The following is a 46,072-nucleotide window of genomic DNA, read 5'->3' on the forward strand; positions in this document are numbered from 1 at the left end:
CGGCGCAGCGGCCGGGCGCCGTACTCCGGCTGGTAGCCGCGCTCGGCGATCCAGTCGACGGCCGCGTCCGTGAACTCGACCGTGACGCCCTGCCCCTCTACCAGGCGCCGGGTGCCCTCCAGCAACAGGTCGGTGATCTGCCGCAGTTGCTCGCTCGTCAGCTGCCGGAAGACCACGATCTCGTCGATGCGGTTGAGGAACTCCGGCCGGAAGTGCTCGCGCAGCGGGCGCAGGATCTGCTCCCGGCGGGCCTCCTCGTCGGCGTCCGCACCGCCCGGCCCGAACCCGATCCCGGCACCGCGCCGGGTGATCGCCTCGGATCCGAGGTTGCTGGTCATCACGATGACCGTGTTGGTGAAGTCCACCGTCCGGCCCTGGGAGTCGGTCAGCCGGCCGTCGTCCAGCACCTGCAGCAGGATGTTGAAGACGTCCGGGTGTGCCTTCTCCACCTCGTCGAGGAGGAGCAGCGAGTACGGGTGCCGGCGCACCACCTCGGTGAGCTGGCCGGCCTCCTCGTGGCCGACGTACCCGGGCGGGGCGCCGACCAGCCGGGACACGGTGTGCCGCTCCTGGTACTCGCTCATGTCGAGGCGGACCATGCGGTCCTCGCTGCCGAACAGCGCCTCGGCGAGCGCGCGGGCCAGCTCGGTCTTGCCGACGCCGGTCGGGCCGAGGAAGAGGAAGCTGCCGATCGGCCGGTTCGGGCTCGCGAGCCCCGCGCGGGAGCGCAGCACGGCCTCCGAGACCACGGCGACGGCCTCCTCCTGGCCGACCACCCGCTGGTGCAGGTGCTCCTCCAGACCGAGCAGCCGTTCCTTCTCCTCCTGGGTGAGCCGGCTGACCGGGATGCCGGTCTGCCGGGACACCACCTCGGCGATGGCTTCCGCCGTCACCTCCAGGTCGAGGCCCTCGTCTACCTTCTCGTCGCCGCTGACCTCGGCGATCCGCTGCTTCAGCTCGCCGATACGGTCGCGCAGCTCCTTGGCCCGGTCGTAGTCCTCGTCGGCGACGGACTGGTCCTTGTCCCGGACCAGCTGATCGACCTCGCGCTCCATCGCCCGCACGTCGGTCCCCTTGGTCCGGGCGCCGAGCCGTACCCGGGCGCCCGCCTGGTCGATCAGGTCGATCGCCTTGTCCGGCAGCCGCCGGTCGGTGAGGTACCGGTCCGACAGCTCCACGGCGGCGACCAGCGCCTCGTCGGTGTAGCGGACCTGGTGGTGGGCCTCGTAGCGGTCGCGCAGCCCGCGCAGGATCTCGATCGTGTCCGCGACCGTCGGCTCGGGCACCAGGATCGGCTGGAACCGGCGGGCCAGCGCCGCGTCCTTCTCGATCCGGCGGAACTCCTCCAGCGTGGTCGCGCCCACGATGTGCAGTTCGCCCCGGGCGAGGGCGGGCTTGAGGATGTTCCCGGCGTCCATCGCGCCGCCCTCGCCGCCGGAGCCCGCGCCCACGACGGTGTGCAGCTCGTCGATGAACACGATCAGCCGGTCGGAGTGGGCACGGATCTCCTCGACGATGTTGTTCAGGCGCTCCTCGAAGTCGCCCCGGTACCGGGTACCGGCCACGACCCCGGTCAGGTCGAGGGCGACGACCCGGCGGCCGACCAGCTTGTCCGGGACGTCCCCGTCGACGATCCGCTGGGCGAGGCCCTCGACGATGGCCGTCTTGCCGACCCCCGCGTCCCCGATGAGGACGGGGTTGTTCTTGCCGCGCCGTGACAGCACCTCGATGGTCTGCTCGATCTCGGTGTCCCGGCCGATGACCGGGTCGATGCGGTCCTGCCGGGCCAGCTCGGTCAGGTCGCGGCCGTACTTGTCCAGGGTGGGCGTGCCGGTGGACCGCTGCCGCTCCGGGCGGGTCTGGGTGGTCTCCGGGGCCTCGGGCGGCAGCGAGCCGGCCGAGAAACGGGCCGCGTTCAGGATGTGCCCGGCGGCCGAGTCCGGGTTCGAGGCCAGCGCGCTCAGCACGTGCTCCGGGCCGATGTACCCGGCGCCGCTGGCCCGCGCCATGTCGTGCGCGTCCAGCAGGGCGCGCTTGACGGCCGGGGTCAGCGACAGCGAGGTCGGCGGCGGGACCTCGCCCGGCGGGTGCTGCGCCGGGCCCGCCCGGTCGTCGATCTCCGTCGCGAGCGAGTCGGGGTCCGCGCCGGCCCGGCTCAGCAGACTCCGCGTGGGCTCGCTGGCCACGGCCGCGCGCAGCAGGTGCTGGGTGTCCAGATCCCGGCTGCCGTGCTCGACGGCGTAGACGGCGGCCCCTCTGACCAGCTCCCGGGCCGGCTGGCTGAGCAGACGGCCGATGTCGATGTGGCGCGGGCTCCGGGCGCCGCCGGCGGCTCCGCTGAAGAAGCCGGCCAGGAATTCGCCGAAGGGGTCAGGAGGGTAGCCGTTGGTCATGGCGTTCCGTTCCTTCGCTGAAGACTGGCTCCGCCGGGTAACCCGGGGGTGGGGTGCTCATGCCCACGATGGCACGATCCGTGGGGGGTGGCATGTTCGCCCACGGGGCGGCCGGGCCCGCCCCGCTAGGACGGCACGCGAGCCGTCAGGATCCGGGGGCCGTTCTCCGTGACCGCCACCGTGTGCTCCACGTGGGCCGCGCGGGAGCCGTCGCTCGTCCGGAGGGTCCAGCCGTCGCCCGCCTCGTAATAGTCGTCCTTGCCGCTCGCGATCAGCATGGGCTCGATGGCGAGGACCATGCCCGGCCGCAGCGGCAGGCCCCGGCCCGGACGGCCCTCGTTGGGGACCTCCGGGTCCTCGTGCATACGGCGGCCCACCCCGTGACCGCCGAAGCCCTGCGGGACGCCGTAGCCGGCCGTGCGGCAGACCCGGCCGACGGCGTGGGCGATGTCGCCGATGCGGTGGCCGACGACGGCCGCCTCGATGCCGGCCGCGAGGGCGCGCTCGGCCGTCTCGATCAGGCGCAGGTCGTCCGGGCGCGCCCGGCCCACCGTGAAGCTGATCGCCGAGTCGCCGGCCCAGCCGCCCAGTTCGGCGCCGCAGTCGACGGAGAGCAGGTCGCCGTCGCGGAGCCGGTATCGGGTGGGGACGCCGTGCACGATCGCGTCGTTGACCGACGCGCAGATGACCGCGGGGAAGGGCGTCGGGGCGAAGGAGGGCCGGTAGCCGAGGAACGGCGAGGATGCCCCGGCCGCGCGCAGCACCTCCCGTGCCACCTCGTCCAGCTCCAGCAGCGAGACGCCCACCCGGGCGGCCTCGCGTACGGCCGTCAGGGCGCGGCCGACGACCTGGCCCGCCGCGTGCATCGCGTCGATCGATGTGTCCGTCTTCAGTTCCACCATGCCAATTACTATACCGGTATTTGAATAGGGCGGTCCCTTGCGGTGCCTTGCGGTGCCTTGCGGTCCCGTGCGGGCCGGTGGGCGGCTCGGGGCGGTATTAGAATGGGGTCATGGTGCGCACCCCCCTCACCCCCGAAGAGCGCGAGCGCGGCGAGCGGCTCGGGCGGCTGCTGCGTGAGGCGCGCGGCGAGCGGAGCATGGTGGAGGTCGCCGCCGCGGCCGGCGTCTCGCCCGAGACGCTGCGCAAGATCGAGACGGGGCGGGCGCCGACACCGGCGTTCTTCACCGTGGCCGCGCTGGCCGTGGTCCTCGGCCTGTCGATGGACGAACTGGCCGTCCTGTGTGCGCCGGTGGCCGTCTGAGCCCCCGCGGCATCGAGGGAGTGCGCGCACCGGGCGGGAGTGCGCGTCGGGCGGTCCGCACTCTGCCGGAAAACTCTGCGTAGCAGGCCCGTAACACGACTGGTGTTGCCTGCTGACCGTCGGTGCCGACGGCCGGGCGGGAGCGGGACGATGGCGGTGGGGCAACTCCCCGATCGGATGCGGGACTTCGCGAACTACTTGGACGGCCTGCTGGCCCGCCTCGACCCGGGCGGCGGCTGGAGCGGGGTCTTCTGGCAGCGGGACCCCGAGGGCATGCGGGCGTGCCTGGACGGGCGCGAGGTGCCGCCGTGGGACGTGGTGGAGGCGCTGCTGCGGGACCTCGGCGCGGCGTACGGCGCCGCCGCGGCGGCGGCCGAACGGGAACGGGCCCGTGCCCTGTACCGGGCCGCGCTCACGGCGTGCGACGCCCGGCCCGGCGCCCGGGACGCCCTGGCCGACCGGCTCGACGTCATGCTCCGCGAACAGCGGTACGCCGCCGAACGCCAGGCGGAACTGAGCCGCCTGCTGTCCACGCCGGCCTCTGCCGAGGAGGTCGAGTCCCTCCGCCTCGACCTCGCCTGGGCCCACGACGACCACGTGCGGGCCACCGCCCGGTGTGCCGAACTCCGCGACCGCCTGACCGCCCTGGACCGGCGCCCGGTGGACGGCCGGCCGGGGGAGACGCGGCGGGTGCGGGGAGAGACAGGGCGACCGCCGGGGCGGACCGGCGGAGCCGGCGGAACTGGTGGTGCTGGCGGAACTGGTGGGACCGGCGGAACTGGCGGTGCTGGCGGAATTGGCGGGACCGGCGGAACTGGCGGTGCTGGCGGAATTGGCGGTGCTGGCGGAACTGGCGGTGCTGGCGGAATTGGCGGGACCGGAGGAGCCGGTGGGACCGGCAGGACCGGCGGAGCCGGCGCGCCCCTGCCCCCGGCCGCTCCCGCCGGGGCCCAGCCATCTGCCGCCTTTGCCGGGTCGCAGCCTTCTGTCGCCTCTGGCGAGTCCCTGCCTCCTGCCGCTTTCGCCGGGTTGCAGCCGCCTGCCGCCTTTGCCGGGTTGCAGCCTTCTGTCGCCTCTGGCGAGTCGCGGCCTCCTGCCGCCCCCGGTGAGTCCTGGTCTCCTGCCGCCTTTGCCGGGTCACAGCCTCCTGTCGCCCCTGGCGAGTCGCGGCCTCCTACCGTCCTCGACGAATCCCAGCGTCCTGCCGCCTTTGCCGGGTCGCAGCCTTCTGCCGCCCCCGCCGAGTCCCAGCCCCCTGCCGCTTTCGCCGGGCCCGGGCCCTCTGCTGCCCCCGCCCAGTCCCAGCCTCCTGCCGCTTTCGCCGGGCCTCAGCCCCCTGCCGCCCCCACCGAGCCGCAGCCCCCTGCCACCTCCACCGAGCAGCCGCCCCCCACCACCCCCGCCGAGCCCCGGAGGCGGCGGGGTGGGGCGCGGTTTGCCGGGATGGACGAGGCCGGTGCGGCGCCCGTCGTCGTACCGCCGGCGCAGGCACCGGTGCCGGATCAGGGCGCGGGCGGCGGGCGCCGTGCGCCCCGTGGGGCCCGGTTCGCCGGGGGTGCGGCGGCGGAGCCGGTGGCCCGCGGCGTGGTGGAGGAGAGGGGCGGGGCAGAAGGGGCGCGGGCCGTCGGCCGGGCCGTGGAGCGGCTGGGGCGGTTGCGGGCCGAAGGGCGCAGCGGCGAGGCGCATGTGCTGCTCGTCGAGGCCGCGCAATGGCCCGCCGCCCGCTTCCCGCTGCTCGCGGACGCCCTGCACCGGGCCGGGCTCGGCGCCGACTGGGCGACGCTGCTGTGGGAGTCCGCCTCGCTGCCCGCCGAGCGGCTGGTGGCCGCCGCCGACGCGCTGACCGCGGCCGGGCGGCACGAGGACGGGCGGCAGATGCTGCGTCAGGGCGTGGCCCGGCCGGCCGAGCGGATCGGCGCCGCCGTGCTGCGGCTGGACGGCGAGGGGCGGCGGAGCGAGGTGCGGGCGCTGCTGGACGCCTATGTGCGGGTCCGCACCCCCGAGGAGGCCGCGCGCAGCGCCGCGGCCGATCCGCGGCGGCTCGTGCCCCTGCTGCTGGAGGCCGCCCGCGCCGTCTCCGAGGAACGGCACTGGGACCTCGTGCACGCACTGCGAGTCGCCGGGCACACGACGTGACCGGCACCGGATAATGTCGTCCCGATGTGCCCCGGTTCCGGCGCCCCGGCCGGCCCGCCTGCTCACCCACAGGAGTGCGAAACATGATCGACTCCGCGGGTTGACGACGATGGTCTTGGCAAGGGCCCCGCGGAGGCTTACGTTCGTCCCTCTACGGCCTGCTCTACGGGCGTAGAGGCTCTGACGTCCCGTCGAAGGAGCAGCTCATGGCCAACGTCGTACGAGCCGCACTGGTCCAGGCCACCTGGACCGGCGACACCGAGTCCATGGTGGCGAAACACGAGGAGCACGCCCGCGAGGCGGCCCGCCGGGGCGCGAGCATCATCGGCTTCCAGGAAGTCTTCAACGCCCCCTACTTCTGCCAGGTCCAGGAGCCCGAGCACTACCGCTGGGCGGAGCCGGTGCCCGACGGGCCGACCGTGCGCCGGATGCGGGCCCTCGCCCGCGAGACCGGCATGGTGATCGTCGTACCGGTCTTCGAGGTCGAGCAGTCCGGCTTCTACTACAACACCGCCGCCGTGATCGACGCCGACGGAAGCTACCTCGGCAAGTACCGCAAGCACCACATCCCGCAGGTGAAGGGCTTCTGGGAGAAGTACTACTTCAAACCCGGCAACCTCGGCTGGCCGGTCTTCGACACCGCCGTCGGCAAGGTCGGCGTCTACATCTGCTACGACCGGCACTTCCCGGAGGGCTGGCGGCAACTGGGCCTCAACGGTGCCCAGTTGGTCTACAACCCGTCCGCCACCCACCGCGGCCTGTCCGCCTACCTCTGGCAGCTGGAGCAGCCCGCCGCCGCCGTCGCCAACGAGTACTTCGTCGCCGCCATCAACCGGGTCGGCCAGGAGGAGTACGGCGACAACGACTTCTACGGCACGAGCTACTTCGTCGACCCGCGCGGCCGGTTCGTGGGCGACCCGGCGAGCGACAAGACCGAGGAACTCCTCGTCCGCGACCTCGACTTCGACCTCATCGAGGACGTGCGGCAGCAGTGGGCCTTCTACCGCGACCGCCGCCCCGACGCCTACGAAGGGCTGGTGCAGCCGTGAACGACCTCTACTCCCGCCACCGCCAGGTCCTCCCGGACTGGCTCGCCCTCTACTACGACGAGCCGATCGAGATCACCCACGGCGAGGGCCGCCACGTCTGGGACTCCGCGGGCAACAAGTACCTGGACTTCTTCGGCGGCATCCTGACGACGATGACCGCGCACGCACTGCCCGAGGTGACCAAGGCGGTCGCCGAACAGGCCGGGCGCATCCTGCACTCCTCGACCCTCTATCTCAACCGGCCGATGGTCGAACTCGCCGAGCGGATCGCTCAGGTGAGCGGCATCCCGGACGCGCGGGTCTTCTTCACCACCTCCGGCACCGAGGCCAACGACACCGCCCTGCTGCTCGCCACCGCCTACCGGCGCAGCAACACCGTCCTCGCGATGCGCAACAGCTACCACGGCCGGTCCTTCAGCACGGTCGGCATCACCGGCAACCGCGGCTGGTCCCCGACCTCGCTGTCCCCGCTGCAGACGCTGTACGTCCACGGCGGTGTCCGCAGCCGGGGCCCGTACGCCGGGCTCGACGACCGCGCGTTCATCGACGCCTGTGTCGCCGACCTGAAGGACGTCCTCGGGCACACCCGGCCGCCCGCCGCGCTGATCGCCGAACCCGTCCAGGGCGTCGGCGGCTTCACCTCCCCGCCGGACGGCCTCTACGCCGCCTTCCGCGAGGTGCTGAAGGAACACGGCGTGCTGTGGATCGCCGACGAGGTGCAGACCGGATGGGGACGCACCGGCGACCACTTCTGGGGCTGGCAGGCACACGCCCGCAGCGGCCCGCCCGACCTCGTCACCTTCGCCAAGGGCATCGGCAACGGCGCCTCGATCGGCGGGGTGATCGCCCGCGCCGAGATCATGAACTGCCTGGACTCCAACAGCATTTCGACGTTCGGCGGCACCCAGATCACCATGGCCGCCGGCCTCGCCAACCTCACCTACCTCCTCGAACACGACCTGCAGGGCAACGCCCGCCGCGTCGGCGGACTGCTCATCGAACGGCTCCGGGCGGTCGCCGCCCAGCTGCCCGGCGTGCGCGAGGTGCGCGGGCGCGGACTGATGATCGGCATCGAGCTGACCCGGCCCGGCACCGACGAGGCCGACCCGCAGGCCGCCGCGACCGTGCTGGAGACGGCCCGCGAGGGCGGACTGCTCATCGGCAAGGGCGGCGGCCACGACACCAGCGCCCTGCGCATCGCCCCGCCGCTGTCGCTCACCGTCGCCGAGGCCGAGGAGGGCGCGGCGATCCTGGAACGGGCCCTCAGGAGCACCTACTAGAGAACGGGTGTACGGCCATGACCACCACCTTGGAGTCCCGGCACGGCTGGGAACCCGCCCTCTCCGTCCGCCAGGTGCTCACCCTGGAGCGGGTGCTCGCCGGGGAGCCCGAGGTGGTGGCCGGCCGCGGCCAGCTCGACCGGGCGGTGCGCTGGGTGCACGTCGCCGAGGCCGCCGACGTCGGGGTGATGCTCAGCGGCGGCGAGATGGTGCTCACCACCGGAGTGCTCCTCGCCGGCGACGAGGCCAAGCAGGCCGAGTACATCCAGTCGCTGCACCGGGCGGAGGCCGCCGCGGTCGTCCTCGGCCTCGGCCGCGCCTTCCCCGCACCCCCGGACGCGATGCGGCGGGCGGCGGACCGCTGCGAGCTGCCCCTGGTGGTCCTCCACCGCCCCTCCCCGTTCGCCGAGCTGACGGAGGAGGTCCAGTCCCGGCTGGTGCGGCGCAAGTTCGCCGCCGTCAGCCTCTCAGAGTCGGTCCGGACCGCCCTCACCGGCCTCATCACGGCCGGCGCCCCCCTCGGACGGCTCCTCGACGAAGTCGCCGTGCACAGCGGCTGCCCGGTCGTCGTCACCAACCTCGCCCACCGGGTCCTCGCCACGGCCGGGGAGCGGCCCGCGGTGGACGACGTGCTGCGCGACTGGGAGCGGATCGCCCGGCAGGCCGGTGCCGGCGCCGGTGACGGCTGGATCAGCGCCGAGCTGGGCGGGCGCGGGGAGCGGTGGGGCCGGCTGCTGCTGTGCGGCTACCGCGGGGACGCGGCCAGCGGGCGCCTCCTCGCCGACCGGGCCGCCGAGGCGCTGGTGCTGCACCGCATGCTCGGCGGCGGCTGCGCGCAGAGCTGGGAGGAACAGTCCGCGCAGAGCCTGCTGACTGACCTCCTCGGCGGCGCCGTACCGGCCCGGCAGCTGCTGCCCCGGGCCCGCGCGGCCGGACTGCCGGTGAACCGGCGGACCTTCGTCCCGCTCGTCGTCCCCGGCACCGAACCCGGCCGGGTCGAGCGGCTGCTGCGGCTGCTGGGGCTGTCAGGACTGGTCGCGGAGCCGGCCGGCGGGGCCACCGCCGTCCTCCTCAGCCTCGCCCGGGACCAGAACGCCGAGGCGCTCACCGGGCACTTCGCGGCCCGGCTGCGCGACGAGACCGGCGCGCCGAACGCGGTCGTCGCCGCCGCCGCGCCGCGCACCGCCTGGGACGACGTACCCGCCGGACTGCGCGAGGCCCGGCACGTCGCCGACGCCGTCGCCGACTCCTCCGCCGCGCTCGACCTGCCGGCCGTGGTCCGGCTCAGGGACGTCCATCTGCGCGGGCTGGTCCGGCTGCTGCGCGACGACCCGCAGGTGCAGTCCTTCGCCGAACGGGAGCTGGACGGGCTGCTGGGCGAGGGCGACGCGGAGCTGCTCAACGTCCTGCGGACGTACCTGGCGACCGGCCGCAACAAGTCCCGCACCGCCCAGCTCCACCACGTCTCCCGGCCCGCCCTCTACCGCCGCCTGGAGGCGATACAGGCCCGCCTCGGCGTCGACCTGGACGACTTCGAACAGGCGGCCTCCGTGCACATCGCGCTCCTCGCGCACGACGCGCAACAGCGGTGAAACAAGCGACGACCTGGAAAAACGGCGGTGAAACATGGGCCAGCGAACGCGTGACACGGTGGCACGCCGACCGCACGCAGACGTGACACGCTGCCCGTCGAGGCGGCCGTCCGGGCTTTTCTACGCTCACGGCACACCGAGCTACCGGAGGCCTCGATGAGCCGAGTGATCCGTGCCGCCCTGTTCCAGACCGCCTGGACCGGCGACAAGGAGTCCATGATCCAGGTCCACGAGCAGGCGGCCCGCGACGCCGCCGCCCAGGGCGCCCAAGTCCTCTGCTTCCAGGAGCTGTTCTACGGCCCCTACTTCTGCCAGGTCCAGGACAAGGCGTTCTACGAGTACGCCGAGCGTATCCCCGAAGGACCCACCGTCCAGCGCTTCCAGCGCCTCGCCCGCGAGCTGGGCATCGTCCTCGTCCTGCCGATGTACGAGGAGGAGCAGCCGGGCGTCCTGTACAACACCGCCGCCGTGATCGACGCGGACGGCTCCTACCTCGGCAAGTACCGCAAGACCCACATCCCCCAGGTGCGGGGGTTCTGGGAGAAGTTCTACTTCCGCCCGGGCAACAGCGGCTGGCCGGTCTTCGACACCGCCGTCGGCAGGATCGGCGTCTACATCTGCTACGACCGTCACTTCCCCGAGGGCTGGCGGGCGCTCGGCCTCGCCGGTGCCGAGATCGTCTTCAACCCCTCGGCCACCTCCCGCGGTCTGTCCCGCTACCTGTGGCAGCTGGAGCAGCCGGCGGCGGCCGTCGCCAACGAGTACTTCGTCGGCGCGATCAACCGGGTCGGCGTGGAGGACCTGGGCGACAACGACTTCTACGGCACCACCTACTTCGTGGACCCCGAGGCCCAGTTCGTCGGCGAGGTCGCGAGCGACAAGGAGACCGAACTCGTCGTACGCGACCTGGACCTCGCCAAACTCCGGGAGGTCCGCGACCGCTGGCAGTTCTACCGCGACCGCGCGCCGGGGGCGTACACACCGCTGACCGCACCCTGACCAGAACCGAGTGACCGAGGGAGCAGCATGAGCAGCCGTACCGTGATCCGCGGTGGTCTCGTCATCACCGCCTCCGACGAGATCCACGCCGACGTGCTGATCGAGGACGGCCGCATCGCCGCCCTCGCCGCCTCCGGCACCCCCGCGGCCGGGGCGTTCACCGCCGAGAAGGTCATCGACGCCACCGGCAAGTACGTCATCCCGGGCGGCGTCGACGGCCACACCCACATGGAGATGCCGTTCGGCGGCACCACCGCCGCCGACACCTTCGAGACCGGCACCAGGGCCGCCGCCTGGGGCGGTACGACCACGATCGTCGACTTCGCCATCCAGAGCGTCGGCCACACCCTGCGCGAGGGCCTGGACGCCTGGCACGCCAAGGCGGAGGGCACCTGCGCGATCGACTACGCCTTCCACATGATCGTCTCCGACGTGAACCAGGAGACGCTCAAGGAGATGGACCTGCTGGTGGAGGAGGGCGTCACCTCCTTCAAGCAGTTCATGGCCTACCCCGGCGTCTTCTACAGCGACGACGGGCAGATCCTGCGCGCCATGCAGCGTGCCGCCGAGAACGGCGGGCTGATCATGATGCACGCCGAGAACGGCATCGCGATCGACGTCCTGGTCGAACAGGCCCTCGCCCGGGGCGAGACCGACCCGCGCCACCACGGCGAGGTCCGCAAGGCCCTGCTGGAGGCCGAGGCCACCCACCGCGCCATCCGGCTCGCCCAGGTCGCCGGCGCCCCGCTGTACGTCGTGCACGTCTCGGCCGCTCAGGCGGTGGCCGAACTGACCCGCGCCCGCGACGACGGCCTCCCCGTGTTCGGCGAGACCTGCCCGCAGTACCTGTTCCTGTCCACCGACAACCTCGCCGAGCCGGACTTCGAGGGCGCGAAGTACGTGTGCAGCACGCCGCTCAGGCCCAGGGAGCACCAGGCCGCGCTGTGGAAGGGCCTGCGCACCGACGACCTCCAGGTGGTCTCCACCGACCACTGCCCGTTCTGCTTCACCGGTCAGAAGGAACTGGGCCGCGGCGACTTCTCGAAGATCCCCAACGGTCTGCCGGGCGTGGAGAACCGCATGGACCTGCTCCACCAGGCCGTCGTCGACGGACACCTCAGCCGCCGCCGCTGGATCGAGATCGCCTGCGCCACCCCGGCCCGGATGTTCGGCCTCTACCCGAAGAAGGGCACGATCACGCCGGGGGCCGACGCGGACGTGGTGATCTACGACCCGCACGCCGAACAGGTGATCTCCGCCGCGACCCACCACATGAACGTCGACTACTCGGCGTACGAGGGCAAGCGGGTCACCGGCCGGGTCGAGACGGTCCTCTCGCGCGGCGAGGTCGTCATCGACCAGCGGGAGTACACCGGACGCGCCGGGCACGGCGTCTTCACCCCGCGCTCCACCTGCCAGTACCTCGACTAGGAGCGTGCACCATGGACTTCGGACTCGTCCTGCAGACCGACCCGCCGGCCTCCCGTGTCGTCAGCCTGATGAAGCGGGCCGAGCGCAACGGCTTCCGCTACGGCTGGACCTTCGACTCCGCCGTGCTCTGGCAGGAGCCGTTCGTGATCTACAGTCAGATCCTCGCGAACACCACGAAGCTGAAGGTCGGCCCGATGGTCACCAACCCGGGCACCCGCACGTGGGAGGTCACCGCCTCCACCTTCGCCACCCTCAACGACATGTTCGGCAACCGCACCGTCTGCGGCATCGGCCGCGGCGACTCGGCGATGCGGGTCGCCGGCCGCACGCCCAACACCCTCGCCCGGATCAGCGAGGCCATGAAGGTCATCCGTGCCCTCGGCCGGGGGGAGGAGGCGGACCTCGGCGGCACGAAGATCCGGTTCCCGTGGATCGGGGAGGGCGCCGAACTCCCCGTCTGGATGGCCGCGTACGGCCCGAAGGCGCTGAAGATGACCGGTGAGGAGGCCGACGGCTTCATCCTTCAGCTGTCCGACCTGTATCTGACCCGGTACATGGTGAAGGCCGTCAAGGACGCCGCGGCCGCCGCCGGGCGCGACCCGTCCGAGGTCACCGTCTGCGTCGCCGCCCCCGCCTACGTCACCGAGGACGACTCGCCCGAGGCGCTCGCCCACGCCCGTGAGCAGTGCCGCTGGTTCGGCGGCATGGTCGGCAACCACGTCGCCGACCTGGTCGCCAAGTACGGCGAGCACTCCGCCCAGGTCCCCGAGGAACTCACCGCCTACATCAAGGCCCGCGAGGGCTACGACTACTCCCACCACGGGCGCAGCGGCAACCCGGACACCCGGTTCGTGCCGGACGAGATCGTCGACCGGTTCTGCGTCATCGGCCCGCCCGCGAAGCACGTCGAGAAACTGAAGGCGCTGCGCGCCCTGGGCGTCGACCAGTTCGCGGTGTACGACATGCACGACGCGCAGGAGGCCACCATCGACGCCTACGGGAGCCAGGTGATCCCCGCCGTCAACTCCTGAAGCCCTGAAGCCCAGAAGCCCAGAAGCCCAGAAGCCGAGAAGCCGAGTCCGAGAGCCCCCCACGCCCCTCCTGGTCACCCCTCCCCGCCGTCCCGGGGAGGGGGCTGGTGCCCGCAACGGCCGTTCCCGATCCCCTCTCCCCGATTGGCCAGCCCATGACCGACACCGCTCCCGCGGCCATACCCCTTACCGGCCAAGTCACCCTGCCCGACGGGCGCGTGGAACTCGCCCCTGGAACTCCGCCGCCCAGCGGCCCGTACGCCAACGACGACCTGCTCCCCGTCCCGGTGGCGAAGCGCACCTGGACGACGTACAACTTCTCCGCGCTGTGGGTCGGCATGGCCCACAACACCGCGTCCTGGACCCTGGCCTCCGGGCTGATCGCGGTGGGCATGGACTGGAAGCAGGCCGTGTTCACCATCGCCCTCGCCAACCTCGTCGTGCTGGTCCCGATGCTCCTGACCGGACACGCGGGCCCCAAGTACGGCATCCCCTTCCCCGTCTTCGCCCGCGCCTCCTTCGGCATCCGCGGCGCCAACCTGCCCGCCGTCGTGCGGGCGTTGGTGGCGTGCGGCTGGTTCGGCATCCAGACCTGGATCGGCGGCGAGGCGATCTACTTCCTCGCCGGCAAGCTCATCGGCGACGGCTGGTCGAACGCGGCGCACGTCGGCGGCCACGCCTGGACCATGTGGCTGTCGTTCGCGGTCTTCTGGGTGCTCCAGGTCGCCATCATCCACCGCGGCATGGAGACCATCCGCCGCTTCGAGAACTGGGCCGCGCCCTTCGTGATCGTCGGCGCGCTGGTGATGCTGGGGTGGATGAGCAGCAAGGCCGGCGGGGTCGGCCCGCTCTTCGACCAGCCCTCGACGCTGGGCTGGGGCGCCGGCTTCTGGAAGCTGTTCGCGCCCTCCTTGATGGGCATGATCGGCTTCTGGTCCACGCTGTCGCTGAACATCCCGGACTTCACCCGGTACGGCAGGAGCCAGAAGGCGCAGACCCGGGGCCAGGCCCTCGGCCTGCCCACCACGATGACCCTGTTCGCGTTCCTGTCGGTCCTGGTCACCTCCGGCTCGCAGGCGGTGTACGGCAAGCCGGTCTGGGACCCGGTCCAGCTGGCGGCGAAGACGGACAACGTGGTGGGGCTGCTCTACGCCCTCGTCACCGTCCTGGTGGCCACCCTCTCCGTGAACATCGCGGCCAACCTGGTCTCCCCGGCCTTCGACTTCTCCAACGTGGCGCCGCGTAAGGTGAGTTTCCGCACCGGCGCCCTGATCACCGCCGTACTCGCCGTGCTGATCTGCCCGTGGAAGCTCTACTCCGACCCGCAGGGCTACATCTTCACCTGGCTCGGCCTGGTCGGCGGACTGCTCGGCACGGTCGCGGGCATCCTCGTCGCCGACTACTGGATCCTGCGCCGCACCCGGCTCGACCTCGCCGACCTGTACCGCAGCGGCGGCCGGTACTGGTACACGGGCGGCTGGAACTGGCGGGCGGTCGCCGCGTTCGTCGTGGGCGGTGTCCTCGCCGTCGGCGGCGCCAGCTTCAAGCCGCTGATCGACGGCCGCCCGATCCCCGCCCTGTCCTCCCTCGCCGACTACGGCTGGGCGGTCGGCCTCGGCACCTCCCTGGTGCTGTACCTGGCCCTCACCCTGCCGACCGGCCGCAAGGAGGCCGAGGTCTGAGGCAGTCGGAGGGCGGTGGTCAGCCGGACTTGCCGCCCTCCAGCGCCGACACCGCGGCCCGTGCCGCCTTGATGGCGCCCTTGTTGATCTCGTCCGTGCTCGGGGCCTTCTTGGTCTCGAAGTCGCTGCCGTTGTAGGTGACGACCACCAGCGCGTTGGAGACGCGGGCCATCACCACGCCCTCGCGGGTCTGCTGCTTGTCCTCGGTGGTGAGGTTCACGACGGAGTAGGCGCTGTCCCCGAGCCCGGGCACGGCCCCGCCGCCGCTCTTCTCGGTGACCCGCTGCTGGTACTCCTTCTCCGCCTCCTGATCGGAGGAGGCGACCTCGAAGGACACGTCGAGCCAGCGGTAGTCGTAGCCGTCCAGCGCGTTCCAGGAGCAGGTGCGGCGCAGGTCGGTGTCCGTCGACGGGATCTCCTTGCCGGCCGTCTTCGCCCCGGGCACCAGGGACTTGACGGTGTCCGCGGGCACGCTGGGGCACGGGGACGGCGCGCTGCCGTACGCCTTCGCCGCCGCGGTGGACGACGGGCCGGAGGAGGACGAGGCTGCCGAGGAGGACTGGGCGGACGTCTTCTGGTCCGTCCGGTGCCCGGCGGCCGCCGGTGACGCCGCCGGGCCGGACGACAGCGCCCAGCCGGCGCAGGCGAGCACCGCGACCGGCGTCAGTCGCGCGGTGAGGGCGAGCGGCAGAGGAAGGGAACGCACGGCGCACTTCTCGTGGGAGAGGGGGGACGGAAGGGTTCCGCATGGTGGACGTGGGACGACAGTGTCACACGACTCCCTGTGGGCGGAAGCGGAAACTCGCAGCGTGGCCGCGCGGTCACGACAGCGCGTTCAGGACGTACGGCTCTGCCCGTTATGTGCCTCCAGCCAGCGGCGGGCGCCGACTTCACTGGGGTATTCGCGGACGGCGATCGAGGCGGCGAACCAGCCGACGCACCATGCGGCGAACGCGGGCAGGACCGGCGCCGCCAGCAGCATGAGCCCGCGGCCCAGGGCGATCAGGCCCGGGACACGCCCGGAGCGGTCGCGTTTGGCCCGGCGGGTCATGCCGGGGTCGGGGGGATCCAGAAGTGCCTCGCGAAGACCCCTGCGCTGTGACGCCCAGCCCCATGCCAAGGCCACGAAGGAGGCGGCCACCTGTACGCCGTCCCACACGACACGCACGCCGGACGGCAGCAGATCGCGGAACCCCGAGTAGAAGGACAGCGCCACGAAGCACACGATCGCGGCGGCGAGGAGCATGTTGAGCGAGGCCAGGACGCGCCGCAGCCAGTAGCGTGGGCCGCGTTCGTACCAGGTGGTACCCAGTCCCGGAAGTTTCGGGACGGCGACGGGCAGCCCTCCGGCCGGTGCTTCAGAAGATGCTCGTGACACCATGCCAGACGTCCTTCACCAGTCGCTTCCCGTCGTCGTAGGTCTCCGTGGCGACATGCTTGGTCCCGGTCAGCACGCCACCGACCACCCCATGGTCGTGAATGTCCTCGCTCCAGTGCTCGTGGAGGGTGTGGTCCAGGACGGAGGTCGTGACGATCACCGTGCCGACACCGACCGCGGCCACGGCGCCCGCGGTCAGATCGATGGGTGCGGCGGCCACGAGCCCCGCCGTGATGGCCGCTCCTGCGACCAGTCCGCCGACGTTCGCGCCTTCGTCGACGGCGACCGAGTGCTGCCAGGACCAGCCCTTGTCGTGGTCGTCGGAGGCCTCCAGGACGCCGCAGGCGCCGGCTGCGACGACGTCCAGCACCGGAATCTCCTTCAGGGCGTCCGGCAGCGCCTCCAGGCCCTTGCCCAGGCGCAGCGCGTCCGCGGCGTCGGCCAGCTTGACGTTCAGGGCACGGTCGTACGGCATCTTGGTGCTGCCGTTGTCGGCGCGGGCGATGTCCTCCTCCAGCCCGTCGACCTTGGTGACCGCGTCGCGGTAGGCGCTCTTGGCGGGCAGGTCCTTGGGCAGCGCCTTGCCGGCCTTCTGGAACGCCTTGCGCTCCGCGCGGAGTTCCTTCTTGGCGGCCTGCGCCTCGGCCTTGGCCGCGTCGAGGTGCTTGCGGGCCTCGATGCCCCCGGCGCGGGCGTCCTCGGCGTCGTACGCGTACAGGCCGCGCAGCGCGTCGTACAGGGTGACCTTGTCGCCGGGGGAGACCGAACCGTCCTTCGACGTCACCTTGTCGTACAGCCCCTGCAACTGCTGCGCCGCCACCAGCCGCGCGTGCTGGGCGGTGTGCAGGATCTCGTTGCGGGCGGTGGCGTAGTCGTCCATCGCGGAGATGGTCTTCCGGTCCTCCGCGCTCGGGGGATCCGCCGTCATGACCGGCACCGGCGCGCCCTTGGCGTCCGTCGCGACGCCCTTGCGGGCCGCGATGTGCTCCGCGTTCTGCAGGGACGTCTCGCACGTGGACAGCGCGCCCGCGAGCGTCTCCAGGATCTCGCCCGCCGCGTGCACCAGTTCGGCGAAGCCGCCGGCCGCCAGCGCGTCCTCGCTCCACTTGGCGCGGAAGCTCTCGGCCGCCTCGCCCTTCCAGTCCGCGTCGCCGACCAGCTTGTCGACGGTGCCGCTGAGCGGCTTGACCACCCCGTCGAGCTTGTCCTTGGCGTTCTTGTACGTCTCGGCCATCGTGCGCAGTCCGCCGATGTCGCCGCCGACCCAGCTGTCACCCATCGGCTCTCACCCCATCAGATCCTCGAAGGCACCGTGGACGTCCACGTCGTGCCGGTGGAAGGAGTCCCGCGCGTACGCGACCTTGTCCCCGTGGTCGTCCATGCGGTCGGCCATGCCGGTGTGCAGGGCGACGATGAGGTCCGCGACCTCCTTGATCGCCGCGTCCAGTCCGGCGTCGCCACCGCTGACGACGGCCGGTGCCACGTCCGGGTGCAGCGTGCGGTAGTGACCCGCCTGGTCGTGGAAGGTCTTCGCCATGGTGGCGAGGTCGTCGTAGACCGCCTTGAAGTCGCTCACCCGCGTACCTCCCGTGCGTAGGCGGCCAGTTCGTCCGGCCGCCAGTGGGGTTCGTCCGGCCCCGCCTGCGGGTCGAGGAGCACGGTGACGCCCTGTTCGCGCACGCCCTCCACGAGCGGGCCGAGCGAGGCGGCGACCCACGGCTGTGCCTCGCCCAGCGCGTCCGCCAGCTTCCGCGGCGTCGTGAACGCGAAGGCCACGGTGCCGTGGGCGGGATGCTCGAACAGCTCGAACATGACGAAGGGCACGCGCGCGGGGCGGCCGCCCCGGCCCGTGGACGCGACGGACCGCGGATGCGCCGGCACGCACACCGGCGTGTGGTAGGCGGGCACACCCGGCCGGGGACCGGGCCGGTCGTCCGCGGCCGGCCGCGGCGGCGGCGCGGCCTCCACGAAGTCGTGCAGCGCCGAACGGCGCGGCTGCCGGGCCGGTTCCGGGACGTCCCGTCCCGGCGGATCCGGCTCGACGAGATCGGACAGGCGTGAACGTACCGGCGCGCCCACCGCCGTCACCTCTTCCCCGTGTTCGCATGGCCGACAAGGCCCGACCACGGTAGCCACCGGTCAAGAGCGCAAATCCGGCTATGTCGGGGTGGAGGTCCGGCCGCACACGGAACCCATACGACCGCTTGGCCGAGCACAGAGCAGTCCTTGACCCGTCGCTGAACCGGGGCGCCGGCGGGGCCGGCCGCTACGGCACCCGCGCCGTCCACTCCGCGGAGGCGAACTTGGTCCGCGCCAGCTCCTGCGCCCGCGCCAGCTCCCCGTCCGTGATCCCGCCCCGGACGAGGCCGTACCGCGCCCGGAACGAGGCGATCATCCGCTCGATGACCGCCTCACGCGGCAGCCCCGTCTGCCGCCGCAGCGGATCGACCCGCTTCTTCGCGCTCCCGGTGCCCTTGTCGGACAGCTTCTCCCGCCCGATGCGCAGCACCTCGGTCATCTTGTCGGCGTCGATGTCGTACGACATCGTCACGTGGTGCAGCACGGCTCCCGGGCCACCGCCCGGCCCGACGATCCGCTTCTGCGCCGCTCCCGCGATCTTGCCCTGGTCGGTCGCGATGTCGTTCAGCGGCTGGTACCAGGCCCGGATGCCCATGTCGCCGAGGGCGCCCAGCACCCAGTCGTCCAGATAGGCGTAGCTGTCCTGGAAGGACAGGCCCTGCACGAGGGACTCGGGCACGGACAGCGAGTAGGTGATCGTGTTGCCGGGCTCCACGAACATCGCGCCGCCGCCGGAGATGCGCCGCACCACCTCGATGCCGTGCCGGGCGGCGCCCTCGGGGTCCACCTCGTTGCGCAGCGACTGGAAGCTGCCGATGATCACCGACGGGGCGCCCCACTCCCACACCCGCAGCGTCGGGGGCCGGCGGCCCGCGGCCACCTCGGCCGTCAGCACCTCGTCCAGCGCCATGTGCAGCGCGGGCGGCTGGGGGGCCTCGTGGATCAGCTGCCAGTCGTAGTCCGTCCAGTCCGTGGCCCGCGCCAGGGCGCGGCGCACGGCGATCCCCACGCCCTCCGCCGTCAGCCCGTACATCACGGTCCCCGCCGGCAGCGCCGCCTCGATCCGCGCGGCCAGCCCCGCCGCGTCGGTGTCCGCCGGGGCCCCCTCCAGCGCGCGGTTCATCGCGTCCAGCGCCTCGTCCGGCTCCAGGAAGAAGTCGCCCGCCACGCGCACGTGCCCCAGCACGCCGCCGTCCTCGGTCTCGACGTCCACGACGACGAGCTTGCCGCCGGGCACCTTGTACTCACCGTGCACTGCCCGGTCCTTTCGTTCCGCTGCCGCACGGGATCAACGCCGCAGGTCGCCGCCGTGTTCCCGGACGCCGATCACGCTCGTACGATCACCCGGAAGAGGCAGCCGAGCCCCGACGTACCCGAGCCCGACGTGCCCGAGCCCGACGTACCCGAGCCGAGGAGACGACGCCCGTGTTCACCACCCGGCCCACCCTGCAGGGCACCTTCGGCATGGTCTCCTCCACCCACTGGCTGGCCTCGCAGTCGGCGCTGGCGGTCCTGGAGGACGGCGGCAACGCCTTCGACGCCGCCGTCGCCGGGGCGTTCGTGCTGCACGTGGTGGAGCCGCACCTGAACGGGCCGGCCGGTGAGGTGCCGATCCTGCTCGCCCCGGCCGGGGGCGCCGTACGGGTGCTGTGCGGACAGGGCGTGGCCCCGGCCGGTGCCACCGTCGCGCACTACCGGGGGCTCGGCCTGGACCTCGTGCCCGGCACCGGGCCGCTCGCCGCCGCCGTGCCCGGCGCCTTCGACGCCTGGCTGCTCCTGCTGCGCGACCACGGCACGAAGTCCCTGGACGACGTCCTGAAGTACGCCATCGGCTACGCCGAGCACGGGCACCCGCCCGTGGAGAAGCTCGGCGCGACGGTGGAGACCGTACGGGAGCTGTTCGAGACGGAGTGGACCTCGTCGGCGCAGGTCTACCTGCCCCGTGGCCGGGCGCCCCGGCCCGGTGAGCGGTTCCGCAACCCCGCCCTCGCCGCCACCTGGAAGCGGCTGCTCGCCGAGACGGCGGGCAGCGGCGACCGGGAGGCCCGCATCGACGCCGCCCGCGCGGTGTGGCGCTCCGGCTTCATCGCCGAGGCCCTGCTGCGGCAGTCCCGGCGGCCCACGAGGGACACCAGCGGCGAACGCCACACCGGCACGCTCACCGAGGCCGACCTCGCCGGCTGGTCGGCGACGTACGAGCCGCCGGTGACGTACGACTGGAACGGCTGGACCGTGTGCAAGGCCGGCCCCTGGAGCCAGGGCCCCGCCATGCTCCAGCAGCTCGCCCTGCTCCCGCCCCGGCTGCCCGCGTACGGCTCCGCCGACTACGTCCACCTGCTGATCGAGGGCTGCAAGCTCGCCATGGCCGACCGCGAGGCCTGGTACGGGGACGCCGCCGAGGTGCCCCTCACCGCACTGCTCTCGGAGGACTACAACGCCGGCCGGCGAGCCCTGATCGGTGCCAAGGCCTCCTTCGAACTGCGGCCGGGCGGCCCCGGCGGACGCGTCCCGCGGCTGCCCGCTCAGGCACACGCGTGCGTGGACACCGGCGAGCGCGGCTTCGACCCGATGGGCGCGGGCGAGCCGACCGTCGCGGAGATCCCCGGCGAACCGCACGTGGCCGTCGACGGCACCACCCGCGGCGACACCTGCCACCTGGACGTCGTCGACCGCTGGGGCAACATGGTCGCGGCCACCCCCAGCGGCGGCTGGCTGCAGTCCAACCCGGTCGTGCCCGAACTCGGCTTCCCGCTCGGCACCCGCCTGCAGATGACCTGGCTGGAGGAGGGCCTGCCGAACTCCCTCACCCCCGGCCGCCGTCCGCGCACCACCCTCACCCCGTCCCTCGCGCTGCGCGACGGGGTGCCGGTCCTCGCCTTCGGCACGCCCGGCGGCGACCAGCAGGACCAGTGGCAGCTGCACTTCTTCCTCGCCGCCGCACTGCGCGCCCCCGTCCGCGGCGCCCTCGACCTGCAGGGCGCCATCGACGCCCCGAACTGGCACAACGACAGCTTCCCCAGCTCCTTCTACCCGCGCGGGCGCCGCCCCGGAAGCGTGACCGTGGAGTCCCGGACGGACCCGGAGGTGATCGGGGAACTGCGCCGCCGCGGCCACGACGTCACCGTCGGCCCCGCCTGGTCCGAGGGCCGCCTGTGCGCGGTGGCCCGCGACCCGGAGACCGGCATCCTGTCGGCGGCGGCCAACCCGCGGGGGATGCAGGGGTACGCGGTGGGCCGCTGAGCGATCTTGCGGCACCCGTTCTTCATCCCGATTCCACCTGGCGTGCACCGGGCGCACGGGGATTGTCAGTGGGGCGTGCTCTCATGGAGGCATGATCGAAGCAACGACGGAAACCATCGACGAGTTTCTCAGCCGCCGCGCGGCGGACGTGGAGGAAGCGGTCCGCAAGGCGGCCGAGGCCGAGATCCTGCCCCGCTTCCGCCGCCTCGCCGCGGACGAGGTGGACCAGAAGAGCGGCCCGCACGACCTGGTGACGGACGCCGACCGCCTCGCCGAGAAGCGGCTCACCCAGGACCTCGGCGCCCTGCTGCCCGGCTCGGTCGTGGTCGGCGAGGAGGCGGTGCACGCCGACCCGGCGACGTACGACGCGCTGCAGGGCGACGCACCGGTCTGGATCGTCGACCCGGTCGACGGCACCCGCCAGTTCGTGCACGGCGACGACGGCTTCTGCACCCTGGTGGCGCTCGCCCACCGCGGGGTCGTCCTGGCGTCGTGGACGTACGCGGCGGCACGGGACCGGTTCGCCACCGCGGTCCGCGGCCGGGGCGCCTTCCTGGACGGGCAGCGGCTGTGGGCGGGCCCGCCCGCGCCCGGCCGGGACCTCGCCGTCGCCACCTCCCACCCCGACTTCACCACCGACGAGCAGAAGCACGTGCTGCGCGCCCTGTGGACCGACGGTGTGGCACCGCGTCCGTGCGGCTCCGCCGGCCTGGAGTATCTGGCCGTCGCCCGGGGCGAGTTGGACGGCGTCGTGTTCTCCTGGGAGGCCGCCTGGGACCACGCGGCCGGACTGCTCCTCGTCGAGGAGGCGGGCGGTGCGCACCTCACCCGCACCGGCGAGCCGTTCCGCGTGACGGGAGGCAACGCACTGCCGTTCACCGCCGCCCGCGACACCGCGACGGCCCGGCGGCTGGCCGGACTGCTGCGCGTGCGGGACTGACCCCGGCGGGCCCCGCACCCCGCCCTCCCGCCGACCCCGGCCCGGGAACGCCGGTCCCCCGGCATATCCTGATGCCGAGTGGCCATCGGCTGACGAAGGGGTCCGAAGGTGCCGTCGATGCTCGATGCGGTCGTGGTGGGTGCGGGACCGAACGGACTGACCGCTGCCGTGGAGCTGGCCCGCCGGGGCTTCTCCGTCGCCGTGTTCGAGGCGAAGTCCACCGTGGGCGGCGGCGCCCGCACCGAGGAACTCACCCTCCCCGGCTTCCTGCACGACCCGTGCTCGGCCGCCCACCCCCTCGGCATCAACTCGCCGGCCTTCCGCGCCCTGCCCCTGGAGCGCTACGGCCTCGAATGGCTGCACGCCGGGCTGCCGATGGCGCATCCCTTCCCGGACGGCACCGCCGCGGTCCTCTCCCGGTCGGTCGCCGAGACCGCCGCCTCCTTCGGGCCGCGCGACGCGGGCGCGTACCGCAGGCTCGTCGAGCCGTTCCTCGCCCGCTGGGACACGCTCGTCCGGGACTTCATGTCCCTGCCGGCGACGGCGCTCCCGCGCGACCCCGTCACCCTGGCCCGCTTCGGGGTGGCCGGGCTGCCGCCGTCCACGTGGCTGATGCGCCGGTTCAAGGACGAGCGGGCCAAGGCCCTCTTCGCCGGGCTGGTCGCGCATGTCATGGCCCCGCTCGGCGGCCTCGCCACCGGCGCCGTCGGACTGGTCTTCGCGCTGGCCGCCCACGCCCGCGGCTGGCCGGTGCCCCGCGGCGGCTCCCAGGCCATCTCCGACGCCCTCGCCGCGTACCTGTCGGACCTCGGCGGTGCGGTGCACACCGATTACGAGGTCAAGCGCCTGGACGACCTGCCGCCGGCGCGCGCCTACGTCTTCGACACCTCGCCCACCGCCCTCGCCCGCATCGCCGGCTTCGGTGACCACTACGCGCACTACCGGTACGGCCCCAGCGTCTTCAAGATCGACTACGCGCTGGACGGCCCGGTCCCGTGGACCGCGCCCGAGGCGCGCGTCGCCGGCACCGTCCAGATCGGCGCCAGCCAGGCCGAGATCGGCACCGCCCTGCGCGCCGCCTCCCGCGAGGGCCGCGCCCCGGACCACCCCTTCCTGATCACCGTGCAGCCCGGCGTGGTCGACCCCACCCGGGCCCCGGAGGGCAAGCAGGTCTTCTGGGCGTACGGTCATGTGCCCAACGGCTGGACCGGTGACCTCACCGACGTCATGGAACGCCAACTGGAGCGTTTCGCCCCCGGCTTCCGCGACCGCGTCCTCGCCCGCGCCGTCGCCGGACCCGCCGAGGTGGCCGCACGAAACGCCAACTACGTCGGCGGCGACATCGCCTGCGGCGCGACCTCCGGACTCCAGCTGCTGCTGCGCCCCGGACTGTCCCTGTTCCCGTACCACACCCCCCATCCCGCGGTCTTCATCTGCTCCTCGGCCACGCCGCCGGGGCCCGGAGTGCACGGCATGTCGGGGCACAACGCGGCCAAGGCCGTCTGGCGAAGACTGAGGCAGACATGACCACCATCACCCTCGTCCGGGGTGACATCACCCGGCAGAGCGTCGACGCGATCGTCAACGCGGCCAACTCCTCACTCCTCGGCGGCGGTGGCGTGGACGGCGCGATCCACCGCCGCGGCGGCCCCGCGATCCTGGAGGAGTGCCGCGGCCTGCGCGCCTCCCACTACGGCAAGGGCCTGCCCACCGGCCGGGCGGTCGCCACGACGGCCGGCGACCTCGACGCCCGCTGGGTGATCCACACGGTGGGCCCGGTGTACTCCGCCACCGAGGACCGCTCCGGCCTGCTGGCGTCCTGCTACCGGGAGTCCCTGAAGGTCGCCGACGAACTCGGCGCCCGTACGGTCGCGTTCCCCGCAGTCTCCACCGGCGTGTACCGGTGGCCGATGCAGGACGCGGCACGGATCGCGGTGGAGACGGTGCGGCAGACGCCGACGGCGGTCGCGGAAGTGCGCTTCGTCCTCTTCGACGACCGGGCCTACGACGCGTTCGCCCGGCAGGCCGGCTGACCGGCGCCGGGGGCCGGCTACAGCTCGCGCAGGGTCCTGCCCAGCAGCGCCACACCCTCGGCGATCACTCCCGGCGGGGTGGCCGCGTAGCCGAGGACGAGTCCGGGGCGGCCCGGCGACTGCCGGTGCCAGGACAGCGGCTGGCACTTCACGCCCCGGGCGAGCGCGGCGGCGGCGAACGCGGTGTCGGGCACGTCCGCGGTGTACGTGACCGTCAGATGCAGACCGGCCGCGGCGCCGTGCACGGTCGCGCCCGGCAGGTGCTCGGCGAGCGCGGCGATCATCGCGTCCCGGCGGCTGCGGTGCCGGCCGCGCAACAGCCGCAGGTGGCGCTCCAGCCGGCCGGACTCCATCAGCCGGGCGAGCACCAGCTGCGGCAGCACCGCGTTGCCGAGGTCGTTGTGGCGCTTGGCGTCGACCAGCGCGGCCCGGTGCCGGGGCGGTGCGAGCAGCCAGCCGATGCGCAGGGCCGGCGCGAGCAGCTTCGACACGCTGCCCAGGTAGCAGACCCGGTCGGCCAGCATCGCGCGCAGCGCGGGGACCGGCGGCCGGTCGTAGCGGTGCTCGGCGTCGTAGTCGTCCTCCAGGATCAGCCCGCCCTCCCGGGCCCAGCCCAGCAGTTCACGCCGGCGCTCGCCGCTGGTCACCACGCCGGTGGGGAACTGGTGGGCCGGTGTGAGCAGCACCGCGCGGGCCCCGGTCGCCCGCAGCGCGTCCACCCGCAGGCCCTCGGCGTCGACCGGTACCGGCGGGGTGGCGAGGCCGCCGTCGCGCAGGTGCTGCCGGGCGCCGAGCGAGCCGGGGTCCTCGACCGCGACGGCCTCGACGCCGTCCGCCCGCAGCACCGGGTGCAGCAGGCTCAGCGCCTGCGCGGTGCCCGCGACGATCAGCACCTCGTCGGGCTCCACCCGCACGCCCCGCATCCGGGCGAGCCAGCCGGTGACGGCCCGCCGCAGCGGGGCGGCCCCGTGCGGGTCGCCGTAGCCGAGATGCTCGGCGGACAGCTCGCCCAGCACGGCCCGTTCCGCGCGCAGCCACGCGGTGCGGGGGAAGGTGGTGAGGTCGGGGCGGCCGGGGGTGAAGTCGACGGCGGCGGGCGCGGCCCGCAGGAGGTCGAAGACGTCGGCACCGGGGGCGCCGAAGAAGAGGGCACCGGATCCGCCGCCCGGGAGAGGGGCACCCGCACCGGAGCTGCCGGGGACGGGCAGGCTCCAGGCCCCGGAGGCGGCGGTACCGGCGTCGGGTGTGCCGGTGGTGCCCGGGGCGGGCGCGCCCGAGGTGACGGTGCCACGTACGGACGAGGTGGCGCGGGCGGGCGCGTCCGGGCCCGGGTGGGCGGGTGCGCCCGAGGCGCCGTGGGCAGGTGCGGGCGGGGCCAGTGGGGCCGCGACCACCACCGTGCCGCCGCGGCGGCGGCCCTCCACGTGGCCGTCCTCACCGAGGCGCCGGTACGCCTCGGTGACCACGCCGCGCGAGACGCGCAGCTCCGCCGCCAGCACCCGGCTCGGCGGCAGCCTGCTGCCCACTGCCAGCCCGCCGTCGGCTATCGCCCCCCGCAGCCGCCCGGCCAGCCACTCCGCCTTGCCGTCCGCCGGCACGTCACCGACGGCCAGTTGCAGGAAGTCCGAGCCCCGCCCGGGGAGTCGCTCCGCTCCCTCGCTCACCGTGCCCATGCTGTCACGTGCCCATGCTGTCACGTGCCCGCGCCGTCACGTGCCCGTGCCGGTCAGTCGCCGAGGACGAAGTCCGGTGCGGCCGGGGTGAGTACGGCCTTGCGCGTGACGGCCGCCCAGTGCGCCCCCACCTCCTCCTCAAGGGTCTTCAGCAGCTCGGGCACCATCTGCGCACCGCCCTCGTGCATGGCCTCGGCCACCACCAGCACCCGCCCCGTGTGCTCGCCGACGGCCGAGAAGCCGCTCTGCCGATGCGTCCAGCGGCGCGCGTGCGCCCGTCCGGCCGAGTCGGCGAACGTCACCTCGCCCGGCCCCGGATGCTCGACGCCGCCGCCGAACGGGACGTAACTCTCGTCCCCGCCCGCCGGGCGCACCTCCAGCAGCGGCCCGGCGATCCGGTCGACGTCGAGGACCGCGACCGGCACCGCGTACGCCACCGACAGGGCGTTGCACAGGTCGACCAGCGGATGGATGCGCGGCAGCGCGCCCTCCTTCCGCAGCCGCCGCAGCAGCGACTCGGACGCGCACCGGTACTGCGTCGGCTTCATCCCCATCCGGCTGAACGCCCGCCGCCACGCCAGCACTTCGGGGAACTCCCCCTCGGTGGCCCCGGCCAGCCGGGCCACGGCCCGGGCGGTGTACGCGGCGGCGCGCGGCCCGGTGTCGGCGCGGGCGTCGACGCCGGTGGCGTACAGCGCGCCGGAGGCCAGTTCGGGGTACGTGGACCAGATGCTCGGCGCGTGCCGGAATCGCATGGCGGTGATCTCCTCGGGTTCGGGATCACCACCCTGCCGGGACCCTGGTCCGGTCACCAGGGCCAAAAAGGGTGCGTCTCACCGGTCCATAACCCGGCCGCGCGCCCCCGCGCCGTCCGGGGAGCGGTAGACGACGTAGGGCCGGACGGCATAGCCGAGCGGGACGGTGAAGGCGTGCACCAGGCGGCCGAACGGCGGCCACAGCGCGAACAGGGCCAGCGTGAGCAGGGCGTGCAGCCGGTAGACGAGCGGGGCGTGCGCCATGGCGCCGACGTCGGGGTCGAGGGCGAACAGGCTGCGGAACCAGACGGCCACCCCGAGCCGGTGGTCGTAGGGGTCGGTCGGTCACGGAGGAGGCGGTGGCGGTCAGCCCGGCGAGGAGGACCAGGGCGAGGAGCGGCAGGGCCAGCCGGTCGCTGCGGCGGCTCGCCCGGCGTACGGCGGGCACGCGCAGCCGGCGGCGCAGCAGCAGACCGAGGCCGGCGGCCGCCGCGATCCCCGCGGCCCCGCCCATGGTCAGCGCGACCGCGTGGTACTGCGCCTCGCCGACACCCAGCCACCGGGTCGGTGCCTCCGGGACCAGCAGGCCCGTCACATGGCAGCCGACGACGAGGAACAGGGCGTAGTGGAAGAGCGGGGCGCCGACGCGCAGCAGCCGGGACTCGTGGAGCTGGCTGGAACGGGTGGTGAAGCCGAAGCGGTCGTACCGGTAGCACTGAGGCAGGGGTGGGTGACCGGGCACGGCGGGGCGGGCCGGCACCGGGAGCCGCGGTGACTCGGGGCAGCGCGGCCCGTGCCGGTGTGAGGCGGTGGCGGACGTCGGACATGACGACGGACGCGCGTCGTTGCGCGTCCGTCGGGAAAGGGGTGCGGCCGGTGCCCTCAGCCGGGCATGGAGCGTGCGGAGTCCACCCGCCCGGGGCGCAGGATGCGCATCCTGCGCCCGCCGCACACCCGGCAGCTGTTCGCCGTGAGCGGGGACGGGACCCTGGGGCCGCCCGTGACGTGGTGTTCGGCGCGCAGGCGTCCCCGGGCGTCACGGACATGCCGGATGTCGTAGGCGCCCTCCCAGGCGTGCCCGCAGCGCAGGCACACGAAGGAATAGGCTTCGCGTATCGGCTCGGATCTCATCGTCATCACCCTCGGCACCGGAACCGTCGCGCCCGCTCGGTCCGGCTGCCCGAAGCTTATCATTGCAGTCTGCAATCGTCACCTTGGGTGACGGGTTGCGTCCGGATCGTGGACAGCGGAAAGGGGAGCGAGGAGCCCATGGCCCAGCAGGACGGCGTCCCGGACCGGACGGGGGAGCAGGGGGAAGCGCCCGGGGAGACGCCGGCGGGGGCGGGATCGGCGGGGGCCGCGACGGCACGGGCCGGCGTGGCAGGGCCGGCCGAGGCGCCGAGCCGGGCCGCGGGGTCCGCGAGGACGCCGGGCGGGGTGGCCGGGAGCGGCGGGGCGCCGGACCGAGTGGCAGGAGCTGAAGAAGTGCCGGGCGGGGTGGCCGGGAGCGGCGGGTCTGCGGACGGGCTCGCGGGGTCCGAGAAGGCCCTGGACCGGGAGGCCGAGGAGATCACGCTCGCCGTGATGGCCGCCTCGCGGCTGATCGTCGCCCTCTCCGCGCGCGCCCTCGCCTCCGTCGACGTACCGCTGACCCTGCCCCAGCTGCGCTCCCTGGTCGCCCTGCGCACCTGCGGCCCGATCAAGCTCGCGGCGATGGCCGCCACGCTGGGGGTCACGCCGTCCACCGCGCTGCGCATGGTCGAGCGCCTGGAGGCACTGAACCTCACCGACCGGCGGGTCAACCCGGACAACCGCCGAGAGGTCGTCCTGCGGCTGACCCCGGCGGGGGAGGACCTGGTGGACCGCGTGCTGAGCCACCGGCGCGCGCAGATCCGGGCCCTGGTGGAACGGCTGCCCGCCCAGCAGCGCGCCGGTCTGGTCCCGGCGCTCACCGCGCTCACGGGCGCGGCGGCGGGCCTCGACCCCGCTCTCGATCCGTCCGCCGAGGCGGGCCGCCTGGCCGGCGTGCTGGACGACCCGCTGAACCCGGCGCCATAGCGGCCCAGCGCGGGGCCCGGGCGCCCGGCGGTTCTGCCGCGACGCCCAGCAGTCCGGCCGCGCACCCGCGGCCCGGGCCCGCGGGCCGCCCCGGCCGGCTCCCTGGCCGGTGGACGTGCGTACCCGCGGCATGGTTGGTCGGGCCGCCCCGGACCGGTTCCCCGGCTGGTGGGCGTGCGTACCCGCGGCATGGTTGGTCGGGCCGCCCCGGCCGGTTCCCTGGCCGGTGGGCGTGCGTACCCGCGGCATGGTTGGTCGGGCCGCCCCGGCCGGTTCCCCGGCTGGTGGGCGTGCGTACCCGCGGCGCGGGCCCGCCGGGGCGGCCCCCGGCCGGTTCCGCGACCGGTTCCCCGGCCGGTGGCCGCGCGTTCCTGCGGCACGGGCCCGCGGCACGGGCCCGACGGGCCGCCCCGGCCGGTGGCCGTGCGTCCTAGGGGTCGATTGCCTCCCCCTGTCCGCGCGGCAGCGCGGCAGCGCGGCCGCGTCGCCGTTCGCCCCCGGACCGGGCCCCGCGCGGCTCTCGTGACATCATCGGCCCGGGTCAGGACCGCAGTCGTACGAGGAGCACGATGAACCCCGTTCCCACCGTCACCCCGGCGGTCGGCACCGCTCTGCTCGACGACTTCTCGCTGGAGATGACCGGCAAGGACGTGGCCCGGCTCGAGGAGGCGCGGGACGGCATCCCGCCGGGCACCCGGATCAACATCACCTTTCTCGCCGGCGAGGACCTCGGCATGCGGCTGGCCGCAGCCCGCGCGGTCAAGCGGCTCGGCTTCGTCCCCGTACCGCACATCTCCGCACGCCGGCTGCCCTCCCGCGGCGCACTGGAGGAGTTCCTGGGCGGCCTGGCGGCGGACGGCACCGCCGAGAACGTGTTCGTCGTCGGCGGCGACCCCGCCCGCCCCGAGGGCCCCTACGAGGACGCCCTCGCCGTCCTGCGCAGCGGACTGCTGCGCGACCACGGCGTCCGGCACATCGGCATCAGCGGCTACCCCGAGGGGCACCCCGCGATAGCCGACGGCCCGCTGTGGTCGGCGCTCACGGACAAGGCCGCCGCCATCGGGGCCGACCGGTTCACCGGCGACGTGATCACCCAGTTCGGCTTCGACGTCGACCCCGTCCTCGGCTGGCTGGAGGCCGCCCGCGCCCGGGGCGTGCACCTGCCCGTCCGCATCGGCGTCCCCGGACCGGCCGGCGTGCGCAGACTGCTCGGCTACGCCACCCGGTTCGGCGTCGCCACCAGCGCCTCCGTCGCCCGCAAGTACGGCTTCTCGCTGACCAACCTCATGGGCACGACCGGCCCGGACCGCTTCCTGCACACCCTGGCCCGCCGCTACGACCCGGCGCGGCACGGCGCGGTCAAGGTGCACTTCTACACGTTCGGCGGGCTGCGGCACACCGCCGAGTGGATCACCCGGTTCCGCCAGGACAGCCGCCTGTAGGCAGGGCGGCCGGGGACACGGCAGGCCGGCGGACGCTGATGTCGGATTTCCGCCAGCGTCCGGCCCTGCCCGTGGCCGATCCTTGAGACATGCAGACAGCGACGCACCTCGACCGGGAGCACTGCGTACGGGCCGTGCAGTCCAAGGACGCCCGGTTCGACGGGTGGTTCTTCACGGCCGTCCTGACCACCCGGATCTACTGCCGGCCCAGCTGTCCCGTCGTGCCGCCCAAGCCCGAGAACATGACCTTCTACCCGAGCGCGGCCGCCTGCCAGCAGGCCGGATTCCGTGCCTGCAAGCGCTGCCGCCCCGACACCAGCCCCGGCTCCCCGGAGTGGAACCGGCGCGCCGACCTGGTGGCCCGGGCCATGCGGCTGATCGCCGACGGCGTCGTGGACCGCGACGGCGTGCCCGGACTCGCCGCCCGGCTCGGTTACAGCACCCGGCAGGTGGAGCGGCAGCTCCTCGCCGAACTGGGCGCCGGCCCCCTCGCGCTCGCCCGTGCCCAGCGCGCCCAGACCGCGCGGCTGCTCGTCGAGACCACCCCGCTGCCCATGGCGGAGATCGCCTTCGCGGCCGGCTTCTCCTCCATCCGCACCTTCAACGACACCGTCCGCGAGGTCTTCGCGCTGTCCCCGAGCGAGCTGCGCTCCCGGGCGCCCAAGAGCGGCCCCGGCACCCCGGGCGGACTCTCCCTGCGCCTGCCGTTCCGGGCCCCGCTCAACCCGGACAACCTCTTCGGCCACCTCGCCGCCACCGCCGTGCCCGGCGTGGAGGAGTGGCGGGACGGCGCGTACCGGCGCACGCTGCGGCTGCCGTACGGGCACGGCATCGTCGCGCTCACCCCGCGTCCCGACCACATCGCCTGCCGGCTCACCCTGAGCGACCTGCGCGACCTGACCGTGGCGATCAGCCGCTGCCGCCGCATGCTGGACCTGGACGCCGACCCGGTCGCCGTCGACGACCGGCTGCGCACCGACCCGCTGCTCGCGCCCCTGGTCGACCGGGCCCCCGGCCGCCGGGTGCCGCGCACGGTCGACGAGGCGGAGTTCGCCGTACGGGCCGTGCTCGGGCAGCAGGTGTCCACGGCCGCCGCCCGCACCCACGCGGCCCGGCTCGTCACCGCGCACGGCAAGCCCCTGGACGACCCCGAGGGCGGCCTCACCCACCTCTTCCCGTCCGCCGAGGCGCTGGCCGGCGTCGACCCCGAGACGCTGGCGATGCCCCGCACCCGGCGCACCACCCTCACCACGCTCGTCCGCCGGCTGGCCGACGGCACCCTGCACCTGGGGGTCGAGTCCGACTGGGCCGAGGCCCGCGCCCGCCTGCTCGCGCTGCCCGGTTTCGGACCCTGGACGGCCGACGTCATCGCCATGCGCGCCCTCGGCGACCCCGACGCCTTCCTCCCCACCGACCTCGGCATCCGGCGCGCGGCGGGGGAGCTGGGCCTGCCGTCCACTCCGGCAGCGCTCACCGCCCGCGCCGAGGCCTGGCGGCCCTGGCGGGCGTACGCGGTGCAGTACCTGTGGGCGACCGACAGCCACCCCATCAACTTCCTGCCCGTATAAGGGCTTTCCGTTCATTCCTGGCATCCGCCGGCCGACGTGCCGCATCGACCCGCATCACCGAGGACCTTCGCGATGAAGCAGCACACCGTCATCGACAGCCCCTACGGCCCCCTCACCCTCGTCGCCGACGACGGGGTGCTGTGCGGCCTCTACATGACCGACCAGCGTCACCGGCCGGCGCAGGAGGCCTTCGGCGGCCTCGACGACTCCCTCTTCGCCGAGGCCGCCGAGCAGCTGACGGCGTACTTCGCGGGCGAGCTGACCGAGTTCACCCTCCCGCTCGCCCTGCACGGGACGGCGTTCCAGCGCAGCGTCTGGGACCAGCTGACGCGGATCCCGTACGGCGAGACCCGCAGCTACGGCGAGCTCGCCGACGCCCTCGGCAACCCCAAGGCGTCCCGCGCGGTCGGCCTCGCCAACGGCCGGAACCCGATCGGCATCATCGTCCCCTGCCACCGCGTGATCGGCGCGGGCGGCGACCTCACCGGGTACGGCGGCGGCCTGGACCGCAAGCGCCGGCTGCTGGACTTCGAGCGCGGCACCTCCCTGTTCTGACGGTGCGGGCCGGTCCGGCGGCGACGGCGCGGGCCGGTCCGGCGGCAGCGGTCAGAGCCAGGAGGTGTGCAGGTTCCACCACTCGGTCAGCAGCGTGAGGCGCTTGCGGATCTCCTGGGGGGAATCCCCGGTGACCAGGGCGCCGGCCGCGGACTGGGCGGCGTACTCCAGGCCCGTGCACTCGGTGCCGGGCTCCAGGTCCACGGTGAGGTCCACGCCGGGGACCGGGCAGGGCTCCGCAGGCGGGCTGAAGCGGCCGTGGCCGGGCGGGAAGAGGATCCAGCCGGTGGGCGCCTCGGGCGCGGCCGGCTGCCGGGCGAGGGTCAGGGCGCTGCCGCACTGCGCCCGCAGCCCCTCCTTGGCCAGGTGGACGCCGAAGGCCCGCTCGTAGGTGTCGGCGATCAGACCGCCCCCGGCGCGGCTGGCGATCTCGCAGACGACGGGCCTGCCGTCGGCGCCGAGCCACGCCTCCAGGTGGAACGCGAGCGGCAGGGGGGCGGCAGGAAGGGCCGCGACGACGTCCTCGGCGAGGCCGCGCAGGCCGGCCGTACGCTCGTCGTCCGCGGCCAGCAGGACGCTGCTGAGCTGGGTCTGGCCCTGCAGGTGCTCGGCGACGCCGCTGTTGTACTGCGACGGCCAGCAGTGCACGACGCGGCCGTCCCGCATGATGCCGTCCACGTGGAAGAAGTCGCCGTGGACGAAGCCCTCCGCCATCCACTGACCGGCCAGGAACGGCACCTCCGAGGACTTCTGGCGGGCCAGGAAGGCCTCCAGGTCCGCGGGGGAGCGCAGCACGCTCACGCCCTCGGCGCCGGCGCCGGAGCGCGGCTTGACGACCACCGGACCGTCCTCGGCCTCGAGGAAGTCGAGCAGGTCCAGCGGGCTGTCGACCGGGGCGAAGGACGGCACGGTCAGGCCGGCGTCCCGCAGCAGGGCCTTCATGACCGCCTTGTCGCGGTAGGCCGTCGCGCTCGCGGTCCCCTGGCCCGGCAGCCCCAGGCGCTCGCGCAGCCGGGCCGCCCGCAGGACGTCGTCCTCGCTGGTGCTGGCCACCAGCTCGGCGCCATGGGCGCGGGCCGCCTCCTCGGCGGCCAGTTCGGTGGACCACGCGTAGTAGTCGTCCACCAGTCGGTGGGCGGGGAAGTGCGCGTCGAGCACGTCCTTCGCGCCGGCCACCGCCTTGTGCGTGGTGAGCAGCACGACGCTGTCGGCGGTGTCGTCCAGCCACTGCTGGAGCGGACGCTTGCTCAGCGGCTGTCGGGAGTACAGAAGTACCTTGGGCATGGGTGCGCAATCCGTGAGGTCGTGGGACGTCAGAGAACCAGTGAGGTGGGGGCGGCGGTCACCGGACGGACCTGTCCGTGCAGGTGCACCAGGGCGTCGCCGGGCGCGCCGGAGCGCGCGTGCTCCACGGCGCCGACCACGAGGTGGTGGTCGCCGACGCGGAACTGCTCGCGGCGGCTGCACACCAGCCAGGCCAGGCAGTCGTCGAGCAACGGCACGCCGTGCGGTCCGGTGTGCCAGCGGGTGGGTGCGGCGAACCGGTCGGTGCCGGGCGCGGCGAACCGCTGCGCCACGTCGGCCTGGTCCGCGCCCATCACCTGGATCCCGAACCAGCGGCTGTCCCGGATCCGGGCCCAGGTGGAGGAGGTGCCGGCCAGGCAGAAGGAGACCAGGGCCGGATCGGCGCTGACGGACGTGAAGGAGGTGATGGTCACTCCGGCCGGCCCGTCGGCGCCGGGGGCGGTCAGCACCGCCACCCCCGAGGCGTGGGCGCGCAGCACGGAGCGCAGGGTGCGGCCCTCGACGGTCACGGGCGCGGCTCCGCCGGGCGGCGGGCGGCACCGAAGGCGGGCCGGGGCAGCCCGAGGTTGGCGCGCAGCGTGGTGCCCTCGTACTCGCTGCGGAACAGTCCGCGGCGCTGCAGCTCGGGGACGAGCAGCTCGACGATGGCGTCGAGGCCGTCGGGCAGGTAGTCGGGCATGATGTTGAAGCCGTCCGCGGCCTCATGGACGAACCAGTCCTCCAGTTCGTCGGCGATCGTCTCCGGGGTGCCGAGCAGGAACCGGTGGCCGCGTCCGGCCGACACCGACAGGTACAGCTGGCGGATCGTCAGGCCCTCGCGCCGCGCCTGCTCGTAGATCAGCTGCTGCTTGCTGGTGGAGCCCTCCGTGGGGGGCAGCTCGGGCAGCGGACCGTCCAGCGGGTAGCCGGAGATGTCGACGTCGCCGAGCTGGCCGGTGAGCAGACCGAGCCCGACCACGGGGTCGACCAGGTCCTGCAGGACGGCGTACTTGTCCTCGGCCTCGGCCCGCGTGCGGCCGACCACGATGAACGCGCCGGGCAGGACCTTGACGTCCTGCGGGTCCCGTCCGTGGTCCGCCGCCCGCTTCTTGATGCCGCGGTAGAACGTCTGCGCCTGGTCCAGGGTCTGCTGGGCGGTGAACACCACCTCGGCCCAGCGGGCGGCGAAGTCCTGGCCGTCGGCGGAGGAACCGGCCTGCACGATCACCGGGTAACCCTGCGGCGGGCGGGCCACGTTGAGCGGGCCGCGCACCGAGAAGTGCTCGCCCTTGTGGTGCAGGATGTGCAGCTTGGCCGGGTCGAAGAAGCGGCCCGAGGCCTTGTCGTACTCGAAGGCGTCGTCCTCCCAGCTGTCCCACAGACCGGTGACGACGTCCATGAACTCGCGGGCCCGGTCGTAGCGCGTGGCGTGGTCGGGCTGCCGGTCGAGGTTGAAGTTCCGCGCCTCGGCGTCCGTCACCGAGGTGACCACGTTCCACCCGGAGCGTCCGGAGCTCAGGAAGTCCAGGGAGGCGAACTTGCGGGCGATGTTGAAGGGTTCGTTGTACGTCGTGGAGGCGGTGGCCGTCAGCCCGATGTGCGTGGTGTGCACGGCCAGCGCGGACAGCAGGGTCAGTGGCTCGAAGTGGACCATGCGGCCCTGCCGGCTCAGCTCCTCGGCGTCCCGGTAGGTGGTGCGCACGCCCGCGCCGTCCGAGAGGAAGATCATGTCGAACTTGCCGCGTTCGGCAGTCTGCACCAGCGAGCGGTAGTACTCGAAGTCCAGGCCACCGTCGGGGCGGGCGTGCGGGTGCCGCCAGGCGGCGACGTGGTGGCCCGGCGCGGGCAGGAAGGCGCCGAGTTTCATCATGCGGCGGGACGGGCTCACGGTGGTGGTCTCCGATTCATCGGGGAACGGTGGGCGGGGTGGAGCGGAGCCCCGGCGGGCGCGGGGCCCGCCGGAGCTCACGACGGCACGTCAGCCGAGGACCCGGACCGGGTCGCCGTCGAGGTAGGCCTGGACGTCCTCCACGGCCTGGCCGTAGTAGCGCTCGTAGTTGGCGCGGGACACATAGCCCAGGTGCGGGGTGGCGAGCAGGCGCGGCGCGGTGCGCATCGGATGGCCGGCGGGCAGGGGCTCGACGTCGAAGACATCGAGGCCGGCGCCGGCGATGCGGCCCTCGTGCAGCGCGCTGAGCAGCGCGTCCTGGTCGACGATCGCCGCCCGGGACGTGTTGATCAGATACGCGGTCGGCTGGAGCAGGGCGAGTTCGGCGGCCCCGAGCAGACCACGGGTGCGGTCGCTCAGCTTCAGGTGGACGGAGACGAAGTCGCTGCTCGCGAGCAGCTCCTCCTTGGAGGGGGCCAGGGACACGCCGACCTCGTCGGCGCGCTCCTTGGTCAGGTTCTGGCTCCAGGCGGTGACCTCCATGCCGAAGGCCAGCCCGACCCGGGCCACCAGGGCGCCGATCTTGCCCAGGCCCAGCAGCCCCAGGGTGCGGCCGTACAGGTCGGCACCGACGGTGGACTGCCAGGGGCCGCCCTCGCGCAGCGCGTTGTTCTCCTGGACGACGCCGCGGGCGAGGCCGAGGAGCAGGGCCCAGGTCAGCTCGACCGGCGGGGTCGAGGAGCTCTGCGTGCCGCACACGGTGACGCCGTTCGCCCGCGCCGCCGCGTAGTCGATCGAGGAGTTGCGCATGCCGGAGGCGATCAGCAGCTTCAGGCGCGGCAGCCGGTCCAGCAGGGAGGCCGGGAACGGAACCCGTTCGCGCAGGGTGACCACGCAGTCGAAGTCGGCGAGGGCGGCGACGAGGGCGTCCTCGCCTGCGAAGTGCTCGGTGAAGGTGACGACCTCGACGCGGTCGCCCAGTGCCGACCAGTCGCCGAACGTGGTCGCCACGTCCTGGAAGTCGTCGAGTACGGCGCAGCGGAATTGCATGTCATGTCTCCCAGAGGTGCTGGCTGTCGGTGCGCGGGCGGGCGCCCAGTCCGGGGCCGTCCGGCAGCACGATCCTGCCCCGGTCCATCACGGCGCCGCTGAACGGGTCGTCCCTGAGGCCGACCGAGCCGTCGAGATCCAGCCAGTCGGCCAGCGGGGCCAGTTGGGCCATGGCGGTCACCCCGAGGGAGCTCTCGGTCTTGCAGCCGAGCATCACCCCGAGGCCCGCCCGACGGGCCACGGTGATCATGTCGAGGGCCGCGCGCAGGCCGCCGCACTTGGTCAGCTTGACGTTCACCGCGGACACCCGGCCGCGCAGCGGCAGCACGTCCTCGGGCAGCGCGCAGTCCTCGTCGGCGACGACGGGCACCGGCGCGTGCCGGTGCACGTGGGCCAGGCCCTCGAGGTCCCCCCGGGCGACGGGCTGCTCGAACAGCTCCACGCCGTGCCCGGCCAGCGTGTGGGCCACCTCCACGGCACGCGCGGGGCTCCAGGAGCCGTTGCCGTCGACCCAGATACGGCCGCCGTAGACCGAGCGCAGCAGGCCCGCGCGGCTGCCGTCGTCGTCCGGTGTGAGCTTCAGCTTGAGGATCGGCCAGTCGGCCAGCTCCCGTGCGCTGCGCAGCAGTTCGGCCTCGTCGCCGGCGCCCAGGGAGAGCGCGGACGGGGCGAGCGGGAGTCCGGCGAGGCCCAGCAGCCGGTGCAGGGGCAGGCCCGCGGCCTTGCCGAGCAGGTCGTGCAGGGCCAGGTCGACGGCCGCGGCCACCGCGGGCCGGACCCCGGCGTCCCGGAGCGCGTCGAGGACGCGGCGCAGGTCGTACGGCCCGGCGTCGGCGAGCAGGGGCGCGCAGGCCGCCAGTTCCCCGGCGTCGGCGGCGAGCGCGGTGCCGTAGCCGGTCAGGCCCTGCCAGTCCAGGCGCAGGACGGTCTGCTCGACGTGCGTGGTGACGCCCCGGTTGCTGACGAACGGCTCCTCCAGCGCGATGCGGATCCGCCCGTGGCCGACCCGGGTCCCGGACCCGGTCGCGGTGTCCGTCATGCCAGCACCTCCTCGAACGCGGCGACCACGGCAGACGCCTGACGAAGCGTCAGTTCGCGGAAGCCGTCGGGTTCCGCGGGGGCCGCCGGCTCCCGCCGCGACCCGTCGTGCGGTACGCCGCTGCCGTCCCGGAACCGGTCGAGCAGGTACGGCGACAGCGACTCCCGGTGCTCCGCGAGCCAGCCCAGCGCCGTCTCGTACGCCTGCTCGGCGGGCGTGGACAGGACGGTCTTGAACAGAGCCCTGAGCCGCTCGGCGTCCCCCGGTGAGGTGTCGGGCGGGCAGAGCATGAAGACGGGCGCGGGCAGCAGGACGAGGCACAGCGGGTGCGCCTCGGCGAAGTCCCGCACGAGCGGGCCCATGATGCCGCGCAGGGCACGGGCGGTGGACTTGCGGCCGAAGTAGCCGCCGCGGCGCGGCGGGCAGCCGGCCATCGCCCGGGCGCCCCAGTGCAGATGGACCCGGAAGCCGTGCTCGGTGAGGCCGGGCGGGCGCCCGGCCTCACCGCCCGGCTCCGCATCCGGGTAGTCCGCCCCGAACAGGGCCGACAGCGCGGTCGTCAGCAGGTGGGACATCACCGGGAGCACCGGCGGCAGGGAGGCCGCCCGGGAGAAGAACGCGTGCGGTTCGGTCAACGCGCGCAGCGGGAGCAGGGCCGCCTCGGCGAGGGCGCGCGCCGAGTCGAACCGGTGGCCGTCGAGCACGTACCCGGTGCCGTCGGGGAGCAGTTCGCAGCGGCCGACCTCGCCGTCGAGCCGGGCCGCGTGACTGATCAGCTCGGCGTACGCCCGGCGCGGGTTGTCCTGACGGGCGGCTTCCGCCAGCAGCACGCACAGCATGTCCGTCACCAGCGGGGCGTGGGCGACCAGCCGGGTGGCCTCCAGCTCGAAGCGGTAGCCGGTGAGCGCGCGCATCCGCTGCCAGTGCACCTCGACCAGCGGAGTGAGCGCACCGTCCACCTCGGCCTGCACCACGGGGCAGAACAGCGGGCGGGAGCGGTCGCGCCGGACGAAGGCCCGCCCGTCCCAGGTGTACAGCGGCAGCGGCCGGCGCCGGCCGTGTTCGACCAGGGAGCCGGGGAGGTAGACACCGTCGCCGCCCGACGGGTCCGCCTCGGTCTGGGTGAAGCCGTAGATCAGCGGGAAGCCGTGTCCGCCGCCGCAGACCGCGGTGTTGAAGTCCATGGGGCCGGACCGGCCGAGCGCGATGTCCTCCCAGTTGCCCAGGTGGCCGCTGCGCGGCGGCAGCAGGCCCTCCTCGGCGCGCACCGCGTCGAGCAGGGTGCCGACCCGCACGTCGCGGGTGCCGAGGTGCACCGGGGCGAAGGCGCCCGCCCGCTCGGTGAGCGGCGCGGCGGCCGTGGCCAGATCCAGCGCCCGCAGCAGACGGCCGCTCATCGGGCCTCCTCCTCACGGGCGATGCGGTCGATCAGGTGGGGCAGGGTGCCGCCCGCGCGCAGTACGGCCCACTCGCCGGCGGACGTCACGTCGGCCCGCGCCTCGAAGGTGACGCCGCCCGCCGTGACCGTCACGGTCCCGCTCTCGCCGGCCAGGTCCACGGCGAGGTCGAACTCCTCCCGCCCGGTCAGCCCCAGCGAGCGCCACGACGTCCCCTCGGGCAGCAGCAGCGGCAGGATGCCCATGGCGCACAGATTGGTGCGGTGGATGCGTTCGAAGCTCTCCGCGAGCACCGCGCGCACGCCGAGCAGCCAGGGCCCCTTGGCCGCCCAGTCCCGGGACGAGCCCATGCCGTAGCTGCGGCCGGCCAGCACGATCAGCGGGGTGCCGGTCGTGGCGTACCGCTCGGCGGCCTCGTGGACGGGCAGCCGCTCGCCGCTCGGCAGGTGCAGGGTGTCGCCTCCGCCGTCCCCGTCGCCGAGCAGCCGGTTGACCAGCCGCGGGTTGCTGAAGGTGCCGCGCGCCATCACCTCGTGGTTGCCGCGCCGTGATCCGTAGGAGTTGAGGTCCGTCACCCCGCGTGCGCGCAGGTGCCGGCCCGCCGAGGAGCCGGGTGGGATGGCGCCCACCGGCGAGATGTGGTCGGTGCTGACGTCGTCGCCGAGGGCGAGCAGGACGCGGGCACCGGTGAGGGGGCGGGCGGCGGGTGCGGGGCCCGCGTAGGCGGGCGGGCGGATGTAGGTGGACGTCTCGTCCCACGGGAAGACGTCGGAGTCCGGAGCGGACAGCGCGGACCAGCCGCCCGCCGGGTCCGCCGCCGCGGAGCCCGCGGCCTCGGCCGCGAACACCTCCGGGGTGACGTACGCGCTCTCCAAGGCCGCGAGGTCGGCGGAGTCCGGCCACAGGTCGCGCAGGTACACGGGCTCACCGTCGCGGCCGGTGCCGATCGGTTCGGTCTCCAGGTCGGCGCGGACGTGGCCCACCAGGGCCAGCGCGACCACGAGGGCGGGCGAGGCCAGGTAGCCGGCCCGCACCTGGGCGTGCACGCGGGCCTCGAAGTTGCGGTTGCCGCTGAGCACCGCGCCGACCGTCAGGCCCTCGCGCTCCACCACGGCGCCGACCCCGTCGGCGAGCGGCCCGCTGCCGCCGTTGCAGGTCATGCAGCCGTAGCCGGCGACGTGGAAGCCGAGCCGTTCCAGGTACGGCAGCAGCCCGGCGTCGCGCAGGTAGCGGGTCACGGCGCGGGAGCCCGGGGACAGGCTGGTGCGGACGTGGGCGGGCACGGTGAGGCCGCGTTCCACGGCCCGGCGGGCCAGCACCCCGGCGGCCAGCATCGCCTTCGGGTTCGACGTGCTGGTGCAGGAGGTGATGGACGCGATGACGAGGTCACCGTCGCTCAGCCCCTGCGCGCTGCGCGGCGGACGCGGGCACAGCTCCCGGAAGGAGCCCGGCAGTCCGGACAGGGCGATCCGCTGGTCCGGGCGGCTCGGCCCGGCCAGGCTCGCCTCGACGGCCCCGAGGTCGACCTCGACGACCCGCCCGAAGTGCGGCTCGGCGGCCGTGCCGCCGGACGGGTCGGCGAGCAGGGCCTGGGCGCGGCAGTACTCCGCCACGAGCCGGACGTGGTCCTCGTCGCGTCCGGTCTGCCGCAGGTAGCGCAGGGTTTCCTCGTCGACCGGGAAGAACGCGCTCATGGCCCCGTACTCGGGCGCCATGTTGGCGACGGTGCAGCGGTCGGCGGCGGTGAGCGCGGCCACGCCGGGGCCGGTGAACTCCAGCATGAGGCCGCGGACGTTCTCCTCGCGCAGCCGCCGGGTGAGGGTGAGGACGACGTCGGTGGGCGACACGCCGGGGCGCGGCGCGCCGGTGAGCCGTACGCCGACGACCGGCGGGACACGGATCGGCTGGGCCAGGCCCAGCATGAGGGTCTCCGCCTCCAGGCCGCCGACGCCCCAGCCGAGCACGCCCAGGCCGCCCACCATGGTGGTGTGGCTGTCGGTGCCGATCACCGTGTCCGGGCGCAGGAGCCCGCCGGGGTCCCGGGCGACCACCGTGGCCAGCCGTTCCAGGTTGACCTGGTGGACGATGCCACTGCCGGGCGGGATGACGCGCAGGCCGTCGAACGCCGACTCCGCCCACTTCAGGAACGTGTACCGCTCCCGGTTGCGCTCCCACTCCAGTGCCTCGTTCAGCGCGAGCGCGTCCGGCCGGCCGGCGAAGTCGGTCTGCACGGAGTGGTCGACGACGACGTCGACGGGCAGCGCAGGCCTGACCCGGCCGGGCCGCGCCACCCGGTCGCGCAGCGCCGCCAGGTCCACGAGCAGTGGAATGCCGGTGTAGTCCTGCACCAGGATGCGCGCCGGGCGGAACACCATCTCCAGATCCGGCGCCTCGCCCGCGGCCAGGCGCTTGCCCAGCGTCGCGGCCCGGTCCGGGTCACCGTCGCGCAGCAGCGACTCCAGCAGCACCCGGCCGGTGTACGGCACGGCGTGCAGGGCGAACCCGGCGGTCGCGGCGAAGGCCGCGAGGCCGTACCACTCGGCGTGGCGGCCCGCGAGCCGTCCCCTCTCGATCACGGTCAGTCCGTCCCCTTCGTGGTCTTCGTCTTCGTCTTCGTTTTCGTCTTCGTCCGGTGCGGGCCGGCGGGCGCAGGCGGCGGTGCGGTCATCCGGCGCACACCACCACGAACCGCAGCCGCGCGGCCGCCGCCAGGCTGCGGTCCACCGCCTGCCGGCCGGTGGCGCCGGTGGCGATGACGCAGGCGCCGCGGGACTCCGGGGTGAGCGCGCCGGGAGTCAGGGAGCCCGGTTCGCGCAGCCAGTGGACGGCCTCGACGCCTTCGAGGGCCGCCGCCTCCTCCGCGCCGTAGCAGCGCTCCAGCAGGCCGGGGGCGCGCGGAGTGACGAACCGGACGGCGGCCGCGCGGCGGGGCCGGGCGGCCAGTCCGTCCAGGACGGGCTGTCCGCACACCTGCCGTACCCACAGGTCGTCCAGGTCCAGGCCCAGGGCCAGCGCGGCCAGCTCCACGATCCGGTCGCCGCCGGGCCGCAGGTGGGTGCGCACCACGCGCAGCCCCGCGTCCGTGGCCACGATCCGGGTGTGCGTGGGGCCGTCCGAGACGCCCAGCGCGTCGAGCACGCGCGGCAGGAACGCCTCGACCTGCGCGCGCAGCCGGTCGTCGACCGGCGTCGGCAGGCAGTGCCCGGTCCGCACCCCGCTGACCGGGTCGGACAGCGGCTGGGTCAGGCACACGAGCCGGTGCGCGCCGCCCTCGGAGAACGCCTCGGCCCCGTACTCGGTGCCGTCCAGGAACTCCTCGACCATCATCGGGCGCCCCGGCTCCAGCGCGTCCGGCAGGTCGCCGGCCGAGCGGAGCACCTCGACGGCCCCGGGGCCCGTGGCGTCGACGGGCTTGAGGACCAGCGGGTAGCCGTACACGGCGGCGAACGCGATGACGTCCGCGGTGTCGCGCACCTCGCTCGCCGCCGTACCGTCCACGCCGGCCTCGCGCAGCCGGGCCCGCATCAGCGGACCGTGCGCGGCCCGTCGCACCACCTCGACCGGATGGCAGGGCAGCCCGAGTTCCGCCGCGACGACCGCGGCGTGGCCCTGGGCCTCCTCGGCGAAGGCGCCCAGCGCGTCCACGGGGTCGTGCGCGGCGACGGTACGGGCGAGAGCCGCCCACTCGCCGAGGGGGGCGGTGTCGGGCACGGCGACGATCCGCTCGTACCGCGTCAGGTCGTCCAGCGTGCCCAGGGCGGAGACCCTGGTGAGCAGGGTCAGCCGCCGCCCCAGCCGGTGCGCGCTGGCGTGCCGCCGGTCCTCGGCCCCGACGAGCAGCAGGTGGCCGCTCATCCGGCGGCCCCTGGGTACGGCAGACCGCGCGGACCGACGTACTCCAGCAGCGGCCTGATCAGCACGTTGTTGGCGTGCTGCTCCAGCGCCTGGGCGACCCAGCCGGCGGTCCGGCCGATCACGAAGAGGGGGACCGCCAGGTCGTCGGGCAGGCCGAGCAGCCGGTAGGCGAGCCCGGCGTACAGGTCGACGTTGGGGGCGACCCCGTGCCTGCCGTACGGCCGCATCGCGGCGGCGACCGCGTCCAGGATCTCCAGGCCGCTGTGGTCGCCGCACTCCTCGCTCAACTCGACGACGGTCTCCCGCAGATGGCGGACCCGGGGGTCCTCGGTGCGGTACACCCGGTGGCCGAAGCCCATGACCGGCCGGCCCTGCCGCTGGAGGTCGGCGACGTACCGCTCGGCGTTGCCGGCCTCGCCCACCTCGTCCACGAGCCGGACCGCGCGTTCGGCGGCGCCGCCGTGGACGGAGCCCGCGAAGGCGGCGACCGCGGCGGTGAGCGCCGCCGCCATGCCGGAACGGCAGCCGATGGCGATCCGTGCCGTGAACGCCGACGCGTTGGAGCTGTGGTCGGCGTGGACGATGAACCCCTTCTCGACGAACCGGACCGCCGCGGGCGAGGGGCGCTCGCCGAGCAGCGCGGTCAGGAAGGTCTCCGCGTACGAGGTCTCGCCCGTCGGGAGGGTGAACTCCCGTCCGCTGCGGAAGGCGTGGTGGGCGGCGACCAGCAGGGGCACCCGGGCGATCAGGCCGATACCGGCCTCCAGCGCCTCGTCGTAGGTCTCGTCGCCGTCGCGGCGCACCGCGGCGAAGGAACCGAGCGCGGACACCAGGGTGCGCAGGGCCTCCATCGGAGGGGCACCGGCGAGCGAGCGGGCGAGGCCGACGACCGGCGCGGGCAGGTCCCGCCGGGCGCGCAGCTCCTTGCCGAACGCCTCCAGGGCCGCGGCGTCCGGGAGTCCGCCGTGCACGAGGAGGTGCGCCACCTCCTCGAAGGAGGCCTGGCCCGCCAGGTCGTGGATGCTGTACCCGCGGTACTCCAGGACGCCGTTCGCGCCGTCGATGCGGGTGACGGCGGTGCGGTCGAAGCGGACGCCCTCCAGGCCGCGGTGGACGGTGGCGGTCCCGGTCCCGGTCCCGGTTCCGGCGGGCGGCGGCGCCGGGGCCGGTCCCGAGACGGCGCCGCCGCGCTCGGCGAAGGCGCGGATGGCGGCCACGGTCCGCAGCTCCAGGATGAGTTCGTCGTCGACGGGCACCCCGTAGGCCTCTTCCAGGGCGACCATCAGCCCGACATGGCCGAGGGAGTCCCACTCCCGGACCGACTGGTACTCGAGGTCGTCGGTGACCTGGTCCGGTGCGATCCCGAGAGTGCGCGCGATCAGCTGGTCGACGCTGCTCATGTGTGTTCTCCAGCGGGTGCTCGGTGGGAGGTGGCTGAGGTCAGGCGAGGGTGGCGGTGCGGGTGCCGAGCCACTGGCGCAGGGCGCCGCGGTCGACCTTGCCGTTGGCGTTCACCGGCAGGTCGTCCCTGGTGTGCACGGCCTTGGGGACCATGTAGGCGGGCAGGGCCCGCGCGGCCGCGTCGGCCAGGTCCGACGCCGGGACGGGGCCGGTGACGACCGCGGTGAGGGCGGAGTCGTCCGGCCACACCAGGCAGACGGCCTCCGTGGCGCCGGCCCGGCGCAGCACGGCCTCGACCTCGCCGAGTTCGATGCGGTGGCCCCCGACCTTCACCTGCTGGTCGTTGCGGCCGAGGCAGACCAGGTCGGCGCCGTCCCGGCGCACCAGGTCGCCGGTGCGGTAGTAGCTGCGGCCGTCGTGCTCGAAGAACCGCTCCGCGGTGAGCTCCGGGGCACGCCAGTACCCGGGCGTGGCCTGCGGGCCGGCGACGCACAGTTCCCCGGTGGCGCCGTCGGCCACGGGTACCAGCCGCTCGTCCACGACGAGTCCGTGCAGGCCCGGGTAGAGGCGGCCGATGGGCACGTTGTCGTGGACGCACCGGTCGGGGCTGGTCGCCGGGTCCCAGCGGTGGACGGAACAGGCGATGGTCAGCTCCGTCGGACCGTACAGGTTCTCCACGACCGAGTGGGGTGCGGCCGCCTGCCACGCCTCGGCGGTGGCCCTGGGCAGGGCCTCCCCGCAGAACAGGCTCCAGCGCAGGGTCGGCATCGTGTCCGGCGCGAGGGCGCCCCGCCTGCGCAGCACCGCGGCGACCGACGGCACCGAGAACCACACGGTGATGCCGTTGCGCTCCAGGTACCTGGCGGGCGCGAGGAGTTCGATCGGATCCATGGCGCACACGCGCGCGCCGTGTTCCCACGCCATGAACAGGTCGAACACCGACAGGTCGAAGGTCTGGTCGAACGTCTGCGAGAAACGGTCCTCGGGGGTGATCCCGTACCGGGCCTGGTTGGCGTCGAGGAAGGCGCGGACGTTGCCGTGGGTGATGGGCACCCCCTTGGGCGTGCCGGTGCTGCCGGAGGTGAACAGCAGGTACGCCAGGTCGTCCGGGCCGGTCTCGGGCGGCTCGCGCAGTTCCGGCGCCGTGCCGAGGTCGGCCGCTTCGAGGACGGGGACACCGAGGGCACCGAGGTCCGGGGTGCCGGCCGGGCCGCCGTCCTCGGGCAGCAGGAGCGCGGGCGGCCGGGCGATCCCGGCGAGCAGCTCGGGCAGCTGGGCGGCGGAGGCCCGGTCGACGATCAGGGCGTCCAGTTCCGCGCGCTCCAGCATGGTCCGGGTCCGGTCCAGCGGGAACTTCCTGTTCAGGGGCACGAACGCGGCCCCCGCACACAGGGCCGCGAGGACGCCGAGGTAGGCGGGTTCGCTCCGGTGGGCGAAGACGCCGACGCGGCGGGGGCGCCCCTCGGGGTGGGTCTGGAACCTCTTCTGCGCGCCCCGCGCGGCCGGACCACGATGTGCCTGGTGGCCGCCTGCTGGGCGGCAGGGGTCGGGCTGACCCGCGTCTTCCTCGGCGTGCACTG

The 46,072-nt window shown here is 74.0% G+C and carries 37 protein-coding genes and 3 pseudogenes (1 of these 40 cut by a window edge); 18 read left to right on the plus strand and 22 right to left on the minus strand.

The window, feature by feature from the left end; all coding sequences use genetic code 11:
* Both AB0N17_RS21815 and map read right to left on the minus strand, forming a co-directional pair.
* Positions 1 to 2,393, minus strand: the 5' portion of a protein-coding gene (locus AB0N17_RS21815; RefSeq protein WP_366013070.1) for an ATP-dependent Clp protease ATP-binding subunit. The gene continues 172 nt to the left of window position 1, outside the view; 2,393 of the gene's 2,565 nt are visible here — the first part of the coding sequence; its start codon is at positions 2,391 to 2,393; the stop codon falls past the left edge of the window.
* A 125-nt stretch (positions 2,394 to 2,518) separates the two neighbouring features.
* Positions 2,519 to 3,295: a type I methionyl aminopeptidase gene (gene map, locus AB0N17_RS21820; RefSeq protein ID WP_366013071.1), complete on the minus strand. Its 777-nt coding sequence runs from the start codon at positions 3,293 to 3,295 to the stop codon at positions 2,519 to 2,521.
* Positions 3,296 to 3,405: 110 nt separating this feature from the next.
* Here map and AB0N17_RS21825 point away from each other — a divergent pair, with 110 nt between their 5' ends.
* From AB0N17_RS21825 to AB0N17_RS21865, 9 genes are all read left to right on the plus strand, one after another.
* A complete protein-coding gene (locus tag AB0N17_RS21825) occupies positions 3,406 to 3,657 on the plus strand; it encodes a helix-turn-helix transcriptional regulator (RefSeq protein ID WP_366013072.1) in 252 nt (83 codons plus the stop codon).
* 1,443 nt (positions 3,658 to 5,100) lie between these two features.
* A complete protein-coding gene (locus tag AB0N17_RS21830) occupies positions 5,101 to 5,793 on the plus strand; it encodes a hypothetical protein (protein WP_366013073.1) in 693 nt (230 codons plus the stop codon).
* A gap of 206 nt (positions 5,794 to 5,999) precedes the next feature.
* A complete protein-coding gene (locus AB0N17_RS21835) occupies positions 6,000 to 6,842 on the plus strand; it encodes a nitrilase-related carbon-nitrogen hydrolase (RefSeq protein ID WP_366013074.1) in 843 nt (280 codons plus the stop codon).
* Positions 6,839 to 8,122: an aspartate aminotransferase family protein gene (locus tag AB0N17_RS21840; RefSeq protein WP_366013075.1), complete on the plus strand. Its 1,284-nt coding sequence runs from the start codon at positions 6,839 to 6,841 to the stop codon at positions 8,120 to 8,122. The genes AB0N17_RS21835 and AB0N17_RS21840 overlap by 4 nt, the downstream gene beginning before the upstream one ends.
* A 17-nt stretch (positions 8,123 to 8,139) precedes the next feature.
* Positions 8,140 to 9,714 carry a PucR family transcriptional regulator gene (locus AB0N17_RS21845; RefSeq protein WP_366013076.1) on the plus strand — a complete coding sequence of 525 codons (1,575 nt, stop codon included), beginning with the start codon at positions 8,140 to 8,142 and terminating at the stop codon, positions 9,712 to 9,714.
* A gap of 156 nt (positions 9,715 to 9,870) precedes the next feature.
* The gene (locus AB0N17_RS21850) at positions 9,871 to 10,713 is read left to right on the plus strand and encodes a nitrilase-related carbon-nitrogen hydrolase (protein ID WP_366013077.1); all 843 of its coding nucleotides are present in this window, start codon (positions 9,871 to 9,873) and stop codon (positions 10,711 to 10,713) included.
* Positions 10,714 to 10,740: 27 nt separating this feature from the next.
* Positions 10,741 to 12,144, plus strand: a complete 1,404-nt coding sequence (gene hydA, locus AB0N17_RS21855; RefSeq protein ID WP_366013078.1) for a dihydropyrimidinase — start codon at positions 10,741 to 10,743, stop codon at positions 12,142 to 12,144.
* 11 nt (positions 12,145 to 12,155) lie between these two features.
* On the plus strand, positions 12,156 to 13,175 hold the full coding sequence (locus AB0N17_RS21860; RefSeq protein ID WP_366013079.1) for a TIGR03842 family LLM class F420-dependent oxidoreductase: 1,020 nt from the start codon (positions 12,156 to 12,158) through the stop codon (positions 13,173 to 13,175).
* 155 nt (positions 13,176 to 13,330) lie between these two features.
* Entirely contained in the window at positions 13,331 to 14,857 is a 1,527-nt protein-coding gene (locus AB0N17_RS21865; RefSeq protein ID WP_366013080.1) for an NCS1 family nucleobase:cation symporter-1, read from the plus strand.
* Positions 14,858 to 14,876: 19 nt separating this feature from the next.
* On the opposite strand, the gene AB0N17_RS21870 is transcribed toward AB0N17_RS21865, so the two are convergent.
* The 6 genes from AB0N17_RS21870 to AB0N17_RS21895 form a co-directional block, all read right to left on the minus strand.
* Positions 14,877 to 15,563, minus strand: a complete 687-nt coding sequence (locus AB0N17_RS21870) for a hypothetical protein (protein ID WP_366013081.1) — start codon at positions 15,561 to 15,563, stop codon at positions 14,877 to 14,879.
* Positions 15,564 to 15,692: 129 nt separating this feature from the next.
* Entirely contained in the window at positions 15,693 to 16,238 is a 546-nt protein-coding gene (locus AB0N17_RS21875; RefSeq protein ID WP_366013082.1) for a hypothetical protein, read from the minus strand.
* A complete protein-coding gene (locus AB0N17_RS21880) occupies positions 16,216 to 17,514 on the minus strand; it encodes a hypothetical protein (RefSeq protein WP_366013083.1) in 1,299 nt (432 codons plus the stop codon). The genes AB0N17_RS21875 and AB0N17_RS21880 overlap by 23 nt, the downstream gene beginning before the upstream one ends.
* Before the next feature lie 6 nt (positions 17,515 to 17,520).
* Positions 17,521 to 17,811: a DUF6317 family protein gene (locus tag AB0N17_RS21885; RefSeq protein ID WP_366013084.1), complete on the minus strand. Its 291-nt coding sequence runs from the start codon at positions 17,809 to 17,811 to the stop codon at positions 17,521 to 17,523.
* A complete protein-coding gene (locus AB0N17_RS21890) occupies positions 17,808 to 18,314 on the minus strand; it encodes an SAV_915 family protein (protein WP_366013085.1) in 507 nt (168 codons plus the stop codon). Before AB0N17_RS21890 ends, AB0N17_RS21885 begins: the two co-directional genes overlap by 4 nt.
* A 187-nt stretch (positions 18,315 to 18,501) precedes the next feature.
* Positions 18,502 to 19,569 (minus strand): biotin/lipoate A/B protein ligase family protein, encoded by a 1,068-nt coding sequence (locus AB0N17_RS21895; protein WP_366013086.1) that lies wholly within the window; start codon positions 19,567 to 19,569, stop codon positions 18,502 to 18,504.
* Positions 19,570 to 19,739: 170 nt separating this feature from the next.
* On the opposite strand from AB0N17_RS21895, the gene AB0N17_RS21900 reads away from it, so the two are divergent.
* The 4 genes from AB0N17_RS21900 (at position 19,740) to AB0N17_RS21915 (ending at position 24,527) form a co-directional block, all read left to right on the plus strand.
* Positions 19,740 to 21,554: a gamma-glutamyltransferase gene (locus AB0N17_RS21900; protein WP_366013087.1), complete on the plus strand. Its 1,815-nt coding sequence runs from the start codon at positions 19,740 to 19,742 to the stop codon at positions 21,552 to 21,554.
* 91 nt (positions 21,555 to 21,645) lie between these two features.
* Positions 21,646 to 22,494: an inositol monophosphatase family protein gene (locus AB0N17_RS21905; protein WP_366013088.1), complete on the plus strand. Its 849-nt coding sequence runs from the start codon at positions 21,646 to 21,648 to the stop codon at positions 22,492 to 22,494.
* A 108-nt stretch (positions 22,495 to 22,602) separates the two neighbouring features.
* Entirely contained in the window at positions 22,603 to 24,021 is a 1,419-nt protein-coding gene (locus AB0N17_RS21910) for an NAD(P)/FAD-dependent oxidoreductase (RefSeq protein ID WP_366013089.1), read from the plus strand.
* Positions 24,018 to 24,527, plus strand: a complete 510-nt coding sequence (locus tag AB0N17_RS21915; protein WP_366013090.1) for an O-acetyl-ADP-ribose deacetylase — start codon at positions 24,018 to 24,020, stop codon at positions 24,525 to 24,527. The genes AB0N17_RS21910 and AB0N17_RS21915 overlap by 4 nt, the downstream gene beginning before the upstream one ends.
* 17 nt (positions 24,528 to 24,544) lie before the next feature.
* Here AB0N17_RS21915 and AB0N17_RS21920 read toward each other — a convergent pair whose 3' ends face one another.
* The 4 genes and pseudogenes from AB0N17_RS21920 to AB0N17_RS21935 form a co-directional block, all read right to left on the minus strand.
* Positions 24,545 to 26,191 carry a PLP-dependent aminotransferase family protein gene (locus AB0N17_RS21920; protein WP_366013091.1) on the minus strand — a complete coding sequence of 549 codons (1,647 nt, stop codon included), beginning with the start codon at positions 26,189 to 26,191 and terminating at the stop codon, positions 24,545 to 24,547.
* A 62-nt stretch (positions 26,192 to 26,253) separates the two neighbouring features.
* A complete protein-coding gene (locus tag AB0N17_RS21925) occupies positions 26,254 to 26,955 on the minus strand; it encodes a phenylalanine--tRNA ligase beta subunit-related protein (protein ID WP_366013092.1) in 702 nt (233 codons plus the stop codon).
* A gap of 78 nt (positions 26,956 to 27,033) precedes the next feature.
* Positions 27,034 to 27,667: pseudogene (narI, locus tag AB0N17_RS21930) on the minus strand (respiratory nitrate reductase subunit gamma); the annotation flags it as partial.
* A gap of 170 nt (positions 27,668 to 27,837) precedes the next feature.
* The gene (locus AB0N17_RS21935; protein WP_366013093.1) at positions 27,838 to 28,086 is read right to left on the minus strand and encodes a hypothetical protein; all 249 of its coding nucleotides are present in this window, start codon (positions 28,084 to 28,086) and stop codon (positions 27,838 to 27,840) included.
* 138 nt (positions 28,087 to 28,224) lie between these two features.
* On the opposite strand from AB0N17_RS21935, the gene AB0N17_RS21940 reads away from it, so the two are divergent.
* The 4 genes from AB0N17_RS21940 (at position 28,225) to AB0N17_RS21955 (ending at position 32,578) form a co-directional block, all read left to right on the plus strand.
* Positions 28,225 to 29,013 (plus strand): MarR family winged helix-turn-helix transcriptional regulator, encoded by a 789-nt coding sequence (locus tag AB0N17_RS21940; protein ID WP_366013094.1) that lies wholly within the window; start codon positions 28,225 to 28,227, stop codon positions 29,011 to 29,013.
* A gap of 569 nt (positions 29,014 to 29,582) precedes the next feature.
* Positions 29,583 to 30,455 (plus strand): methylenetetrahydrofolate reductase, encoded by an 873-nt coding sequence (locus AB0N17_RS21945; protein WP_366013095.1) that lies wholly within the window; start codon positions 29,583 to 29,585, stop codon positions 30,453 to 30,455.
* Between the two features lie 89 nt (positions 30,456 to 30,544).
* A complete protein-coding gene (locus tag AB0N17_RS21950; RefSeq protein WP_366013096.1) occupies positions 30,545 to 32,023 on the plus strand; it encodes an AlkA N-terminal domain-containing protein in 1,479 nt (492 codons plus the stop codon).
* A 72-nt stretch (positions 32,024 to 32,095) separates the two neighbouring features.
* Positions 32,096 to 32,578: a methylated-DNA--[protein]-cysteine S-methyltransferase gene (locus AB0N17_RS21955; RefSeq protein WP_366013097.1), complete on the plus strand. Its 483-nt coding sequence runs from the start codon at positions 32,096 to 32,098 to the stop codon at positions 32,576 to 32,578.
* Between the two features lie 51 nt (positions 32,579 to 32,629).
* On the opposite strand, the gene AB0N17_RS21960 is transcribed toward AB0N17_RS21955, so the two are convergent.
* The 10 genes and pseudogenes from AB0N17_RS21960 to AB0N17_RS22005 form a co-directional block, all read right to left on the minus strand.
* Entirely contained in the window at positions 32,630 to 33,862 is a 1,233-nt protein-coding gene (locus AB0N17_RS21960) for a hypothetical protein (protein ID WP_366013098.1), read from the minus strand.
* A gap of 29 nt (positions 33,863 to 33,891) precedes the next feature.
* The gene (locus AB0N17_RS21965) at positions 33,892 to 34,392 is read right to left on the minus strand and encodes a flavin reductase family protein (protein WP_366013099.1); all 501 of its coding nucleotides are present in this window, start codon (positions 34,390 to 34,392) and stop codon (positions 33,892 to 33,894) included.
* Entirely contained in the window at positions 34,389 to 35,750 is a 1,362-nt protein-coding gene (locus AB0N17_RS21970; protein ID WP_366013100.1) for an LLM class flavin-dependent oxidoreductase, read from the minus strand. Before AB0N17_RS21970 ends, AB0N17_RS21965 begins: the two co-directional genes overlap by 4 nt.
* A 90-nt stretch (positions 35,751 to 35,840) precedes the next feature.
* Entirely contained in the window at positions 35,841 to 36,800 is a 960-nt protein-coding gene (locus AB0N17_RS21975; RefSeq protein WP_366013101.1) for a D-2-hydroxyacid dehydrogenase family protein, read from the minus strand.
* A 1-nt stretch (position 36,801) separates the two neighbouring features.
* A complete protein-coding gene (locus AB0N17_RS21980) occupies positions 36,802 to 37,839 on the minus strand; it encodes an enolase C-terminal domain-like protein (RefSeq protein ID WP_366013102.1) in 1,038 nt (345 codons plus the stop codon).
* The gene (locus tag AB0N17_RS21985; RefSeq protein WP_366013103.1) at positions 37,836 to 39,236 is read right to left on the minus strand and encodes a DUF6025 family protein; all 1,401 of its coding nucleotides are present in this window, start codon (positions 39,234 to 39,236) and stop codon (positions 37,836 to 37,838) included. The genes AB0N17_RS21980 and AB0N17_RS21985 overlap by 4 nt, the downstream gene beginning before the upstream one ends.
* Complete coding sequence (acnA, locus tag AB0N17_RS21990; RefSeq protein ID WP_366013104.1) at positions 39,233 to 41,812, minus strand: aconitate hydratase AcnA; 2,580 nt, start codon at positions 41,810 to 41,812, stop codon at positions 39,233 to 39,235. The genes AB0N17_RS21985 and acnA overlap by 4 nt, the downstream gene beginning before the upstream one ends.
* Positions 41,813 to 41,900: 88 nt before the next feature.
* Complete coding sequence (locus AB0N17_RS21995; RefSeq protein ID WP_366013105.1) at positions 41,901 to 43,091, minus strand: ATP-grasp domain-containing protein; 1,191 nt, start codon at positions 43,089 to 43,091, stop codon at positions 41,901 to 41,903.
* Positions 43,088 to 44,491 (minus strand): citrate/2-methylcitrate synthase, encoded by a 1,404-nt coding sequence (locus tag AB0N17_RS22000; RefSeq protein ID WP_366013106.1) that lies wholly within the window; start codon positions 44,489 to 44,491, stop codon positions 43,088 to 43,090. Before AB0N17_RS22000 ends, AB0N17_RS21995 begins: the two co-directional genes overlap by 4 nt.
* Positions 44,492 to 44,531: 40 nt before the next feature.
* Positions 44,532 to 45,890 (minus strand): annotated as a pseudogene (locus tag AB0N17_RS22005) (AMP-binding protein); the annotation flags it as partial.
* 87 nt (positions 45,891 to 45,977) lie between these two features.
* Here AB0N17_RS22005 and AB0N17_RS22010 point away from each other — a divergent pair.
* Positions 45,978 to 46,072, plus strand: a pseudogene (locus AB0N17_RS22010) (PAP2 family protein); the annotation flags it as partial.

Source organism: Streptomyces sp. NPDC051133 (genome assembly GCF_040682635.1).
Lineage (GTDB): Bacteria > Actinomycetota > Actinomycetes > Streptomycetales > Streptomycetaceae > Streptomyces.

Coding starts and splice junctions, on each gene's coding strand:
- map (WP_366013071.1), bottom strand. CDS start 3,295: ATGGTGGAACTGAAGACGGACACATCGATCGACGCGATGCACGCGGCG.
- AB0N17_RS21825 (WP_366013072.1), top strand. CDS start 3,406: ATGGTGCGCACCCCCCTCACCCCCGAAGAGCGCGAGCGCGGCGAGCGG.
- AB0N17_RS21830 (WP_366013073.1), top strand. CDS start 5,101: ATGGACGAGGCCGGTGCGGCGCCCGTCGTCGTACCGCCGGCGCAGGCA.
- AB0N17_RS21835 (WP_366013074.1), top strand. CDS start 6,000: ATGGCCAACGTCGTACGAGCCGCACTGGTCCAGGCCACCTGGACCGGC.
- AB0N17_RS21845 (WP_366013076.1), top strand. CDS start 8,140: ATGACCACCACCTTGGAGTCCCGGCACGGCTGGGAACCCGCCCTCTCC.
- AB0N17_RS21850 (WP_366013077.1), top strand. CDS start 9,871: ATGAGCCGAGTGATCCGTGCCGCCCTGTTCCAGACCGCCTGGACCGGC.
- hydA (WP_366013078.1), top strand. CDS start 10,741: ATGAGCAGCCGTACCGTGATCCGCGGTGGTCTCGTCATCACCGCCTCC.
- AB0N17_RS21860 (WP_366013079.1), top strand. CDS start 12,156: ATGGACTTCGGACTCGTCCTGCAGACCGACCCGCCGGCCTCCCGTGTC.
- AB0N17_RS21865 (WP_366013080.1), top strand. CDS start 13,331: ATGACCGACACCGCTCCCGCGGCCATACCCCTTACCGGCCAAGTCACC.
- AB0N17_RS21875 (WP_366013082.1), bottom strand. CDS start 16,238: ATGGTGTCACGAGCATCTTCTGAAGCACCGGCCGGAGGGCTGCCCGTC.
- AB0N17_RS21880 (WP_366013083.1), bottom strand. CDS start 17,514: ATGGGTGACAGCTGGGTCGGCGGCGACATCGGCGGACTGCGCACGATG.
- AB0N17_RS21905 (WP_366013088.1), top strand. CDS start 21,646: ATGATCGAAGCAACGACGGAAACCATCGACGAGTTTCTCAGCCGCCGC.
- AB0N17_RS21915 (WP_366013090.1), top strand. CDS start 24,018: ATGACCACCATCACCCTCGTCCGGGGTGACATCACCCGGCAGAGCGTC.
- AB0N17_RS21925 (WP_366013092.1), bottom strand. CDS start 26,955: ATGCGATTCCGGCACGCGCCGAGCATCTGGTCCACGTACCCCGAACTG.
- AB0N17_RS21935 (WP_366013093.1), bottom strand. CDS start 28,086: ATGAGATCCGAGCCGATACGCGAAGCCTATTCCTTCGTGTGCCTGCGC.
- AB0N17_RS21940 (WP_366013094.1), top strand. CDS start 28,225: ATGGCCCAGCAGGACGGCGTCCCGGACCGGACGGGGGAGCAGGGGGAA.
- AB0N17_RS21945 (WP_366013095.1), top strand. CDS start 29,583: ATGAACCCCGTTCCCACCGTCACCCCGGCGGTCGGCACCGCTCTGCTC.
- AB0N17_RS21950 (WP_366013096.1), top strand. CDS start 30,545: ATGCAGACAGCGACGCACCTCGACCGGGAGCACTGCGTACGGGCCGTG.
- AB0N17_RS21955 (WP_366013097.1), top strand. CDS start 32,096: ATGAAGCAGCACACCGTCATCGACAGCCCCTACGGCCCCCTCACCCTC.
- AB0N17_RS21960 (WP_366013098.1), bottom strand. CDS start 33,862: ATGCCCAAGGTACTTCTGTACTCCCGACAGCCGCTGAGCAAGCGTCCG.
- AB0N17_RS21975 (WP_366013101.1), bottom strand. CDS start 36,800: ATGCAATTCCGCTGCGCCGTACTCGACGACTTCCAGGACGTGGCGACC.
- AB0N17_RS21980 (WP_366013102.1), bottom strand. CDS start 37,839: ATGACGGACACCGCGACCGGGTCCGGGACCCGGGTCGGCCACGGGCGG.
- AB0N17_RS21985 (WP_366013103.1), bottom strand. CDS start 39,236: ATGAGCGGCCGTCTGCTGCGGGCGCTGGATCTGGCCACGGCCGCCGCG.
- AB0N17_RS21995 (WP_366013105.1), bottom strand. CDS start 43,091: ATGAGCGGCCACCTGCTGCTCGTCGGGGCCGAGGACCGGCGGCACGCC.
- AB0N17_RS22000 (WP_366013106.1), bottom strand. CDS start 44,491: ATGAGCAGCGTCGACCAGCTGATCGCGCGCACTCTCGGGATCGCACCG.